General features: G+C 71.0%; 53 protein-coding genes (2 of these 53 cut by a window edge). 36 read left to right on the top strand and 17 right to left on the bottom strand.

Annotation, left to right across the window (positions count from 1 at the left end; all coding sequences use genetic code 11):
• On the bottom strand, nt 1-92 hold the start of the coding sequence (locus ABIA35_RS01270) for a hypothetical protein (RefSeq protein ID WP_370356161.1). 406 nt of this gene lie to the left of the window's left edge; the window shows 92 of its 498 coding nt (coding positions 1-92); the start codon lies at nt 90-92; its stop codon lies off the left edge, out of view.
• 62 nt (nt 93-154) lie between these two features.
• On the opposite strand from ABIA35_RS01270, the gene ABIA35_RS01265 reads away from it, so the two are divergent.
• Nucleotides 155-577, top strand: coding sequence for a hypothetical protein (locus tag ABIA35_RS01265; protein ID WP_370339924.1), 423 nt, complete (start codon nt 155-157; stop codon nt 575-577).
• Nucleotides 578-586: 9 nt separating this feature from the next.
• Here the strand turns inward: ABIA35_RS01265 and ABIA35_RS01260 are convergent, their stop codons facing one another.
• The 3 genes from ABIA35_RS01260 to ABIA35_RS01250 form a co-directional block, all read right to left on the bottom strand.
• The gene (locus ABIA35_RS01260; protein WP_370356159.1) at nt 587-1,915 is read right to left on the bottom strand and encodes an MFS transporter; all 1,329 of its coding nucleotides are present in this window, start codon (nt 1,913-1,915) and stop codon (nt 587-589) included.
• On the bottom strand, nt 1,915-2,430 hold the full coding sequence (locus tag ABIA35_RS01255; protein ID WP_370339926.1) for an ArsR/SmtB family transcription factor: 516 nt from the start codon (nt 2,428-2,430) through the stop codon (nt 1,915-1,917). The genes ABIA35_RS01260 and ABIA35_RS01255 overlap by 1 nt, the downstream gene beginning before the upstream one ends.
• Nucleotides 2,431-2,526: 96 nt before the next feature.
• On the bottom strand, nt 2,527-3,489 hold the full coding sequence (locus tag ABIA35_RS01250; protein WP_370356157.1) for a MurR/RpiR family transcriptional regulator: 963 nt from the start codon (nt 3,487-3,489) through the stop codon (nt 2,527-2,529).
• A gap of 158 nt (nt 3,490-3,647) precedes the next feature.
• Here ABIA35_RS01250 and ABIA35_RS01245 point away from each other — a divergent pair, with 158 nt between their 5' ends.
• Together ABIA35_RS01245 and ABIA35_RS01240 are read left to right on the top strand one after the other, a co-directional pair.
• Nucleotides 3,648-5,882, top strand: coding sequence for a heterodisulfide reductase-related iron-sulfur binding cluster (locus ABIA35_RS01245; RefSeq protein ID WP_370339928.1), 2,235 nt, complete (start codon nt 3,648-3,650; stop codon nt 5,880-5,882).
• Nucleotides 5,883-5,994: 112 nt separating this feature from the next.
• Nucleotides 5,995-7,014, top strand: a complete 1,020-nt coding sequence (locus ABIA35_RS01240; protein WP_370339929.1) for a hypothetical protein — start codon at nt 5,995-5,997, stop codon at nt 7,012-7,014.
• Between the two features lie 93 nt (nt 7,015-7,107).
• Here ABIA35_RS01240 and ABIA35_RS01235 read toward each other — a convergent pair whose 3' ends face one another.
• Both ABIA35_RS01235 and ABIA35_RS01230 read right to left on the bottom strand, forming a co-directional pair.
• Nucleotides 7,108-7,230: a hypothetical protein gene (locus tag ABIA35_RS01235; RefSeq protein WP_370339930.1), complete on the bottom strand. Its 123-nt coding sequence runs from the start codon at nt 7,228-7,230 to the stop codon at nt 7,108-7,110.
• A gap of 22 nt (nt 7,231-7,252) precedes the next feature.
• A complete protein-coding gene (locus tag ABIA35_RS01230) occupies nt 7,253-7,582 on the bottom strand; it encodes a hypothetical protein (RefSeq protein WP_370339931.1) in 330 nt (109 codons plus the stop codon).
• Nucleotides 7,583-7,892: 310 nt separating this feature from the next.
• On the opposite strand from ABIA35_RS01230, the gene ABIA35_RS01225 reads away from it, so the two are divergent.
• The 12 genes from ABIA35_RS01225 (at nt 7,893) to ABIA35_RS01170 (ending at nt 21,828) form a co-directional block, all read left to right on the top strand.
• Nucleotides 7,893-8,822, top strand: coding sequence for a helix-turn-helix domain-containing protein (locus tag ABIA35_RS01225; protein ID WP_370339932.1), 930 nt, complete (start codon nt 7,893-7,895; stop codon nt 8,820-8,822).
• Entirely contained in the window at nt 8,819-9,025 is a 207-nt protein-coding gene (locus ABIA35_RS01220; RefSeq protein WP_370339933.1) for a DUF397 domain-containing protein, read from the top strand. The genes ABIA35_RS01225 and ABIA35_RS01220 overlap by 4 nt, the downstream gene beginning before the upstream one ends.
• A 252-nt stretch (nt 9,026-9,277) precedes the next feature.
• Entirely contained in the window at nt 9,278-9,487 is a 210-nt protein-coding gene (locus tag ABIA35_RS01215) for a DUF397 domain-containing protein (protein ID WP_370339934.1), read from the top strand.
• Between the two features lie 152 nt (nt 9,488-9,639).
• The gene (locus tag ABIA35_RS01210; RefSeq protein WP_370356635.1) at nt 9,640-11,511 is read left to right on the top strand and encodes an HSP90 family protein; all 1,872 of its coding nucleotides are present in this window, start codon (nt 9,640-9,642) and stop codon (nt 11,509-11,511) included.
• An 18-nt stretch (nt 11,512-11,529) separates the two neighbouring features.
• On the top strand, nt 11,530-14,568 hold the full coding sequence (locus ABIA35_RS01205) for a tetratricopeptide repeat protein (RefSeq protein WP_370356155.1): 3,039 nt from the start codon (nt 11,530-11,532) through the stop codon (nt 14,566-14,568).
• An 80-nt stretch (nt 14,569-14,648) separates the two neighbouring features.
• Complete coding sequence (locus ABIA35_RS01200; protein ID WP_370356153.1) at nt 14,649-15,203, top strand: SigE family RNA polymerase sigma factor; 555 nt, start codon at nt 14,649-14,651, stop codon at nt 15,201-15,203.
• Entirely contained in the window at nt 15,200-16,414 is a 1,215-nt protein-coding gene (locus ABIA35_RS01195; protein WP_370356152.1) for a hypothetical protein, read from the top strand. The genes ABIA35_RS01200 and ABIA35_RS01195 overlap by 4 nt, the downstream gene beginning before the upstream one ends.
• 171 nt (nt 16,415-16,585) lie before the next feature.
• Nucleotides 16,586-17,869 carry an adenylosuccinate synthase gene (locus ABIA35_RS01190; protein WP_370339939.1) on the top strand — a complete coding sequence of 428 codons (1,284 nt, stop codon included), beginning with the start codon at nt 16,586-16,588 and terminating at the stop codon, nt 17,867-17,869.
• A gap of 88 nt (nt 17,870-17,957) precedes the next feature.
• Nucleotides 17,958-19,331, top strand: coding sequence for an aspartate aminotransferase family protein (locus ABIA35_RS01185; RefSeq protein WP_370356150.1), 1,374 nt, complete (start codon nt 17,958-17,960; stop codon nt 19,329-19,331).
• A gap of 138 nt (nt 19,332-19,469) precedes the next feature.
• Nucleotides 19,470-20,825, top strand: a complete 1,356-nt coding sequence (locus ABIA35_RS01180; protein ID WP_370356148.1) for a hypothetical protein — start codon at nt 19,470-19,472, stop codon at nt 20,823-20,825.
• A 139-nt stretch (nt 20,826-20,964) separates the two neighbouring features.
• Nucleotides 20,965-21,228, top strand: a complete 264-nt coding sequence (locus tag ABIA35_RS01175) for a hypothetical protein (protein ID WP_370339942.1) — start codon at nt 20,965-20,967, stop codon at nt 21,226-21,228.
• A gap of 24 nt (nt 21,229-21,252) precedes the next feature.
• On the top strand, nt 21,253-21,828 hold the full coding sequence (locus tag ABIA35_RS01170; protein ID WP_370339943.1) for a hypothetical protein: 576 nt from the start codon (nt 21,253-21,255) through the stop codon (nt 21,826-21,828).
• A 2-nt stretch (nt 21,829-21,830) separates the two neighbouring features.
• Here ABIA35_RS01170 and ABIA35_RS01165 read toward each other — a convergent pair whose 3' ends face one another.
• The 3 genes from ABIA35_RS01165 to ABIA35_RS01155 are packed head-to-tail and all read right to left on the bottom strand — an operon-like array spanning nt 21,831 to nt 24,358.
• On the bottom strand, nt 21,831-22,427 hold the full coding sequence (locus ABIA35_RS01165) for an isochorismatase family protein (protein ID WP_370356146.1): 597 nt from the start codon (nt 22,425-22,427) through the stop codon (nt 21,831-21,833).
• Nucleotides 22,428-22,439: 12 nt separating this feature from the next.
• Entirely contained in the window at nt 22,440-23,870 is a 1,431-nt protein-coding gene (locus ABIA35_RS01160) for an MFS transporter (protein WP_370356144.1), read from the bottom strand.
• Nucleotides 23,867-24,358, bottom strand: coding sequence for a MarR family winged helix-turn-helix transcriptional regulator (locus ABIA35_RS01155; RefSeq protein ID WP_370356143.1), 492 nt, complete (start codon nt 24,356-24,358; stop codon nt 23,867-23,869). Before ABIA35_RS01155 ends, ABIA35_RS01160 begins: the two co-directional genes overlap by 4 nt.
• Before the next feature lie 61 nt (nt 24,359-24,419).
• Here ABIA35_RS01155 and purD point away from each other — a divergent pair, with 61 nt between their 5' ends.
• From purD to ABIA35_RS01085, 14 genes are all read left to right on the top strand, one after another.
• Nucleotides 24,420-25,673 (top strand): phosphoribosylamine--glycine ligase, encoded by a 1,254-nt coding sequence (gene purD, locus ABIA35_RS01150; RefSeq protein ID WP_370339947.1) that lies wholly within the window; start codon nt 24,420-24,422, stop codon nt 25,671-25,673.
• Nucleotides 25,674-25,838: 165 nt separating this feature from the next.
• On the top strand, nt 25,839-27,278 hold the full coding sequence (locus ABIA35_RS01145) for a hypothetical protein (RefSeq protein WP_370356141.1): 1,440 nt from the start codon (nt 25,839-25,841) through the stop codon (nt 27,276-27,278).
• A gap of 33 nt (nt 27,279-27,311) precedes the next feature.
• Nucleotides 27,312-27,980 (top strand): hypothetical protein, encoded by a 669-nt coding sequence (locus tag ABIA35_RS01140; protein WP_370356140.1) that lies wholly within the window; start codon nt 27,312-27,314, stop codon nt 27,978-27,980.
• Nucleotides 27,981-28,092: 112 nt separating this feature from the next.
• Complete coding sequence (gene purB, locus ABIA35_RS01135; protein ID WP_370339950.1) at nt 28,093-29,403, top strand: adenylosuccinate lyase; 1,311 nt, start codon at nt 28,093-28,095, stop codon at nt 29,401-29,403.
• A gap of 206 nt (nt 29,404-29,609) precedes the next feature.
• On the top strand, nt 29,610-30,143 hold the full coding sequence (locus tag ABIA35_RS01130; RefSeq protein WP_370356138.1) for a DUF1778 domain-containing protein: 534 nt from the start codon (nt 29,610-29,612) through the stop codon (nt 30,141-30,143).
• A gap of 68 nt (nt 30,144-30,211) precedes the next feature.
• On the top strand, nt 30,212-31,102 hold the full coding sequence (locus ABIA35_RS01125) for a DUF4097 domain-containing protein (protein WP_370356136.1): 891 nt from the start codon (nt 30,212-30,214) through the stop codon (nt 31,100-31,102).
• On the top strand, nt 31,099-32,037 hold the full coding sequence (locus ABIA35_RS01120; RefSeq protein ID WP_370356134.1) for an ATP-binding cassette domain-containing protein: 939 nt from the start codon (nt 31,099-31,101) through the stop codon (nt 32,035-32,037). The genes ABIA35_RS01125 and ABIA35_RS01120 overlap by 4 nt, the downstream gene beginning before the upstream one ends.
• A 2-nt stretch (nt 32,038-32,039) precedes the next feature.
• The gene (locus ABIA35_RS01115; protein ID WP_370356132.1) at nt 32,040-32,948 is read left to right on the top strand and encodes an ABC transporter permease; all 909 of its coding nucleotides are present in this window, start codon (nt 32,040-32,042) and stop codon (nt 32,946-32,948) included.
• Nucleotides 32,949-32,969: 21 nt separating this feature from the next.
• Nucleotides 32,970-33,857, top strand: a complete 888-nt coding sequence (locus ABIA35_RS01110; protein WP_370339954.1) for a phosphoribosylaminoimidazolesuccinocarboxamide synthase — start codon at nt 32,970-32,972, stop codon at nt 33,855-33,857.
• A 97-nt stretch (nt 33,858-33,954) separates the two neighbouring features.
• Nucleotides 33,955-35,208: a TDT family transporter gene (locus ABIA35_RS01105; RefSeq protein WP_370339955.1), complete on the top strand. Its 1,254-nt coding sequence runs from the start codon at nt 33,955-33,957 to the stop codon at nt 35,206-35,208.
• A gap of 43 nt (nt 35,209-35,251) precedes the next feature.
• Complete coding sequence (gene purS / locus ABIA35_RS01100) at nt 35,252-35,533, top strand: phosphoribosylformylglycinamidine synthase subunit PurS (protein ID WP_370339956.1); 282 nt, start codon at nt 35,252-35,254, stop codon at nt 35,531-35,533.
• Complete coding sequence (purQ, locus tag ABIA35_RS01095; protein ID WP_370339957.1) at nt 35,533-36,243, top strand: phosphoribosylformylglycinamidine synthase subunit PurQ; 711 nt, start codon at nt 35,533-35,535, stop codon at nt 36,241-36,243. Before purS ends, purQ begins: the two co-directional genes overlap by 1 nt.
• A complete protein-coding gene (gene purL / locus ABIA35_RS01090; protein WP_370339958.1) occupies nt 36,240-38,603 on the top strand; it encodes a phosphoribosylformylglycinamidine synthase subunit PurL in 2,364 nt (787 codons plus the stop codon). The genes purQ and purL overlap by 4 nt, the downstream gene beginning before the upstream one ends.
• Nucleotides 38,604-38,750: 147 nt before the next feature.
• Nucleotides 38,751-41,336, top strand: a complete 2,586-nt coding sequence (locus ABIA35_RS01085; RefSeq protein ID WP_370356130.1) for a cell wall-binding repeat-containing protein — start codon at nt 38,751-38,753, stop codon at nt 41,334-41,336.
• 14 nt (nt 41,337-41,350) lie between these two features.
• Here the strand turns inward: ABIA35_RS01085 and ABIA35_RS01080 are convergent, their stop codons facing one another.
• The 3 genes from ABIA35_RS01080 to ABIA35_RS01070 are packed head-to-tail and all read right to left on the bottom strand — an operon-like array spanning nt 41,351 to nt 43,629.
• Nucleotides 41,351-42,151 (bottom strand): HEAT repeat domain-containing protein, encoded by an 801-nt coding sequence (locus tag ABIA35_RS01080; RefSeq protein ID WP_370356128.1) that lies wholly within the window; start codon nt 42,149-42,151, stop codon nt 41,351-41,353.
• A gap of 30 nt (nt 42,152-42,181) precedes the next feature.
• Complete coding sequence (locus tag ABIA35_RS01075) at nt 42,182-43,171, bottom strand: hypothetical protein (RefSeq protein ID WP_370356126.1); 990 nt, start codon at nt 43,169-43,171, stop codon at nt 42,182-42,184.
• The gene (locus ABIA35_RS01070; RefSeq protein WP_370356124.1) at nt 43,168-43,629 is read right to left on the bottom strand and encodes a hypothetical protein; all 462 of its coding nucleotides are present in this window, start codon (nt 43,627-43,629) and stop codon (nt 43,168-43,170) included. Before ABIA35_RS01070 ends, ABIA35_RS01075 begins: the two co-directional genes overlap by 4 nt.
• Before the next feature lie 188 nt (nt 43,630-43,817).
• On the opposite strand from ABIA35_RS01070, the gene ABIA35_RS01065 reads away from it, so the two are divergent.
• From ABIA35_RS01065 to purM, 3 genes are all read left to right on the top strand, one after another.
• The gene (locus tag ABIA35_RS01065; RefSeq protein ID WP_370356123.1) at nt 43,818-44,585 is read left to right on the top strand and encodes a sterol carrier family protein; all 768 of its coding nucleotides are present in this window, start codon (nt 43,818-43,820) and stop codon (nt 44,583-44,585) included.
• Between the two features lie 141 nt (nt 44,586-44,726).
• Nucleotides 44,727-46,244: an amidophosphoribosyltransferase gene (gene purF, locus ABIA35_RS01060; protein ID WP_370339963.1), complete on the top strand. Its 1,518-nt coding sequence runs from the start codon at nt 44,727-44,729 to the stop codon at nt 46,242-46,244.
• A 39-nt stretch (nt 46,245-46,283) separates the two neighbouring features.
• Nucleotides 46,284-47,399 (top strand): phosphoribosylformylglycinamidine cyclo-ligase, encoded by a 1,116-nt coding sequence (purM, locus tag ABIA35_RS01055; RefSeq protein WP_370339964.1) that lies wholly within the window; start codon nt 46,284-46,286, stop codon nt 47,397-47,399.
• Between the two features lie 178 nt (nt 47,400-47,577).
• On the opposite strand, the gene ABIA35_RS01050 is transcribed toward purM, so the two are convergent.
• Together ABIA35_RS01050 and ABIA35_RS01045 are read right to left on the bottom strand one after the other, a co-directional pair.
• On the bottom strand, nt 47,578-47,853 hold the full coding sequence (locus tag ABIA35_RS01050; protein ID WP_370339965.1) for a DUF3073 domain-containing protein: 276 nt from the start codon (nt 47,851-47,853) through the stop codon (nt 47,578-47,580).
• Nucleotides 47,854-48,320: 467 nt separating this feature from the next.
• Complete coding sequence (locus ABIA35_RS01045; protein WP_370339966.1) at nt 48,321-49,409, bottom strand: Glu/Leu/Phe/Val dehydrogenase; 1,089 nt, start codon at nt 49,407-49,409, stop codon at nt 48,321-48,323.
• A gap of 258 nt (nt 49,410-49,667) precedes the next feature.
• Between ABIA35_RS01045 and ABIA35_RS01040 the strand changes: the two genes are divergently transcribed.
• Both ABIA35_RS01040 and bldC read left to right on the top strand, forming a co-directional pair.
• Complete coding sequence (locus tag ABIA35_RS01040; protein ID WP_370356121.1) at nt 49,668-50,642, top strand: hypothetical protein; 975 nt, start codon at nt 49,668-49,670, stop codon at nt 50,640-50,642.
• A 404-nt stretch (nt 50,643-51,046) separates the two neighbouring features.
• Nucleotides 51,047-51,250 carry a developmental transcriptional regulator BldC gene (gene bldC, locus ABIA35_RS01035; RefSeq protein ID WP_012784549.1) on the top strand — a complete coding sequence of 68 codons (204 nt, stop codon included), beginning with the start codon at nt 51,047-51,049 and terminating at the stop codon, nt 51,248-51,250.
• 307 nt (nt 51,251-51,557) lie between these two features.
• On the opposite strand, the gene ABIA35_RS01030 is transcribed toward bldC, so the two are convergent.
• From ABIA35_RS01030 to ABIA35_RS01020, 3 genes are all read right to left on the bottom strand, one after another.
• The gene (locus tag ABIA35_RS01030) at nt 51,558-53,099 is read right to left on the bottom strand and encodes a cellulose binding domain-containing protein (RefSeq protein ID WP_370356119.1); all 1,542 of its coding nucleotides are present in this window, start codon (nt 53,097-53,099) and stop codon (nt 51,558-51,560) included.
• 150 nt (nt 53,100-53,249) lie between these two features.
• Complete coding sequence (locus tag ABIA35_RS01025) at nt 53,250-54,269, bottom strand: cytochrome d ubiquinol oxidase subunit II (protein ID WP_370356118.1); 1,020 nt, start codon at nt 54,267-54,269, stop codon at nt 53,250-53,252.
• The gene (locus ABIA35_RS01020) at nt 54,266-55,726 is read right to left on the bottom strand and encodes a cytochrome ubiquinol oxidase subunit I (protein WP_370339970.1); all 1,461 of its coding nucleotides are present in this window, start codon (nt 55,724-55,726) and stop codon (nt 54,266-54,268) included. The genes ABIA35_RS01025 and ABIA35_RS01020 overlap by 4 nt, the downstream gene beginning before the upstream one ends.
• A gap of 56 nt (nt 55,727-55,782) precedes the next feature.
• Between ABIA35_RS01020 and ABIA35_RS01015 the strand changes: the two genes are divergently transcribed.
• Nucleotides 55,783-56,172 carry a BlaI/MecI/CopY family transcriptional regulator gene (locus ABIA35_RS01015; protein ID WP_370339971.1) on the top strand — a complete coding sequence of 130 codons (390 nt, stop codon included), beginning with the start codon at nt 55,783-55,785 and terminating at the stop codon, nt 56,170-56,172.
• A 110-nt stretch (nt 56,173-56,282) separates the two neighbouring features.
• Nucleotides 56,283-56,590, top strand: the beginning of a protein-coding gene (locus ABIA35_RS01010; RefSeq protein WP_370356116.1) for a M56 family metallopeptidase. Its footprint extends 631 nt past the window's final position; only the first 308 of its 939 coding nucleotides appear in the window; the start codon lies at nt 56,283-56,285; the stop codon falls past the right edge of the window.

Raw genomic sequence — 56,590 nt, 5'->3', positions numbered from 1 at the left:
TAGGTTTTCGCCCCCGGGATCGGTGCCGTACCTGTGACGGTCGCACCCCGCGGCTGGTCGAGGGTGAGTTCGGGGCGGGGTGGGGCTGGCACCACCAGGGTTCGGGGGCGGCCGTCATGGCGCGGAAGCTCGTCGCTGGCGGATCATGATTCCCATGCGGCTGAGATTCTCGGTGTGGACCAGGACCCTGATGGCGTCCCAGGAGGCCCGCCACAAGATGGCGATCTGCTTCGTCGGCTCGGCGATCGTGCTGGTCGGCTGGATGGTGTTCCTGGCCAGCACCCTGCACGGGACGGCGAAGGTGAGCCACTGGTCGACCGTGTGGATCGGCCTGGACACCATGGAGGCGCTGGCGCTGGCCACGCTCGGGATCCTGCTGGTCCGGCACGACCACCGGGCCCGCACCGCCGCCACCGTGGCCGCGACCCTGTTCGGCATGGACGCCTGGTTCGACGTGATGCTCTCCACGGGCGGGGACGTCGCGCAGGCGCTGATCCTGGCGGTGGTGTTCGAGATACCGCTGGCGGCGGCCTGTGCCGGGATCGCGCGGCAGACCGCCCGCTGGTACGACGTCTAGGCGGCGGTATCAGGCCATTGCCACTGCGGCTGCCGCCCCGGTCTCATCGGCCCCGGTCTCATTGGTCTCGCCGGTCTCATCGGTCTCGCCGGCCTCCGCAACCTCCCGCTCGCGGCGCTCGGCGGCCTCGGCCAGCGCCGCCTCGATCCGCTTGTTGCTGGTCAGCCGGGCCGCGACCACCGTCATCGCGGCCAGGATCGCGGACCCGACGATGAACGGCGCGCGCAGGCCCGCGACGTGGGCCAGCCAGCCGCCGAACAGCGCGCCCACCGGGCCCGCACACAGCGCGATCAGCCGGGCGGTCGCGGCGACCCGCCCCATCAGGTGGTCCGGCACGATCGCCTGCCGCACCGCCGGGCCCAGTCCCATCGTCGCGCCCATCGCGGCGCCCAGCACGGCCTCGCCGATTCCGGCCGTCCACGCGTTCGGCGACAGGCCGATCCCCAGCAGCGACAAGGCTTCCACGCAGGCGGTCAGTGTCAGCGTTCCGCCGGTGCCGAGCTTGCCGGCCACCCGCGGAGCCACCGCCGACCCGCCGAGCGCGCCGATCGCGTTGGCCGTCAGGTACACGCCGTAGGCGCTGGTCCCGAGGTGCAGCGTGTCCTTCACGAACAGGACCAGCACCGCGCTCGCGCCGAGGAAGGCGAAGTTCCCCACCGCGGGCCGCAGCGACAGCCCCACCAGCAACCGATTCCCGAACAGGTACGCCGCGCCCTCCCGCGCCTCGCGCAGCAGCGAACCGCGCTCCTTCGCAGGCTTCGGCGCCGACTTCGGCAACGTCCGGATCATCAGGGAACTGAAAAGGAACGACAAGGCGTCCCCGAGGATCGGCACGAACCGGCCCAGCCCGAACAGCAGCGCACCGGTCGGCGGCCCGACGAACCCGCCGAGCGCCTGTTGGGCTCCCTGCAAGCGCGAGTTGGCGACCTGCAGCGTGTCCAGATCGCGGTCCAGGACCTCCGGCAGGAACGCGATCGAGGCGGTGTCGAAGAAGACCTGCCCGATCCCCAGCAGGAACACGATCGCGAACAGCAGGTAGATGTCCGCCGCGCCGGCCGCGATCAACGCCGTCACCAGCACCAGCAACGAGAACCGGCACATGTCCGCGATCACCATCGTGCGGCGCCGGTCCCAGCGGTCGACCAGCGCGCCGCCGACCATGCCGAAGAACAGCCACGGCAACAGCGCGCACGCCTCCATCGCGCCGAAAAGGATCGGGTTGCGGGTCATGGTCAGCGCGAGCAGGGGCAGCGCGGCGAAGTAGACGCCGTCGCCCATCGCGGAGACCGCCGAGGCGGTCCAAATGCGGTAGAAGCGCGAGGGAAGCTTGCCGGCCATCAGAGGTCCTTCGGTCGGTAGAAGGCGACGAACAGGTCGGCCGCCGGCTGGGCGGGGTCGGAGATCGCGGCCAGTTCGTCCACCAGCGCGCTGCACCGCTTGCTGAACTCGTCCCACGCTTCCGGGCTGAGCCGGGCGTGCTTCAGGAACATCAGCTTCTGGTCGTTCGGCGGGGCGGCCTCGACGTCGGCCAGGGCGTGCCGCATCAGCGTCTCCGGCTGTCCGGCGCCGGTCTCCGGCAGCTCGATCGTCCGGCCGGTCATCGCGTAGTACTGCTCGGTGACGCCGCCGACCTTGCGGGTCTCCACGACCGCCACCAGCCCGGCCTTGGCCAGGATCTTCACGTGGTGGTTGGAGCTCCCCTTGGCGATGCCCAGGCGCTCGGCGATCTGGGTGATGGTCGCCGGCTTGTCGCGCAGGACGCGCAGGATCCGGTGCCGGGTGTGGCTGGCTATGGCGCGCAGCTGCTCATCGCTCTGGATGTGGATGCTGCTGTCTGGGTCGTCGGTGGTCACGGGTCTATGGTCAAGGACTCTTGACCGTCGGTCAAGGGTTCTTGACCATCTGGTTCCGCGAAGGCGGCCGCTATGAGCGGGTTCGTTACTGAAAGATCACTTGCTGACGTAGAAGCCGCGGGTCTCCGCGAGCGTCTCGTACGCTTCCAGCCGCTCCTGCGTCCGCTCCGGAGCCGCGTCGGCGAGGGCTTGGAGCAGGAGCGCGGCGAACGCCATCGGTGCGGCGTGCGAGTCGAACACCGACCGCGACCCGACTCCGACCGGCAGAAGCACGTCCGCCAAATGCGCGAACGGCACCAGGGGGACGTCCGTCACCACGGCCGTCTTGAGCCCGAGTTCGCGCGCGGTGCGCAGGACCACCACGGACTCGGCCGGGTACCGCGGCAGCACGAAGGCGACCAACCAGGTACCGCCGGCCGCGACGGCCTGCAGCAGGGCTTCGTCCGCCGGCGAGCCCGGCGTGTCGATCACCCGGACGTCGGGATGGATACGTGCCGCTCCGTACGCGAAGTAGGAGGCGACAGGTGCGGACATCCTTAAGCCGATCACGGAGAGCGGCTCCGAGGCGGCGAGGTCGCTGCCCAGGCGGGCCAGGCGCGCCGGGTCGGCGGCGTACTTGTGGAGCGCCTCCAGGTTCGCCTGGTCGCTCTCCAGCGCGGAGTGCAGTTCGTTCCCCGCTATGCGTTCCCCGTGTATCCCCGTCTCGGGAACGCGCAGCGCGATCGGCCTAAGCGCCGCGCGCAGTTCGGGGTACCCCGAGAAGCCCAACGCCGCGGCGAACCTGGTCACCGACGGCTGGCTCACGCCGACCCGCTCGGCCAGTTCCATGCTCGACAGGAAGGCGACCTCGGGGAGGTTCTCCAGCAGGTAGTGCGCTATGCGGCGCTGGGCCGGGGACAGGCGTCGGCCGTCCAGCAGGGCCAGCAGCTCATCCGCAGGTGGGAGCGAGGAGGAGGTCCGGGCGGAGGGTGACACGGCCGGCGATGTAGCAGGCGTCACAGCGGACGAAGCAGCAATCTCTGCCGATGTAGTAGGAGTCACAGGCTCTGGAGCCGCCACAGCCTTCCCTCCTCCCTATCGTGCTGCCAACATCACTTGTGGCGCGCCAGAAGTTACTCGTCAGTAGGATAATCTGGGGCCTCGACTACCGTACCCTCCGTACGGACGGTGATCGGGATGTGTCCGTCGATACGCACGCGTAGGAGGAGACCGAGGCTATGCAGCTCGCAGCCATCGTCGTCTCGCTGGTGATCTCAGTCATCGGCTTCGGTCTGCTGGGCCGGACCGCCGTTTATATCTACCAGTTCGTGAAGCTCGGCCAGTCGACCGCGCCCGGCGCGCGCAGCAACGAGCCGCTGGAGCGGACCAGGAACCTCTTCCGGGAGTTCCTCGGCCACACCCGGCTGGCCCGCAAGGGCAAGCGCTGGATCGGCGCCATGCACTGGGTGGTCATGGTGGGCTTCGGCCTGCTGTTCTTCACCCTGGTCACGGCCTACGGCCAGCTCTTCTCGGCGGACTTCCAGCTCCCGGTGATCGGCCACTGGTGGCCGTTCGAGTTCGTCACCGAAGTGATCAGCTTCGTGATGATCCTGGCGATCGCCGGCCTGATCGCGATCCGGCTGCGCAACCGCCCGGCCGGGGCCGGCTCGAAGGAGAAGGGGAAGCGGTCCCGCTTCTTCGGCTCCACGATGTGGCAGGGCTACTTCGTCGAGCTGGTCATCCTCGGCATCGGGCTGTGCATCATGGTGCTCCGGGGCCTTGAAGGCGCCCTGACCCACAAGACTTCCTACAGCCTGCACTACCCGGTCAGCTACCCGCTGATCCACGCCTTCGACGGCATGTCCCAGAGCTCGCTGGAGAACTGGATCTACGCGGTCGCGATGCTCAAGATCGTCATCTCGATGATCTGGGCCATCACCATCGGCCTGAACTCCACGATGAGCGTGGCCTGGCACCGCTTCCTGGCGTTCCCCAACATCTGGTTCAAGAAGAAGGCCGACGGCGGCACCGCCCTGGGCGCCCTGAGCCCGATGGCCTCCGGCGGCGTGCCGATCGACTTCGAGGACCCGGCCGAGGACGCCAAGTTCGGCGTCGGCGCGGTCGAGGACTTCACCTGGAAGGGCCTGCTCGACTTCTCCACCTGCACCGAGTGCGGCCGCTGCCAGGACCAGTGCCCGGCGTGGAACACCGACAAGCCGCTGTCCCCGAAGCTGCTGATGCTGTCCCTGCGCGACCACGCCGCGGCCAAGGCGCCGTACCTGTTCGCCGGCGGCGGCCGGGACCTGGAGGGCAACGAGAAGCTCGCCGAGGAGAAGTGGCTGTCGCTGCCGGACATGGTCCGTGCCGAGGCCGAGCGCCCGCTGATCGGCGGCGCCGACGACAACGGCGTGATCGACCCCGACATCCTGTGGTCCTGCACCACCTGCGGCGCCTGCGTCGAGCAGTGCCCCGTGGACATCGAGCACGTCGACCACATCGTCGACATGCGCCGCTACCAGGTGATGATCGAGTCCTCGTTCCCGTCCGAGGCGGGCACGATGCTGAAGAACCTGGAGAAGGCGCAGAACCCCTGGGGCATGCAGCCCAAGAAGCGCACCGAGTGGATCCAGGAGCTGGACTTCGAGGTCCCGGTCGTCGGCGAGACCCTGGAGGACATCTCCGAGGTCGAGTACCTCTACTGGGTCGGCTGCGCCGGCTCCCTGGAGGACCGCGCGAAGAAGACCACGAAGGCCTTCGCCGAACTGCTGCACATCGCCGGCGTGAAGTTCGCAGTCCTGGGCGGCATGGAGTCCTGCACCGGCGACCCGGCACGGCGCCTGGGCAACGAGTTCCTGTTCCAGATGCTCGGCCAGGGCAACGTCGAGATGCTGAACGAGGTCTTCGGCGAGGACACGCCGCGGGAGAAGCGCAAGATCGTGGCCACGTGCCCGCACTGCTTCAACTCGCTGGCCAACGAGTACCCGCAGCTCGGCGGCCACTATGACGTCATCCACCACACGCAGCTGCTGGACACCCTGGTCTCCGAGGGCAAGCTCACCCCGGTGACCCCGATCGACCAGAACATCACCTACCACGACCCCTGCTACCTGGGCCGCCACAACAAGGTCTACACCCCGCCCCGCGAGATCATCGCCAAGGTCCCGGGCCTGAAGAACACCGAGATGCACCGCTGCAAGGAGAAGGGCTTCTGCTGCGGCGCGGGAGGTGCGCGCATGTGGATGGAGGAGCGCCTCGGCAAGCGCATCAACGTCGAGCGCGTGGACGAGGCCCTGTCCACCAACCCCGACGTGATCTCCACGGCGTGCCCCTACTGCCTGGTGATGCTCGGCGACTCGATCACCGCCCGCAAGCAGGCCGGCGAGGTGCCGGAGTCGATGGAGGTGGTGGACGTGGCGCAGCTGCTGCTGACGAGCGTGAAGCCGGCGGCGGCGGTGGAGCCCGCCAACGCCTGAATGACCGCCCGGTAAAGGGGTACTAAAGAACCCCGACCGGGAGACGATCAACAGTTCGACGCTGCTAGCCTCGCCTCCTCAAGGTATGGGATACCGCGGAGGTGGGGCTTCAGTGTCTTTCGACGAGCCGGACGGCTATGGGGACGACCTGAGCCGGACACGCGACGACGGACCGCGTTATCCGACCTCGGGATCGCCGGATTCCGAGTACGACGACGACTACGACGATACCGACCCCGACGCCGGGGCGACCGCGCCGCTGCCGACCCGCAACCGGCCGGCCCTGCCGCCGGAGCCGCCCTCGGAGTGGCGGCAGCGCGGGTCGCGGGTCTGGCGCTTCACCCGCACACTCGCGATCACGGTGCTGGTGTTGGTGGGGCTGGCGGCGGTCGGCAACGTGCTGATCAACCGGTACCCGCGGACCAGCAAGCACACGTACACGTACACGAACGTGCAGCGGATGCTGATCGCCGTGGACGGCAACGGCTCGATCAACGTCACCGGCGCCGACACCGACGAGGTGACCGTGAAGGCCACCGACAAGGCCACGCTGCTGGACCCGGTGGAGCGCCAGATCATCAGCGCGGGCGGCTACCTGCTGGTGAGCGTGCACTGCCCGAACAGCGAGTGCTCCTCGAAGTACGACATCCAGGTCCCGCGCTCCATGTCGGTGGAGGCGATGATGGACCACTCCAGCGACCAGGCTGATATCACCGCCACCGGCCTGGACGCGGCGGTGCAGCTGTTCACCGGCCGCGGCAACGTCACGGTGAACCACCTGGCCACCACCTCCGACGTGAGCGTGACGGCCAACGGACAGGTCCAGGCCACCGACGTCAGCGCGGCGAACCTGGACGTCTTCGCCCCGATCGGCGACAAGATCAACCTGCAGGTGACCGGCGACATCGCGAACATCCAGAACATCCGGGTGACCGCCGGGCAGCCGGCCGAGGTGACGCTGACGGTGCCGGCCGGCGGCTACCGCATCGCGTGCGTCCCCTCGGGGCACTGCTCCGGCAGCGCCGGGGACATCACGCAGGACCTGAGCGGTCCGGTGCACGAGGACCAGACCTCGACGCACAACATCCAGGTGAACGTGGTGCAGAACACTGCGAAGATCCAGGCGGACTGATTCACGGCCGCCGGCTACGGCTAAAGCGCGCCTCCCGTGGATCACGGGGGGCGCGCTCCTTTCGCGTCAGACGCTAATAGCCGGGAGCGGCCTCTACCGCTTCCCGTCCCGGTCGACGCTCCTGCCCAGAACGCGCTTGGCGTCGGCCAGGTACTGGAGAACACGTCCTATCAGGAACGCTCCGTATACGACACCGAAGATGATCAGCACTTCCATGGGGGTCCTCCCCTCCCACCGTTCAGGCGGCGAGCCCGAGCCCGCCGTTTTCCGAGTCCGCCGGCGGCGTCCACGGGCACTGGGGGCACCGGGACGGCCAGCACCGGGCGCACTCGCCCAGAGCGGGATCCGCGCCGTCGGGCGGCGGCTCCCGCCGCGCGGCCAGGTAGGCCGCCCAGCTCCGCTGCTGGGTCCGCTCCTGGTCGGCGACCCAGGGTTGTACCAGGGCCGCGCCGAAGCAGAGGGTGCACGTGAGCCGGGCCTTCCCGATCCGGCCCTGCACGCACCGCGGGCAGTCCTCAAGACCCGCGGACGGGGATTGGTCACGGGGCGTGGGGGTAGATGTCTCCACGAGGTCTCATCCGTTCTCTTCGAGTGAGTGATATCGGCTGGGGGCCTTTCTTCGCCGGGTCGACGCCGCACTACGTCGGCCCGGCCTTCTCGTTGGTCCAGGCGGGTGGCTCTTTTTCAGAACCCTGTCGCGCACCCCTGTCGTAGTTGTACGATGCTCCTCGTTCGGACCGGGTGTCAATTGCCAGGGGCACTTTCATATTGAATCTGCAACAGGCACCTGCATGGTGTAGATGCCCACTGAACTTGCGTACGGAACCTGCCTGACGGACGAGGAGGCCCAGGTGCGAGCGAACCAGCGGACCCAGCCGGTGACCGGCATCAACGTCCTGCGTTGGGAACTGGGCAGCGAGCTGCGCACACTCCGCCTCGCCGCCGGCAAGAGCATCGCCGACGCGGCCCGGCATCTGGAGTGCTCGGACGCGAAGATAAGCCGGATGGAGAACGGCCAGCGCGGTGCGGTGGCGCGGGACGTGCGGGACCTGTGCAAGCTCTACGGGGTGCCCGCGCAGCGGCGGGACCAGCTGATGGCGCTGAGCCGGGAGGCGTCGGCGGCGGACCAGGCCACGGTCACGACGATCCCCGCTCGCTACTCGACCTACGTCGCGCTCGAGTCGCAGGCCAAGAGCCTGCGCGCCTATGAGGCGACATTCGTTCCGGGCCTGCTGCAGACCGAGCGTTATGCCCGAGCGGTCATCCAGCAGAACGGCGACACGGATCTGCAGGAGGCCGACGTGGAGCAGCGCATCCGCATCCGCGTCGATCGGCGGCAGCGTGTCTGGGCCGGTGGCGACGACCCTCTGCGTGCGCATTTCATCATCGATGAGAACGTCCTTTGGCGGCCGGCGGGCGTCGACGAGGAGACCCGGGCGATCCGCGAGGAGCAGATCGACCGGCTGATCAGCGCGACCCTGCTCGAGAACGTGACCTTGCAGGTGATCCCCTATGAGGCGGGCTTCTACCAGGGGATGGAAGGGTCGACCATCAACCTTCTGAACCTCGACGAAGGCCCCCGGACCAGCAGCACCTGCTACCTCGAGGGCATGTTCATGGAGCTCTTCGTCCGCGGCCACGGAGAGATCGCGACCATCGGGGCGAAGTTCGAGCGGATGGCCGAGACGGCTCTGTCCCCGGCGGATACCCGCAAGTTCCTGATGAAGCTGGCTCGAGGCAACTACGAGCACTGGCTTTCCGGTCGGCCATTGGGGCCGCCGGACTGGAGAAAGGTAGCGATGGCATGATCGACACCGACGGCCTGCAATGGCGCAAAGCCGCCGCGAGCACGGGTAACGGCGCCTGCGTCGAGCTGGCGCCGGGGGGAAGTGGAGCTGTGTACCTCCGGGATTCGAAGGACCCGAAGGGTGCCGTGTTGACGTTCACGCGCGCGGAGATCGCCGCGTTCCTGGACGGCGCCAAGGGCGGGGAGTTCGACGACCTCGCCTGATCGCCGCACCAACCGCACCACCGCACAAAGCTTGTCCCACCGGCAGCCGACCAGGGTCGAAGGTGTCGACGAACGCTCCATGCCCACAAGGCAGGGGGCGTTCGCATAGTTGCGTAGAGCAGTAGAGCAGCGGCCCGCAGCAAGTCCGCGACCTCGGCAAAGACTTGGTCATGGGTGACTTGCGGTGATTGCCCCATGTACCAGCGGGTAGTAATAACTCCCGGTACGGCGCATCAAAAGGGAGGGCAGTCCATGGAAACCGATCGAAGCAAGGCGCGCTGGAAGAAGTCCAGCGTGTCAGCCGCCAACGGCGCCTGCGTCGAGACCGCCAGCGTCCGCGCAGACGAGCTCCTCGTCCGCAACAGCCGGGACCCCGAAGGCCCCGTCCTGTCCTTCACGAAGGCGGAATGGGTCGCCTTCGTCGCCGGTGTGAAGGCCGGGGAGTTCGACGCGATCGTCTAAAACCGTCGCGGTTGCGGCCATTCCGGCGTCGGGTGTCGCCGCGGGTGCGTAGCATCGAGCGCGTGTCGTCCGAGAAGCCGCTGGTCTCCAAGTCCGCGTCCGCCGCCACTGATGCCGGTGGGCGTGGTCTTCCGTCCGCTCATGCCTTCCAGGTGGATCTGCGGGGGATCGTCGATCTGCTCTCGCACCATCTCTACTCCAGTCCCCGGGTTTTCGTGCGGGAGCTTTTGCAGAACGCGGTGGACGCGATCACGGCTCGGCGGGCTGTGGACGGTGCGGCGCCGGCTGTGGTGCGGATCATCGCCGATGGGGCTCGGGTGCAGGTGCGGGACACCGGGATCGGGTTGACCGAGGACGAGGTGCACCGGTTTCTGGCGACGATCGGGCGCAGTTCCAAGCGGGGTTCGGCGGGGGCCGACGGGTTCGGGGACGGGTTCGGTGATGCCGCGAGTGTGCTGGAGCTGGGGCGGGGGGATTTCCTCGGGCGGTTCGGGATCGGGTTGCTGGCGTGCTTCGTGGTCGCCGATGAGATCACCGTGGTCACCAAGTCGGCGGTGGACACCTCGGCGCCGGCGGTGGAGTGGCGGGGCGCGGCCGACGGGCACTATGACATCAGGACTTTGGCTCCCGAAGAGGAGCCCGCACAAGCCGGTACGACCGTCACCCTGAAGCCCAGCCCCGGCAAGGAATTCTGGTTCCAGGCGCCGCGGGTCGTGGAGCTGGCGCGGGACTTCGGCAGCCTTCTGCCGTACGAGACCGTCCTGGAGGACGAAGCCTCCTACACCTACCGCATCACCGAGACCCCGCCGGTCTGGGACCGCGAGTACCCCTCGCCGGGTACCCGTTCCGAGGCGCTGGCCGCCTACTGCCAGGACACCCTCGGGTTCGCGCCGCTGGACGTCATCGAGCTCAACGTCCCACTGCTGGGCATCAAGGGCGCCGCCTTCATCCTCCCGACCGCGGCGACCGCCGCGACCGCGTCCGATCAGGGCGGGCACCGGGTCCACATCAAGGGCATGCTGCTCACCGACCAGGCCCGGGGCCTGTTGCCGGACTGGGCTTTCTTCGTGCGCTGCGTGATCGACACCGACACCCTGCGTCCCACGGCGTCGCGGGAGGCCCTGTACGAGGACGATCGCCTGGCCGCGGTGCGCGAGGCCCTGGGCAACCGGGTCCGTGACTGGCTCGCCGGCCTCGCCGCGACCGATCCGCCACGCCTCAACCGGCTGCTGGCCGTCCACTACCTCGGGGTCAAGGCGCTGGCGCGCTTCGACGACGACCTGTTCGCCCTCACCCTTCCGTGGCTCCCGTTCGAGACCACGTCCGGCCGGCTGCCGCTGACCGCCTTCGCCGACCAGCACCGCGTCATCCACCTGACGGCCGGCGACGAGGAGTTCCAGCAGGTCTCGCAGATCGCCGCGGCGGTCGGGCTCGGCGTGGTCAACGGCGGCTACACCTACGACGCCGACCTGGTCCGCAAGCTGCCGCGGGCGCTGCCCGGCGTCACCGTCCTGGACCTGGACCCCGAGACGGTCGCGGCGCACCTGGACACCGTCGAGGCCACCGAGGAACTGGCCGCCGGCCCGCTGCTGGCCACCGCCCGCCGGGTCCTGGACACGCTGGACTGCGACGTCGCCCTGCGCGCCTACCACCCGGTCACCATCCCCGCGCTGCTCCTGGACGGCCGCGACGCGCGGCACGAGCGCGCCCGGGCCGACGCCCAGGCCGAGGCCGCCGCCGACGGCGACGACCTGTGGGCCGGCATCCTCGGCGCGCTGCGGACCGTCGGGCCGCGGGCCCGGCTGGTGCTGAACCATCGCAGCCCCTTGATCCAGGGCCTGGTCGAGCTGGACGACGCCGAACTGGCCGCCACCGGCGTCGAGGCGGTCTACGGCCAGGCGCTGCTGCTGTCCAAGCGGCCGATCCGGTCCAGCGAGACGGCCCTGCTCAACCGGGCCTTCCTGGGGCTGCTCGGCCACGCGGTCGGGCGGCGCCGGGACCCCGCGACCGAAGAAGAGGGCTGAGTGCGCGCGATGCCCGTCATGCCCAGCACGAGCGAGCCGGCGTACCAGCGGTCGTCCTGGACCGCCGAGGAACTGCGCGCGGCCTTGGAAGCCACCGAGAACGAGCCGGCGGGCCGGGCCCGCTCGGTGCGGGCCGAAGCGCTGTTGGCCGCCGCCGACAAGCTCGGCGACCCCGAGATCCAGATCTGCGCGCTGCACACCGTCATCGAGGCCTATGAGCGGGGCGGGGAGAGCTTCCGGTCGCCGGTCCTGTTCTCCCGCCTGCTGCGGCTGTGGGACCGGCACGGCAAGACCCTGCGCGACGCGAGCCGTCTGGAATACGAGACGCACTGGGTCTTCAAGTGGATGACCTCGGACCTGCTCTCCGTCCCCGAAGTCCCGCTGGCGACGGTCCACGGCTTCGTCGACGAGATGGAGCGCCGCTACCGCCTGGCCGGCTACGGCATGCGGGCCGTCCATGCGCAGCGCTTCCGGATAGCGGAACACCTGGGCGACTCCGCGCAGGCCGAGACGCACTTCGGCCGCTGGCTGGCCGCCGAGCGCGACCTGATGAGCGACTGCCGGGCCTGTGAGCATCTGGCGCAGGGCATGTGGCGGGCCGACTGCGGCGACGACCTCGCGGCGATGCGGCTGTGGCGGCCGACGATCGAGAACGAGATCTCGTGCCTGGACGAGCCGGCCAGCACCTTGGCCGCCTCGCTCAAGCCGCTGCTGCGTCTTCGCCGGTACGACGAAGCGCGCGCGAATCACCTGCGGGGCTACCGGTTGCTGCGGGGGCACGTCGAACTGCGCAGCGCCTTCGGACGCCACATCGAGTTCTGCGTGCTGTCCGGGAACGGAGCACGCGGCCTGGAGATCCTCGCGGAGAACCGGCGCCTGTTCGACCCGCCTTTCGAGCCGTCCGACTACCTCGAGTTCCTGTCCTGCGTCGCCCTGCTGCTGCGGAGCCACGTCCGGGCCGGGTCGACCGCGACCGTCGCCGGACCCCGGGGCCGCGACTGGCCGGTCGCGGAGCTGTTGGAGCACGTGCGGTCCGAGATCGACGATCTCACCGGGCGCTTCGACGCGCGCAACGGCACCGACGCGGTGAGCTCCCGCGTCGCGGCGATGATGGACCAGACCTGGCTGGTGGCGGAGCTGCCGCTGATCGTGGCTCCGCGGCCGGCGGTGTCGGTGGGCTCGGCGGCTTCGGCGGTGCCGGCGGTGTCGGCGGTGTCTGAGGCACCGAGGCATCCACCGAAGCCGCCGGCGCTGCCGACACAGCGCGAGCCGGTTCTCGAATCGGCCGACCCGGACGCCGACACCGACTTCGACGACCTGCTCGCCGAGGCCCGCCGGCTCTTCGACGCCGCGCACCCCGGCGCGACGAAGATGTGGGAACGGGTCGCGGTCGCGGCTGATCGCCGCGGTATCGAGCTCGATCTGGAGGCGCAGGGCCGGCTGGCCGAGGAACGGGCCGCCGACGCGCTCGACCGCGAGGACATGGAGCGGGCGGTCCGGCTGCTCGGCGAAGCCGTCGAGCGGTATGAAGAAGGCGAGCTGCAAGGCCGCGCGGTCGCCGTGAAGGCGCGCAAGCTGCTGGCTGAGGCGTTGCAGAAGAAGAATCAGGAGCTCTCCCTGGAAGACGCGCTGGCCGCTCTCTACGCGACGGCCCGGGTGTTGCAGGCGCGCGGCCTCGCCGAGCCCGAGGACGTGCTCACCGTCCGCCGGGCCCAGGCCTTCGAAGCCCGCCGGACGACCGAGATCAGCGCTGATCCCGACGACGAGGCGGGCTTCGAAGCCCGCCGCGAATCAGCCTTCGACCACTTCGCGGCCAGCGTCGAGGCGCTGCTGGCCGACGCCGTCGAGTTCGACGTCCCGGCCCGCGCCGCCGCCGCGCACACCATGCGCGCCGAGATCGCGCAGCGTCGCGGCCGTCCCGAGGAGTCGGTGCCGGAGCTGCTGGCGGCCATAGCGCTGTACGACCGCGCCGAGCGGCCGTGGGCGAATCTGCACCCGAACATGCTCCTCGCGCAGGCCTACCTGGCCGCGGACCGGGACGCCGACGCCGAGCGGGCGGGGCTCGCGGCCCTGGACATCGCGGGGCTTTGGCCCGAGCAGCGGTTCCCGGCCGGGTACACGCGCCAGGTGCTGGCCAACGCCACCGGCGCGCAGGGACGGTATGGCGACAGCGCCGAGCACGCGCTGGAAGCCGTCGGCTGGGCCGACCGGCACGGCGTCCCCGACCTGGCCGCCAGCGCCCGCCACAGCCTGGCCTTCGCCTACGAGCAACTGGGCCGGGACGCCGACGCCGCCGCCATCCTGGAGTCCGCGCTGCCGGCGATGATCGAGCACCTCGACGAGCCCACGGTGGTCAACGCCCGCTGGGCGCTGGCCCGCTGTCTGGGGCGCCTGGAGGACTACCGGGGCGCCGCCGAGCAGTATCTGCTGGCCGCGGCGGCCGCCGAGGACTTCCCGCAGCAGGGCGGGCACGCGATGCTCGCGGCGTCCGCCGGGCACGCGCTGCGCGCCGCCGGGCTCCCGGAGGAGGCGCGGCGGGCGTTCGACCGCGCCGTGATCCTGTTGCGCGCACTGCCCGATCCGATCAACCTGGCCAAGACCCTCAGGGCCCTGGCCTGGGTGACCTTCGGCGAATCGGAGGAGACCGCGCACGACAGCGAGCGCGAGGACGTCCTGGACCAGGTCCTCCTGCTGTTCGCCGAGGCCGCGCAGGTCCTGGAGACGGCCGAGGGCTCCGGCGACCACGAGCGCGACGCGCAGGTCATCGCCTACGAGCTGGCCGAGACCGACGACCAGCTGGCCCGGCTGCACCTCAACGCCGACCTGTCGGACAAGGCCATGCCCTACGCCGAGCGCGCGGCCTCCGGGTTCCGCGCCCTGCTCCCGCACAGCGCGATGGACTACGACTTCTCCGAGCAGATGGTCGCCTGGCTGCTGGACCGGTACGGCAGCCGGGACGCCGCGGTCGAGCGGCTGCGCGAGGCGATCGCGGCGTGCACCGAGGCCGGCGTCGAGGCCGTGCGCTGCGTGGCCTTCCTGGAGCAGCTGGCGGACTGAAGTCCGGTCCCCGTCCCGTGCAACGATCCGCGCACAGCCCGCCCTCTTCAGCGACATGAACCATGACGCGAGGGGGACGGATGCGGGGTGACAAGCGTGACAAGGACACCAAGCGCAGCAGGGACGACAGACGCGCCGACGACGAGGCCGAGTTCGGCGAGTACATGGTCAGCCGGTGGGGCGGCCTGGTCCGGTTCGCCTACGGCCTGACCGGCGACCGCGGCCACGCCGAGGACCTGGCGCAGACCGCGCTGGCCAAGGCGTACGCGTCCTGGCCCAGGGTGCGGCGCGCGGACGACCCGGACGCGTACGTCCGCCGGATCCTGATCAACACCAACCACCACCGCTTCCGCAAGCGCCGCGTCGACGAGCACTCCGGCCAGGCGCCCGCCGAACCCGCCGTCACCGACGGCACCGCCGCCTTCGACCAGCGCGAGGCGCTGGTGGCGGCCCTGATGGAGCTGCCGCCGAAGCAACGCGCGGTCGTCGTGCTCCGCTACTGGGACGGCCTGACGGAGACCCAGGCCGCCACGGTGCTCGGCTGCTCGGTCGGCACCGTGAAGAGCCAGGCCTCGCGGGCCCTGGCCAAGCTCCGCACCAGCACCCAGCTTCAGGACGGGAGTGTGATCTCGTGAACGACGAGCAGTACGCACCGGGCATCGACGGCATCGACGGCATCGACGGCATCGACGGCATCGACGGCATCGACGGCATCGACGGCATCGACGGCAGCGACCAGGGAGCCGTGTTCGCCGACCTGGGCCACTTCGAGACCGGCGCCATCCCGGTCGAGGCGACCCTGAAGCAGGGCCGGACGATCCGCCGGCGGCGCCGGGTCATCGGCGGCGGCGCGCTGGCGGTCGCGGCGGCGCTGTCGATCGGCGTGCCGGTCGCGGTCGCCGGCGGCGGGGGCTCTGGGTACAGCACGGCGAGCGGCGGCCCGGACGGCGTTTACGCGGCCGGAAACACAGCAGGGCGCGTCACGGTGAACCCGACGATCCTGACCCACGGCAAGGGGCAGTTCTCGGGCACGGTCGACGGCAAGAAGTGGAGCATCGGCTTCGACAACAAGAACTGCTACTACATCGAGTGGGTCTGCGGTTTCGACAACCAGGGGCCGGACGCCAAGTACGCCGCCCTGACCGTCAACGCGTCCGCGGGCGAACCCGTCAACTACACGCTCTTCCTCCAGAAGCAGGTGGCGACGGTCAACGTCACGCTGGCGGACGGAGAGGTCCTGCACTTCGAGGCCGTGCCCGTGGCCAAGACACCGGTGGCGCTCTTCGCCCTGCCGCCCGGCCTCGGGGTGGCCAAGATCGAGGTCTTCGACGCCCGGGGCGCCGAGATCGCATTCTCGACCCCGTTCAGCATCAAGGGGAGCTTCAGCGTCGAGGGCCGGTGGTACAAGCCCGGTGAGAAGCCGCCGCCGACCGCGGGCCCGGTCGAGCTGGCCCGCGGTAAGTTCGGTGCCGCCGACGTGGTCATCACCGCCTACACCGGGCCGTCGGGGCCGTGCATCGTCTCCGACATGGCGGCCACGGTGAGTGCCGACTGCACCCATGCCAGGCCGATCACGGGTTCTGAGCACGCCTCGACCGGCGGCGGCACCTCGGAGGAAGTCAGCTCTTCCGGGAAGGCGGCGATGGCCGAGTCGGGGCTGGTCGCGCCCGAGGTCGCCCGACTGCAGCTCGACTACGCCGACGGCACCACCAGTCCCATCGACATCAAGAGCCTCGGCGGCTACCGGTTCTTCGCCTATGTCCTGTCCGGGGACAAGCCGACGAAGGGCGTCACGGCCTTCGACGCGGCCGGCAGACCGCTTCCGGTGCAGACCAACGGCGGGTGACACCTGTCGGACCGGAATGGCCATCCCCGGTCACGTCGCGGTAAACTCTTGCCGCAAGAGCCCCTGTCGCCGCTTGCGACCAGGGGCTTCGGTCGTTCTACCAAAAAACGCGTCGCCCTAGAGGGACCTACTGGCAGCTAGTAGGCGTCTAGCGTTGGAAAGGCATCTCCCATGCCCGCTCTCGTGCTCGTCGGCGCCCAGTGGGGCGACGAAGGCAAGGGCAAGGCCACGGACCTGCTCGGCGGCTCGGTCGACTACGTCGTCCGCTATCAGGGCGGCAACAACGCCGGCCACACGGTCGTCATCGGCGACCAGAAGTACGCCCTCCACCTGTTGCCCTCGGGCATCCTCTCGCCGGGCTGCGTGCCGGTGATCGGCAACGGCGTGGTCATCGACCCGGCCGTGCTGTTCGCCGAGCTCGACGGCCTGGACCAGCGCGGCGTCGACACCTCGCGGCTGCTGATCTCGGCGAACGCGCACCTGATCACGCCCTACCACCGGACCATGGACAAGGTCAGCGAGCGGTTCCTGGGCAAGAACAAGATCGGGACCACGGGCCGCGGCATCGGGCCGACGTACGCGGACAAGATCAACCGTATCGGGGTGCGGGTCCAGGACCTGTTCGACCCCTCGATCCTGCTGCAGAAGGTCGAGGGCGCGCTGCGCGACCGGAACCAGATGCTGGTCAAGGTGTACAACCGGCGTGCGCTGAGCGCCGAGGCGGTGGTCGAGGAGTACCTGGGCTACGCCGAGCGGCTGCGGCCGATGGTCGCCGACACCTCGCTGGTCGTCAACAAGGCGCTGGACGAGGGCAAGGTGGTGCTGCTGGAGGGCGGCCAGGGCACGCTGCTGGACGTGGACCACGGCACCTATCCCTTCGTCACCTCCTCGAACCCGACCACCGGCGGGGCGTGCACCGGCGCCGGCATCGGCCCGACGCGCATCACCCGGACCATCGGCATCCTGAAGGCGTACGCGACCCGCGTCGGCGCCGGGCCCTTCCCGACCGAGCTGTTCGACGAGAACGGCGAGGCGCTGCGCCGCATCGGCCACGAGTACGGCGTCACCACCGGCCGGGACCGGCGCTGCGGCTGGTTCGACGCGCCGGTGGCGCGCTACGCCTCCCGGGTGAACGGCCTGACCGACTTCTTCCTGACCAAGCTGGACGTGCTCACCGGCTTCGAGCAGATCCCGGTCTGCGTGGCCTACGAGGTGGACGGCGTCCGGCACGACGAGATCCCGATGACGCAGACCGACTTCCACCACGCGACGCCGGTCTACGAGCAGTTCCCGGGCTGGACCGAGGACATCTCGGGCTGCAAGTCCTTCGAGGACCTGCCGAAGAACGCGCAGGCGTACGTCAAGGCGCTGGAGGAGATGTCGGGCGCGCCGATCTCGGCGATCGGCGTCGGCCCGGAGCGCAACGCCACGATCCAGGTGCGCTCGTTCCTGTAGCCGTTGGCAGTTCTGTAAGGGCGCGCGGTCGATTCCTTGACATGTTGCGGCCTCCCGAGCGGGGGGCCGCACCATGTACGTTCGGGCTATGACTGATATCTCCCCCGACGAGCTGAAGGCGGCCGGCGCGCAAGTTCTCGCCGACGACCGCGCCCACGTGTTCCACTCCTGGTCGGCGCAGGGGGCCATCAGTCCGCTCCCGATCGCCGGCGCCGAGGGGTCCTACTTCTGGGACTACGACGGCAACCGCTATCTGGACTTCTCCTCCCAGCTGGTGAACACCAACATCGGCCACCAGCACCCCAAGGTGGTCGCGGCGATCCAGGAGCAGGCCGGCAAGCTGTGCACCATCGCGCCGGCCTTCGCCAACGACGTCCGCGGCGAGGCCGCCCGGCTGATCGCCGAGCTGGCCCCGGGCGACCTGAACTACGTCTTCTTCACCAACGGCGGCGCCGAGGCCGTCGAGAACGCCGTCCGCATGGCCCGGCTGCACACCGGCCGCACCAAGGTGCTCTCCGCCTACCGCAGCTACCACGGCTCCACCTCGACGGCCATCTCCCTCACCGGCGACCCCCGCCGCTGGGCCAACGACGCGGTGGGCCAGTCCACCGGCGGCGCCGTGCACTTCTTCGGCCCGCACCTGTACCGCTCCCACTTCCACGCCACGACCGAGGCCGAGGAGTGCGAGCGCGCGCTGCTGCACCTGGAGCAGACCATCCAGTACGAGGGGCCGGCGACGATCGCGGCCGTCATCCTGGAGACCATCGTCGGCACCGCCGGAGTGCTGATGCCGCCGGCGGGCTACCTCGCGGGCGTGCGCGCGCTGTGCGACAAGTACGGGATCGTCTACATCGCCGACGAGGTGATGGCCGGCTTCGCGCGCTCCGGCGCCTGGTTCGCGGTCGACCACTGGGGCGTCACCCCGGACCTGATCACCTTCGCCAAGGGCTCCAACTCCGGCTACGTCCCGGTCGGCGGTGTGATCATCTCCGAGAAGATCCGCGACACCTTCAAGGACCGCGTGTACCCCGGCGGCCTGACCTACTCCGGGCACCCGCTCGCCTGCGCCTCCATCGTCGCGACGATCAACGCGATGAAGGAGGAGGGCATCATCGAGCACGCGGCGCGCCTGGGCGAGGAGGTCTTCGGCCCGGCGCTGCGCGAGATGGCCGAGAAGCACCCGAGCGTCGGCGAGGTGCGCGGCGTCGGCGCGTTCTGGGCGCTGGACCTGGTCCGCTCCAAGGAGACGCGCGAGATGCTCGTGCCCTACAACGCCTCCGGCGCGGACGCGGCGCCGATGAACGAGCTCGCGGCGGCGATGAAGGCGCGCGGCGTGTGGCCGTTCATCAACTTCAACCGGCTGCACGTGGTGCCGCCGTGCACGATCTCCGAGGAGGACGCGCGCAAGGGGCTGGCGGCGCTGGACGAAGCGCTGTCGGTCGTGGACGTGTACGCGAGCTGACGGGGCCATCGCCTCATCTGCTGCGCCCACCCGTCTCCCACCACCGCCCGTTGAGGAGCCGCTTCGCGGCGCTGCGTTTGATGTGCCACGTTCGCGTCCTGAGATCGATCTTGGGGGGAACACCACTAAAGTTGCCACATGAGCCACGAGGTGGTGTTCCTCCCGCACCTGCTGGGCCAGACCTGGTCCCAGGCCCTGGCCGCCGCGCGCACCGCGGCGCGCGAGGAGGACCCGAGGATAGTGGCCGCGCGCCTGGAGCCGTGGCCCGACCTCGTGCTCCACGCCGCGGAGATCCTCGGTCAGATCGAGGAGTTCCGCGGCCGGGGCCAGCGGGAGCTGGTGCACCCGGTGACCCGGCTGCGGTTCACGTTCTTCGGCGAGGACGGCGTCATCGCGCTGCCGTACTGGTACGACGGCCCGGTGGCGCGCATGGCGGCGACGATGGCGTTCCGCTTCGCGCACGCGGTGGAGTCCGACACCGGCCTGGCGGCCTACGACCCGCAGCAGCGCACGCCGCTGGCCGAGATGGGGCTGGAGAAGTTCGTCGCCGGCTACCTGCGCGGCCGCGAGCGGGCGCTGGCACAAGCGCAGGCGCGCGGTCCGGTGCCGGTCGGCCACGCGCTGCCGGCGGGGCGGAGTTCCACGCGGCGGGAGTTGAGCGCGGGGCCTTCGGCGGGTGGGGACGCCGGGCGGCAGAGGGCTGAGGAGAGGCCGGCTGAGGGAAAGCGGCGCGGTGCGAAGCCGGCGCCCGGGCAGGGGGTGGATCCGCGGCCCGGAAGCGATTCGGGGCAGCAGGGGCAGCCGCGGAAGAGCGCGGACCGGCGGCCGGCTGCCGATGCGGGCCCGCCGACGAGTGCGGGGCGTTTGAGGCGGGTCGATCCCTCGGGGCGCAGCGAGGACCCGCGGGGCAGGGATCGGCGGGATGCGGATGCGCGCGGAGTCGGGCAGCCTGTGCGTGGCGTGGATTCCGGCGGCAGGCAGGCGCGTAGCAGGGAATCGGATCAGCCGCGTACTGGGCAGCCGGTGCGCCGTGAGGATCCTGCGATATCGGCGAGGCCGCGCAAGTCCGCCGATCAGCGGCCTTCGATAGATACAGGTACGGACCAGCGGCCGTCCGCCGATCCGCAGCGACAGCGTCGAGCCGCTCCCGACGGCACCGGCGGCCGTGAGAAGACACCGCCCCGCCCGCGACAGAACCCTGATGCGCGCCCGCAGGAGGAGCCGAGCTCGGGCGGCTGGCTGCGGCGCGGCAAGGGAGCCAAGAAACCGCAGCGCGGGAGCGCTCCGCCCGGAGCCGAGCGGGTGCCGCGCCCCGGAAGCCCCGAGCCCCGCGGCGGCATGGCCCCGGACCCCCGTGCGCAGCGACGCGACCAGCCGCAGCGTCGCGGCGACCTCCGCCGCGCCGGAGAGCCCCCGGAGCCCCGGCGCGCCGAGCCGCCGGGGGGTCAGAACCCGCCGGCGCGCAGGCGGCCGCCGGAGCCTCCTGACTGGTAGGGCTGGCCGCGCCGGTCAACGGGCCGATCGCGTACACCCTGTCCGCCTCGGTGGGGCAGCTGCAGTGGCACGACGTGAACCCCGACGGCTCGCACGACACCACGGTCCCGGCCGGCGACGACACCCCTCGACCAACCCCGTGGACGACCCGGTGTTCTCGCCCGACGGGTCCAGGGTGCTGTTCCATCCCCTGCTGCTGACGAATCCCGGGTCGCAGTTCCTGCCCGCCTCGGAACTCAGTCTGGCCAAGGCGCTGGCCCCGCACCTGTCGGGCGTCGTGGTCTTCGGCGGGAACCAGGCGGTCAGCAGTGTCGCGACCAACACCGAGGAATCGGTGCTGGGCCACAACCACTACTTCACCGACATGAACCGGCAGAGTCCCGATCTGGCAGGGCCCCGCTAGCGTTCCGGACTAAGCTCGGGCGCGATGATCTCACGCTCGGAATTCCAGTTGATCCTGCTCCGCCGGATGGCCGACTACCAGCCCGATCTGGTGGAGCAGGCTCGGCAAGGCCTGGGCTTCTCCGTCACGGAGATGCGCGAGGCGAACGCTTGGTGGCAGCGCTATCTGCGCGCGCGCTCCGCGCCCCGCGGACCGGAACGCTTCAGGGCCCTCCTGGGACCGGCGGAGGCCGAACTCGACCTCCGCACCGGGGACCTCGTCAGCCGGCTCTACCACTGGACGCTGCCGCTGTGGCCGGAGCTGCGCTTCGAGATCGTGGTCGGACCCGGCGGACAGGTCTGGCAGGAGTGGCTGGTGCGGGCGCCCGAGACGGAACCGCCCGCGGCGCCGCCGGACAACGCGCTGGCGCCGTGGCAATACGTGGTCGGGGATCTGGAGCGGATGTATCCGCAGGTGCGGCATCTGCCGGAGGACGCTCCGACGCGGTGGCACAGCGAATACGGATATGACGACGGCCGGGGCGGCGTGGAGCGGCGCAGCGCGCGGTTCGTCTATGGGCTTCTGCAGGAAGTGTCGGAGCCCTTAGGGAATCCGCACTAGCTTCAGGAGCTAAGCAACTTCAGAATCTCCGCGGTGGTGGCTCGCTGGCCGATCTGCGGGAAGATCCGCTCGATGGCGTTGTCGTGCACCTCGATACCGCGGTCGGCCATCGCGTCGACGGCGAACGTGACGCTGTAGTTGTGCGCGTACGCCTCGCGCGCCGTGGTGTCGACGCCGCGGCTGGTGACCAGGCCGGCCAGGACGATCTGCGTGACGCCCCGGCGGCGCAGCTGGGTGTCCAGGTCGGTGCCGTGGAAGGCGCCCCACTGGTGCTTGGTGACGCGGATGTCGGTGTCCTGCGCGCCGAGTTCGTCGACGATGACGGCGAAGTCGGCGGGCATGCCCTCGTCTTCGTCCTCGTCTTCTTCCGGATCGGGTTCCTCGTCGTCGCGGCCTTTCGGGGCGTCGCCGAAGTCGGGCGAGAAGGAGACGTTCACCAGGACCACCGGGAGACCGCGCGAACGGAAGGCGTCCGCCAGTTCCTTACCGCGCGCCACCACCTCGGCTCCGCTGAGCGGGACGGAGGGCGGGGCGACGATGCCGTGCTGGAGGTCGATCAGGACGAGCGCGGTCTTCGGGTCCAGGATTGTCAGCGCCATGTCGCGGAATCCTTATCGGCGGAGGGACAACGAGCGGTCGGCGAGGACCACGGCGAGCAGCAGCGCGCCGCAGGCGATCATAATGACGGCGAGTTCGTGAAGGCCGCCCGAAGAAGCCCCAGTGCGGAAGACGATCGCCACGGCGGCTGAGGACAGGATGGCGCCGAGGTACTGGAAGGTCCGCAGCAGTCCCGAAGCGGTTCCCATGCGCGCCGCATTTGCCTGGCGGAACAAGGCGTTCTGGTTGGCGAGACCGTTCATGCCCTGTGTGGCACCCGCCAGTAGGCCCACCGCTATGAGAACCCATATAGCGGTCTCCCGGTTAAGGGCCAACAGCGCCGCGGACGCAGCGATCATCGACAGGGTGCCGGCGAACAGCTTGCTGCGGATCCCGTTGCGCCGTCCGGTGAACCAGGCCATGACGATCGCCGTCAGGGAGGTCGGCAGAACGACGAGGCCGGCTGCGGAGGCGCTGAGGCCGCGGCCCTCCTCCAGCCACTGCGCGAAGCCGTAGATAAAGCAGTACGTGAGGACATAGGTAAGCGTCTGGCGCAGGTACGTCATGAGCAGCGGGGTGTTCCCGCCGAAGATGCGCATGTCTATAAAGGGCTCCCCTGTGCGGAGCTCTATACGGACGAACACTGCGGCCACCGCAGCGGCAAGCACCAGGAGATAGAGGTTGCCGACGCTCATGTCCATGAGGAAGAGCAGCAGGCTGGTCAGCATCGCGGCGAACAGTCCCATGCCCATCAGGTCGATGCGGCTTTCGTTGTGCGTGGGAACGCTCTTGGGAAGTCTCCGCGCGCCGAGCGCTATGCAAACCAATGCCAGGGGGATGTTGATGGCGAACACCAGGCGCCATCCGCCGACACCGACGAGCGCGCCACCGAGCGTCGGACCGATGACCATGGTGCTCTGCGCGGATATGGAGAGCGCGGTGAGGATCCCCGCGGGAGTCTTCATGCCGGTGCGCTGTGCCTCGCCGCGCACCGTGTGCATGGCCGCCGGGAACTGCGCGCTGGTCCCGAACCCCAGCAACACCCGCGCCACGATGAGCACCGCGAGCGACGGCGCGGCCGTCCCGATCACCCCGGCCACTCCGACCAGCGCAGCCCCGACGAGGTAGAGCGGACGCGCTCCGAATCGGTCCACAAGCCGGCCGATCACCGGCTGCCCTATAGCGGTGGCGAGGTAGAGCGCCGAGACGAGCCACGCGGTCGCCGCGGGCGAGGCGCCGAAGGCCGCGCCGATCGGCACCAGCGCGATGGCGATCATCGAGGAGTTGATCGGGTTGAGCGTCGCGCCGAACAGGAGCGGGACGATCAGGCGGCGGTTGAAGGGCGGGGTCGCGGCGGCGGTGTCCTGAGTGGTGGCGGTGTCTTGAGCCCTGGCGGTGTCCTGGGTCCTGGTGGTGTCTTGAGCCCTGTCAGCGGTCGCGGTCATTCGCTCAGCCGTTCCAGCAGGCCCAAAGCGGTGATCACCGTGGTCAGCTCCTGGGCCGAGAACCGCTCGCGCAGCGCGCTTTCCAGCCACTCGTCGCGGGCCCGCCGCGATCCGCTCACGGTCTCGTCGGCCGTCGGGGTCAGTTCGATCAGCTGGCGGCGGCCGTCGTCCGGGTCCTGGCGGCGGGCGATCATGCCGCGCTCCTCCAGCACCGCCACGGTCGCGGCCATGGACTGCGGCCGGACGCGCTCGGCCTTCGCCAGGTCGCTGGTCGAGGCCGGGCCGTCGCGGTCCAGCCGGCCCAGGACCGCCAGCTGGGACGCGGTGAGCTCGTGCACGCTGTCCACCTCGCGCAGCCGGCGGCGCAGGCGGCCGACCAGCACGCGCAGCTCGCGGGCGGCGTGCGCGGCCTCGGCGTGCGCGGCCTCGGAGTGTGCCGCGTCGGGGTTCGCGCCGTCCTGCTGTCCCTGTGCCCTCTGGCTGTCCATACCTTCAGTCTAAACTGCACAGTCCAAACTGTCTATCTTTCCCGCCGGTACCCTAACGACCATGAAGGTCCTCGTCATCGGCACCGGCGGCCGCGAGCACGCCCTCGCCCGCGCCCTCAGCACCGACCCGGCCGTCACCGCGCTGTACTGCGCGCCCGGCAATCCCGGCATCGCGGAGGTCGCCGAGCTGCGCCCGGTCGACGCCCTGGACCCGGCCGCGGTGCGGGACCTGGCCGTGGAGCTCGGTGTGGACCTGGTCGTGGTGGGGCCGGAGGCGCCGCTGGTGGCGGGGGTCGCGGATCCGGTGCGCGAGGCGGGGATCCCGGTGTTCGGGCCGTCCAAGGCGGCCGCGTTGCTGGAGGGGTCCAAGGCCTTCTCCAAGGAGGTCATGGCCGCCGCCCACATCCCGACCGCCAAGTCCTATGTCTGCGAGACCGAGGACGAGTACACCAAGGCGCTCGACGAGTTCGCGGGCTTCCCCTATGTGGTGAAGGACGACGCGCTCGCTGCCGGCAAGGGCGTGGTGGTCACCGAGGACCGGGCCGAGGCCCTGGAGCACGCGCGGGCGTGCGGGCGCGTCGTCATCGAGGAGTACCTGGACGGCCCCGAGGTCTCGCTGTTCGGCGTCACCGACGGGACCACGGTCGTCCCGATGATGCCCTCGCAGGACTTCAAGCGGATCGGCGACGGCGACACCGGCCTCAACACCGGCGGCATGGGCTCCTACTGCCCGCTGCCGTGGGCGCCAGAGGGGCTGACCGAAGAGGTCGTCGCGACGGTGATCCAGCCGCTGGTCGACGAGATGCGCCGGCGCGGCACCCCGTTCGCCGGGCTCGTCTACGCCGGTCTCGCGCTGACCGCGAAGGGCCTGCGCGTCGTGGAGTTCAACGCGCGCTTCGGCGACCCGGAGACGCAGAGCGTGCTGGCGATGCTGGAGTCCCCGCTGTCGGAGCTGCTGTACCCGGCCGCGACCGGCACGCTGGCCGACGCCCCCGCGCCGCGCTGGCGCGACGGCGCCGCCGTCACCGTGGTGCTGGCCGCCGCGGGCTACCCCGGGACGCCGCGCAGCGGAGACGTCATCCTCGGGATCGACACCGCCGAGCGGCTGGGCACCGTGGTGAACCAGGCCGGGACCAAGCAGAACGCGGACGGCGACGTCGTCACCGCCGGCGGCCGGGTCCTGGCCGTGACCGCGGTGGCGGACCACCTCGCCGCCGCGCGCGCCAAGGCCTACGACGGTGTGGCGGCCGTCGATTTCGCCGGTTCGCAGCACCGCACCGACATCGCAGCGGAGGCAGCAAAAGCAGCTGCTTGATATGTCACGCTGAGGCACGGATCCCTTACCCCGCCATCCGAAAGTGTGTATTCAAGCCACGTCCCTAACCGCTGTGGGTGTTTCGCGCTAGCCTTCGCAACAGGCTCGTAAGCGGCCTGGACGCTTGGGGGATCCATCAGCACGGTGACGGCGACGACGGCGCGGGTGAGTGCACACAGGGCGGCCCGCGCGCTACTACGCGTCCGCGCGTGGGTGATAGCGGCATACGCCCTGAGCGCTGCCGCGGCATGCGCGGGCCTGGTCGGCCTGACGCGGTTGCGCGGCTTCGGCGGCTGGGGCGGTTTCGGGCCCGGCGCGGTGGCGGCGGCCGGCGTGGTGTGCGTGGTGTGGGCGCTGCCCGCGATCCGGCTGCATCGGAGCGCGATAGCCCCGCCGAAGACCGTGCCGCTGGCCGGCGGATCCGCTCCCGAGCTGGAACTGCTGGTCCGGCAGCTGGCGCTGCAACTCCAGGTGCCGACCCCGGCCGGGATCGAGCTGTCCCCGGACTGCGATGCCTGGCTGGACCCGCGTCCCGGCGGTCCGGTGCTGGTCATCGGGGCGCCGTTCCTGTGGTGGCTGCGAGTCAGCGAACTGCGGGGGCTGCTGGCGCCGTTGGTGGCCGGCATGGCGGCGGCCGGGGACGAGCGGATCGTGCGGGCCCGGGCCTTCGCCAACCGGAGCATCGGCGCCCTGCACGGCCGGCCGGACCGGACCCTGCGCCTGTTCCCGACGATGCGGCGGCGCCTGGCCGCCTACTTCGAGGCCCGCGCCGAGGTGCTGGAACGCGTCGTGGCCTGGGAGGCGGTGGCGGCCTCGCGGATGATCGAGCCGGCCGCCCGCGCCTATGCGCACGAGCAGATCAACATGGCCGCGGCCGGGTGGGACCGGGTCCTGACCCGGCTGGCGCAGCCGGCGTGGGAGTCGGGGTACTGCCCGGTCGGGCTGAACGTGGCGCTGGTCGGCGCGCTGACCTCGCTGGGACGGCGGGACCGGATGGCCGGCTCGCTGGCCACCCGGCTGAGCGAGCGGCCGGCGTGCGACCTGCTGGAGGAGCCCGGCGATGTGGACGCCCGCGCGTCGCGGATGGCGGCGGAGCTGTTCCAGGGGCGCCGGATCGAGCGGACGGTGACCTGGGAGCGGTACGTCACCTCGGTCACCGAGCCGGAGCTGGTGCGGCGCGCGGAGTCGGTGCCCGATGAGCACCCGGCCGCGAAGCGGATACGGACCCTGATCGCTGAGGCTGGGGTGCCGGGGGCGCGGCGGGGCGAGACGGCGGGGGTGGTGATCTCTGCCCCGATGAGCTCTGCCCCAATAAGCTCTGCCCCCATAATCTCCGGCCCGGTCATCCCCGGCCCGCGGGTGGGGGAAGTCGACGACGCGCCGGCCAGGGACGCCGCGGAGCCGGAGAGCGACAGTCTCGCCGCGTATCTCGCGGTCCGGCTCGTCGAGGCGCGGCTGGCGACCTGGGGGCTGGACTGGCTGGACGGCCCGGTGCTGCGCGACCGGGCCGGCGACGCGGTGCCGATCCACGACATGGCCTCGGCGCTCGCGGACGTCGGTGACGTTTCCCGATTGTCCGATTGGCTGGCCAGAAACACTCCGTGACCTGGCAGCGGACCCTGGCGGCGGACCCGGACATTGCCCGCGGGGGTACAGCCCTCGGCCGCCGAGGTCCTGACTCCGACCCCGTGGTCGGAGAACGGCCTGGGCGCCGCGCTGTCCGACCCGGCCGTGGGACCGGTTCTCGCGCCGCTGCCGCCGCCGAACGCGGACGGCAAGCTGCTGGTGCCGGCCGACGTGGGCCCGGACTGGGCCTACGACCCGGGCAGCCGGGAATCGAGCACCGGCGAGTTCGTCATGGACAACGGCTGCACCCCGGACCACAGCATCTTCGGCCTGGCCGCCGGCCGGGCCCTGGGCTACACCGGCAGCCTGCCGGACGGCACCCGGGCCACCGGGTTCGAAGGCGAGTACCGGCTGCCGGCCGGGACCGGTGCGAAGACGATGCAGGACGCGCGGACCTACGCCCGAGGCGGCTGCGACCCGGCGGCGAAGGACGGCGGCTTCTCCCAGGACACGGTGACGGAGCTGCCCGCGGGGATCGGCGACGGCGCCTTCGTGGAGAACCAGCCGCAGCAGGGCGGCGTGCGCGTCACGGTCCGAGTCGGCGACACGATCCTGCAGACGGACCTCACGCGCGCCGACCGCCAGCGGCTGACCCTGAGCTCGGACGCGGACCGGGCCTGGCTGCAACGGATCGCCGCCGCGATGGTGGCTCGCTACACCGGAGCCGCGCCACGGGGATGAGGCTGGGAGCCAGATCACACCACCGCTGAACTGCGGCGGTTAGGACAGGCGGCGGCCTCCTGGGAGAATCGGGTGTCAAGACCTCCCACGTCTGCCCAGGAAGGCCGCCGCCATGATCGAGCGTTACACCCTGCCCGAGATGGGCCGTGTCTGGTCCGAGGCCCACAAGTACGAGCTGTGGGCGCAGGTCGAGACGCTGGTCGTGGAGGCGCACGCGGCGGCCGGCACGATTCCGGAGTCGGCCGTGGAGCCGGTGCGCGAGGCCGCGCCGCCGACGCCGGAGGCGGTCGCCGCCATCGAGGCCGTCACGCAGCACGACGTGATCGCGTTCCTGTCCGCGTGGGCCGACAACACCGAGCCGCGCGAGGCGGCCGCGTTCGTGCACTTCGGCATGACCTCCTCGGACCTGCTGGACACGGCGCTGGCGCTGCAGCTCACCGAGGCCACCGACATCCTGCTGGAGAAGGCGGACAAGCTGGTCGCGGTGCTGCGGGACCACGCGCTGGCGCACCGCGCGACGCTGCGCGTCGGCCGGACCCACGGCATCCACGGTGAGCCGGACGTCTGGGGCCACCGGGTCGCCGACTTCGCCTTCGGCGTGGCCCGGTCCCGGGACCGGTTGCGCCGGGCCCGCGAGGCGGTCGGGGTGGTGGCGATCTCCGGCGCGGTCGGCACGTACTCCAACATCGATCCGGCGATCGAGGCCTTCGTCGCCGACAAGCTGGGCATGACGGCGGCGGACGTCTCCACCCAGGTGATCCTGCGCGACGGCGTGTCCGAGTGGGTGTCGGCCCTGGCGATCATGGCCACCGTCCTGGAGGCGATCGCGCTGGAGGTGCGGCACGGCCAGCGCACCGAGGTCCGCGAGTTGTGGGAGCCGTTCGGCAAGGGGCAGAAGGGCTCCTCGGCGATGCCCCACAAGAAGAACCCGATCATCTCCGAGCGCCTGGCCGGCATGGCCCGCATCGTCCGGGGCCAGATCGTCCCGGTGATGGAGGGCATCCCGCTGTGGCACGAGCGCGACATCTCGCACTCCTCCACCGAGCGCATCGCCCTGCCCGACGCCTCGATCGCCCTGGACTACATGCTGAACCTGACCATCCGCCTGATGAGCGGCCTGGTCGTGGACGCCGACCGCATGCGCGCCAACCTCGACTCCACCGGCGGGCTGGTCTACAGCTCCACGGTCCTGCTGGAGCTGGTCGAGATGGGCCTGGAGCGCGACACCCAGGCCTACCCGCTGACCCAGCGCGCGTCGATGAAGACCTGGGAGACCGGCCGGCCCTTCCGCGAGACGCTGCGCGAGGAGGCCGACGCCGCCGGGCTGGCCATCGACGAGGCGCGGCTGGACGAGGCGACCCGGCCGGAGCGGTTCGTGCAGCGGCTGGACGGGATGTTCGACAAGCTCGCGAAGCTGAGCTGACCTGAGATGAGTTGAGCCAAGCCGAAAGCGGCTGTCAGACCACGGTCTGGCAGCCGCTTTCGGCGTTTCCGGGGGAGGTTCGGGTCATTTTGTCACGGATGTTTCGCGTGAAACATCCGACGGTGGCACCACAAGTGGCGCGGTCTGGACGCCAGACTGAGCCAGAATGAGTTGCAGTGGTGCCATAGTGGTGCCACACTGGGGTCATGGAACTCACCCCCTACGTCGACAGCCTCCGCCGAGAGCTGACGACCGCGGCCGAGGTCGGCGGCGAGGCCGCACGCGCCCTCGCCGACCGGCTGGTGGCCCCCCTCGATGCCGCCGTGCGGCTCACCCTGCTGGAGGCGCTGTCGGTCGCGGCCGAGGAGATCTCCGCCGAGCTCGCTCCGGGCTCGGTGGACGTACGGCTGCGGGGTGGGAACGCCGGGTTCGTCGTGACGCCGCCGCCGGCCGCGCCCGCCGTCGGCGATGCCGTCGGCGAGTCCGCGCCCGGGGACGTCCGGCTGCCGGTCCGCGAGGGCGACGACGCCACCATGGTGCGGATCAACCTGCGGCTGCCGTCGAATCTCAAGGCCTTGATCGAGGACGCCGCCGCGGCGTCGGGGTTGTCCGTGAACGCCTGGATCGTGCGGGCGACCGCCGCCGGGCTGGCCAACGAGGGCCGGCGTGCGAGGCGCGGCAAGGGGTCGCACAAGGGCGATCGCAGCTACGGCGACAGTTACAGCGGCTGGGTCCGCTGACCAGTCTCGGCCGGACCGGACCGGACCGGTCATCCAAGCCAACGCACAGCGACCGAAGGGATCTCCTCATGTCTCAGTCGACCTACAACACCCCCTCCGCGATCGAGGTCGCGCTCGACCTCTACGTCGCCGACGTCCGCATCGCCGCCTCCGACCGCACCGACACTGTCGTCGAGGTGCGCCCCAGCGATCCGAACAAGGCCGCCGACGTCAAGGCCGCCGAGAACACGCGCGTCGAGTACGACGAGGCGACCGGCACGCTGAGCGTTGTCAGCCGCAAGCCGCGCAACCGGTTCGTCAACTTCAGCGGCAGACGGCCGGAGTCCATCGACCTGCGGATCGAGCTGCCGACGGACTCCGATGTCCGGGGCGAGGCCGAGATCGGCGAGATCGAGTCCGCCGGGGTGCTCGGCGCCTTCCAGCTCAAGACCGGCGTCGGCGGGGTGCGGCTGGAACACGCCGGGCCGGTGGACCTGCGCTCCGGCGTCGGCGAGATCTCCATCGAGGAGATCAGCGGTGCGGCCACGGTGAGCTGCGGTTCCGGCGTCATCCACCTGCGGGCCGTGGACGGCACCGCCGAGGTGACGAACAGCAACGGCAAGGTGGTCGTCGGCGTGGTGACCGGGCCGGCGACGGTGAAATCGTCCAACGGCGGCGTGTACGTCGATCGCGCGCTGTCCGACCTCACCGCCTCCACGTCCAACGGCGAGGTGCGGATCGGCGAGGTGGTGCGCGGCAAGGTGACCGCCACCTCCAAGAACGGCTACGTCGAGGTCGGCGTCCGCGAGGGCACCGCGGCCTGGCTGGACCTGAACGCCAATCTCGGCCGGGTCCACAACGAGCTCGACGCCGCCGAGGAGCCGCGGCCCGGCGAGCCGGTCGACAGGGTGGAGATCCACGCCAGCACCAAGCTCGGCGAGGTCACCGTCCGCCGTGCGCCGCGCCTGGACGAGGAGTGAGCAGCCCGGCGGAGCCCGCGATCTCCGCCCGCGGCCTGCGCAAGTCCTTCGGGGCGAGGACGGTGCTCGATGGCATCGACCTGACCGTGCCGGCCGGGACGATCCTGGCGCTGCTCGGGCCGAACGGCGCGGGGAAGACCACAGCCGTCCACCTCCTGACCACCTACCTGCGGCCCGACGCCGGCGACATCCGGATCGCGGGGTACGACCTGGCCGCCGATCCGCAGGCGGTGCGGCGGTCGATCGGGGTGACCGGGCAGTTCTCCGCGGTCGACGGCTATCTCACCGGGCGCGAGAACCTGATGCTGATGGCGGATCTGCACCTGCTGCCCAAGCCGGAGGGGCGGCGGCGGGCCGAGGATCTGCTGGAGCGCTTCGAGCTGACCGAGGCCGCCGGCAAGCCCGCGGCTACGTACTCCGGGGGGATGAAGCGCAAGCTCGACCTGGCGATGACGCTGGTCGGGGACCCGAAGGTGATCTTCCTCGACGAACCGACCACGGGGCTGGACCCGCGCAGCCGGCGGGTCATGTGGGACATCATCCGCGGGCTGGTCGCGGAGGGGACGACCATCCTGCTGACGACCCAGTACCTGGACGAGGCCGACCAGCTCGCGCACCGGGTCGCGGTGCTGGACGGCGGGCGCGTCGTCGCCGAGGGGACGCCGGCCGAGCTCAAGACCCGGATCCCGGGCGGACACATCGAACTGACCTTCGCCGACCGCGCCGAGCTCGACGCCGCCGCGCTGGTCCTCACGCCGAGCGGCCGCGACGACGACGCGCTCACGTTGCAACTGGCCGGCGACGGCCGGGTCAGCACCCTGCGGACCCTGCTGCGGCGCCTGGACGACGCCTCGGTCGAGGTCGAGGCGCTGGCCGTGCACACGCCCGACCTCGACGACGTGTTCTTCGCGCTGACCGGCAAGAAGGGGGCCTGAGGATGAGCACCGCGACACTGGCCGGCAGCGGCTTCGACGACGGCGGGACCGGCGGGACCGGCGGCGCCGGCGGAACTGGCAGGACCGGCAAGGGCGCCCGCCCCGACACCCGCTCGCACGCCCTGGTCCACGCCCGCATCATGCTGCGCCGCAACCTGCGCCACATGCTGCGCTACCCGTCGCTGACCCTCATGGTCACCCTGATGCCCCTGGTCTTCCTGCTCCTGTTCGTCTACGTCTTCGGCGGCACGCTCGGCTCCGGCCTCGGCAGCGGGACACCGGCCGGCGTGCACGGCGGCCGAGCCGCGTACGCCGCCTACGTCGCCCCCGCGATCATCGTGATGGCGGTGGCCGCGGCGGCGCAGGGCACCGCGATCGCCGTCGCGCAGGACATGACCGAGGGCATCATCGCGCGCTTCCGGACCATGGCCGTCGCGCGGTCCTCGGTGCTCACCGGGCACGTGGTCGGGGCCACGATCCAGACCATGATCAGCGTCGCGGTGGTGACCGGCGCCGCGATCGCCGTGGGCTTCCGCCCGCACGCGAACGCCGCCGAGTGGTTCGCCGCGTTCGGCGTGGTGCTCCTGCTGACCTTGGCCGTCACCTGGCTGTGCGTGGGCCTCGGGCTGTCGGCCAAGAGCGTGGAGACCGCCAGCAACTCGCCGATGTTCCTCATGCTGCTGCCCTTCCTGAGCAGCGGGTTCGTGCCGACGGACTCGCTCCCGACCGGGATGCGCTGGGTCTCGCGGTACGAGCCGTTCACGCCGGTCAACGAGACGCTGCGCGGGCTGCTGACCGGGACCAGGATCGGGGGCGACCTCGTGGTCACGCTCATCTGGTGCGCCGGGGTCGGAGCGCTGTCGTACGCCTGGTCGCGACGGCTGTACGAACGCGAGCCGAAGGCGGGCTGAAGCGCCGGTAGGCTTCAGGGCGTGATCACCGGCCTGAACCACCTTGCCAGCGGCAAGATCCGCGATCTGTACGCGGTCGGCGACGACCTCCTGCTCGTCGCCTCGGACAAGATCTCCGCCTACGACTTCGTGCTGGAGCAAGAGATCCCGGACAAGGGCCGGATCCTGACCCAGCTGTCGATGTGGTGGTTCAAACAGCTCGCCGATCTGGTGCCGAACCACGTGATCAGCGCCGACGTGGACCAGTTCCCGGCCGAGTTGCAGCCCTACAAGGAGGAGCTGCGGGGCCGGTCGATGCTCTGCCGCAAGCTGGCCATGGTGCCGGTGGAGTGCGTGGCGCGCGGCTACCTGACCGGTTCCGGGCTCGCCGAGTACGAGCAGAAGGGCACGGCGAACGGCGTGACCCTGCCGCCCGGCCTGGTCGACGGCTCCCGGCTGGACCGCCCGATCTTCACCCCGGCGATGAAGGCCGAGATCGGCGCGCACGACGAGAACGTCTCCTTCGACGTGATGGCCGAGCGGATCGCCGACCCGGAACTGGCCGCGCACCTGAAGGACATCACGCTGGCGGTCTACTCGCGGGCCCGCGAGATCGCCGAGGAGCGCGGGATCATCCTGGCCGACACCAAGTTCGAGTTCGGGCGGCTGCGCGGCGGGACCCTGGTCCTGGCCGACGAGGTGCTGACCCCGGACTCGTCCCGGTTCTGGCCGGCCGACGAGTGGAAGCCGGGCCGCACGCAGCCCTCCTTCGACAAGCAGTTCGTGCGGGACTGGCTCAGCTCCCCGGCCTCCGGCTGGGACCGCGCGTCCGACACCCCGCCCCCGGCCCTGCCGGAGGAGGTCGTGCAGGCGACCCGGGCCCGCTACGTCGAGGCCTACGAACGGCTCACCGGAGTGAAGTTCGACTAGGGATCGCAGTTCACAGGGTCGGGTCATAGAGGACCTCTATGACCTCATGCCCAAGTGACGGCTAGTTCGGAGAGCTCGTGCGCGTGACGCTGGAGTCATGGCACAAACGATCCCGCTCCCGGTACGACCCACCGCTCGCCGCACCCGCGGCGCCGGCCGCAACTCCCGCTGGTCCGGCGTCGCGGCGCGCGACGCGTTCCGCCACATCGGCCCGAACTGGTACGCCTCCGTCATGGGCACGGCGATCGTCGCCAACGCCGGAGCGGGGCTTCCCGGGTTCCAGCACGGCGCGCCCCGCGCGGCCGTCACCGCCGTCTGGGCGCTGGCGGCCGTCTGGCTCGCGGTGGTCCTGCTGGCCCGGGCCGCGCACTGGCGCTGGCACGCCGACCAGGCCCGCCGCGACCTCCTGGACCCGACGGTCGCCCCGTTCTACGGCTGCCTGTCGATGGCGATGACCGCCGTCTCGGCCGGGACGATGATCGTCGGCCGGGCCTGGATCGGCACCGGCGCGGCGCTCGGCCTGGCCTGGACGCTGTGGCTGGTCGGCACCCTGATCGGACTGGCCACCACGGTCGTGGTGCCCTACCTGATGATGACCCGGCACGACATCCGCGAAGGCAGCGCGGCCCCGGTCTGGCTGCTGCCGATCGTCGCGCCGATGGTCTCGGCCGCCACCGGCCCGCAGCTCATCCCGCACGTCGCCGCCGGCCAACTCCGCGAGACGATGTTCCTCGGCTGCTACGCGATGTTCGGCATCAGCCTGCTGGCGACGATGATCATCCTGCCGGTCGTCTTCTCGAAGCTGGTGCACCACAAGGCCCACCCGTCTCCCACCACCGCCCCAACAGAGGAGGCGCTACGCGCCGCTGCCCAATGCGCCGTCGCCGCCCCCGGCCTGTTCCTGGTCCTCGGCCCGCTCGGGCAGTCGGTGACCGCGGTGAACAACCTCGCTGACGTCGCGCACGGCGCCGTGAGCCCGCAGTTGGCGGACGCTCTGAAGCCGTTCGCCGTCATCTACGGCGTGCCGGTGCTGGGCTTCGCGATGATCTGGCTGCTCATGGCGCTGCTGGTGGTCGCCGACGTGGTCAAGCGGGGCCTGCCGTTCGCGATGACCTGGTGGGCGTTCACCTTCCCGGTGGGGACTTGTGTGACCGGAGCCACGGGGCTGTGGCACCACACCGGTCTGGCCGCGTACGCCTGGCTCGCCTGCGCGCTGTACGTGCTGCTGGTCGGCGCCTGGGCCGTCACGGCGGCCCGCACCGCGCGCGGCGCGGCCTCCGGCGAGCTGCTCCTGGGCCGGGCGGAAGCACACATAACCGCCGGTAGACTGGGGATCACCGCCACCCAATAGCCCCGGCGCGGACGTGCCGCGGCTGAAGCGAATGGGAGAACCCGTGGCCCGCGTCCTCGTCGACGTCATGCTCAAGCCCGAGATCCTCGACCCCCAGGGCCAGGCGGTGCAGCGCGCACTGCCTCGCATGGGCTTCGACTCCGTCACCAACGTCCGCCAGGGCAAGCGCTTCGAGCTGGAGCTCGCGGACGCCGACCCGGCCACCCTGCGGGCCACCGCCGAGCAGATGGCCGAGAAGCTGCTCGCCAACACCGTGATCGAGGACTTCAAGGTCACAGTGCTGTCGTCCGACGCCGAAGACACGAAGAGCAGCGAGAACGCCTGATGCCCGCGCGCATCGGCGTCGTCACCTTCCCCGGCACCCTGGACGACCAGCAGGCGCTGCGCGCCGCGGCGGCCGTCGGGGCCGAGCCGGTGGCGCTCTGGCACAAGGAGCAGAACCTGCACCAGGTGGACGCGGTCGTGCTGCCCGGTGGCTTCTCCTACGGCGACTACCTGCGCGCCGGCGCCATCGCCCGGTTCTCCCCGGTGATGGACACGATCATCGACGCGGCCCGGGGCGGGCTGCCGGTCCTGGGCATCTGCAACGGCTTCCAGGTGCTGTGCGAGGCGCACCTGCTGGAAGGCGCGATGATCCGGAACGGCGACCTGCACTTCATCAACCGCGACGTCACCCTGCGGATCGAGAACAACCGCACCGCGTGGACCTCGGACTACGAGGCCGGCGCCGAGGCGGTCATCCCGATCAAGAACATGGACGGCCGCTTCGTCGCCGACGAGCACACGCTCGACGCGCTGGAGGCCGAGGGCCGCGTACTGGCGCGTTACGTCTCTGACGACAATCAGCACAGTACCGCCAACCCGAACGGCTCGCTTCGCGACATCGCCGGCATCACCAACGCCGCCGGGAACGTGGTCGGCCTGATGCCGCACCCCGAGTACGCCATCGACGACCTGACCGGCCCGCATCCGGGCCCGGGCACCGACGGCCTGCCGTTCTTCACCTCGATCCTCAAGAGCTTGGTTTCCGCATGAGCACCGGCAACTCCTCCGAGAACGTGTTCGATACGACGGATGTGTTCGTAGACACCGCCGTCTCGTTCGACACCGTCGCGAAGGCCTCTGAGACCCCCGACGTGAAGCAGCCGTACCGCGAACTCGGCATGACCGAGGATGAGTACCTGCGCGTCCGCGAGATCCTGGGCCGCCGTCCCAGCTCCTCGGAGCTGGCCATGTACTCGGTCATGTGGTCCGAGCACTGCTCCTACAAGTCCTCCCGGGTGCACCTGAAGCAGTTCGGCGAGAAGGCCCCGAAGACCGCCGCGCTGCTGGTCGGCCCGGGCGAGAACGCCGGCGTCGTGGACGTCGGCGAGGGCCTGGCCGTCACCTTCAAGGTCGAGTCGCACAACCACCCCTCCTACGTCGAGCCCTATCAGGGCGCGGCGACCGGGGTCGGCGGCATCGTCCGCGACATCCTCACCATGGGCGCCCGCCCGATCGGCGTCATGGACCCGCTGCGCTTCGGCCCGGCCGACGCCCCGGACACCGCGCGGGTGCTGCCCGGCGTGGTGGCCGGGATCGGCGGCTACGGCAACTGCCTGGGCGTGCCGAACATCGGCGGCGAGATCGTCTTCGACCCCTGTTACCTGGGCAACCCGCTGGTCAACGCGCTGTGCGTGGGCGTCATGCGGGCCGACGAGATCAAGCTGGCCAAGGCCCCGGGCCCGGGCAACCAGGTGATCCTGTTCGGCGCCCGCACCGGCGGCGACGGCATCGGCGGCGCCTCGGTGCTGGCCAGCGCCACCTTCGACGAGGACGGCCCGGCCAAGCGCCCCAGCGTGCAGGTCGGCGACCCGTTCATGGAGAAGGTGCTCATCGAGTGCTGCCTGGAGATCTTCGCGGCCGATCTGGTCGTGGGCATCCAGGACCTGGGCGCGGCCGGGCTCACCTGCTCCACCACCGAGCTGGCCGCGGCCGGCACCGGCGGCATGGACGTGCGGCTGGACCTGGCGCCGCTGCGCGACTCGACGCTGACCCCTGAGGAAGTCCTCATGTCGGAGTCGCAGGAGCGGATGATGGCCGTGGTCGAGCCGGCCAAGGTCGAGGCGTTCCTGGCGGTCTGCGACAAGTGGGACGTCACCGCCACCGCGCTCGGCGAGGTCACCGACACCGGCCGGCTGCGCATGTGGTGGCACGGCGAGATCATCGTGGACGTGCCGCCGCGCACCCTGGCGCACGAGGGTCCGGTGTACAACCGGCCGTTCGCGCGGCCGGAGTGGCAGGACGCGCTGCAGGCCGACGCGCCGACCGCCGAGCGCCTCAAGCGCCCGGGCAACGCCGACGAACTGCGCGAGACCCTGCTGCGGCTGGTCGGCTCGCCGAACCTGGCCGACAAGACCTGGGCCGTGGAGCAGTACGACCACCGCGTCCAGGGCAACACGGTCCTGGGCCACGGCGAGGACTCCGGCATGGTCCGCCTGGACGCCGCGCTGCCGGGCACCTCGCTCGGCGTGGCGCTGGCCACCGACGGCAACGGCCGGTTCGCCAAGCTCGACCCCTACCAGGGCGCGCAGCTGGCGCTGGCCGAGGCCTATCGCAACGTGGCCGCCACCGGCGCCAAGCCGCTGGCCGTCACCGACTGCCTGAACTTCGGCTCGCCGGAGGACCCGGACGTCATGTGGCAGTTCGCCGAGGCCTGCCGCGGCCTGGCCGACGCCTGCCTGGAGCTGGGGACCCCGGTCACCGGCGGCAACGTGTCGTTCTACAACCAGACCGGCGACGTGAACATCCACCCGACCCCGGTGGTGGGCGTCCTCGGCGTGATCGACGACGTCGACCGCCGCACCCGCGGCGCCTTCGAGCGCGAGGGCGAGATCCTGCTGCTGCTCGGCGACACCCGCGACGAGTTCGGCGGCTCGGAGTGGGCGCACGAGGTCCACGGCCACCTCGGCGGCCTGCCCCCGCGCCTGGACCTGCGCCGCGAGAAGGTGCTGGCCGAGGTGCTGATCGCCGGTTCGCGCGACGGCATGCTCTCGGCGGCGCACGACCTGTCCGACGGCGGCCTGGCGCAGGCCGTCGTGGAGGGCTGCCTGCGCGGCGGCCACGGCGCCCGCCTGGTCCTGCCGGAGACGGACGCGGACGGCGGCACGCTGGACCCGTTCGTCGCGCTGTTCTCCGAGTCGGCGGGGCGCGCGCTGGTCGCGGTGCCGCGCAGCGAGGAGCTGCGGTTCACCGACATGTGCGTGGCGCGCGGGCTGCCCGTGGCGCGCGTGGGCGTCGTGGACGGGGACTCCCTGGAGGTGCAGGGGCAGTTCACCGCGCCGATGGCCGAACTGCGGGCGGCCCACGAGGCGCCGTTCCGGAAGTTGTTCGGGCACTCGGTCGTCGACGCCTGATAGTAGACGCCTGATGGCAGACGCCTGATCGGTAGACGCCTGACGTAGGAAGATACGCCTAAGGACCCCTGCTCAGCAGGGGTCCTTTCGCTATACCGTTCAGGAAAAACTCTCGGCTCGTCATTCTCACCTGGGGAGGGTGCGCCTATGCGCGCGCAGAGATTGTCGGTCTTGGCTGTGGGGGCCTTGGCTGTTCTGGGGGCGGCGCCTTACACCGCGATGTCGGCTCAGGCCGCGACTGCCGCACCGAAGGGGACCGCCGCGGCTGCCGCGGCACCCGCGACGGAGTTGGTGGTCGAGGGCCAGGCCGGGGACATGGTCACCGGCGGGTTCACCGGGGTGGAGCAGGGCTCCGGGTACGCGATGATGGCCAATGCCGACCTGAACGGCGGGGGTATCCCGCCGTCGTCCGACATCAGCTTCCAGTCGATCCACAACGGCGAGACCTCGGACCCGACGTCGTTCGGGTTCTCGTTCCACATGCCGTCCGGGCAGCAGTGGGCCGTCGGGCAGACGTACACGAACACCGAGGGCATCGTCTACGGCGGCGGTACGCAGCCCTGGTTCTACTTCAGCCAGTTCAACACCGGGCCCTGCGGCCGCCCGAGCGACGAGATCGGCGCCGAGGACGACAAGGGCACGGTCAAGATCGACGACCTGACCTGGACCAACGGTCCCAACAGCCAGGTCGCCAGCATGGAGCTGGAGTTCAGCCAGTCCTGCCACGGAGGTCCGGCGACCCGCGGCCTGTTCCGCTTCAACGAGACCGGCCCGGTCCCGCCAGGCGCGCCGACCGGGCAGCCGCTGCCCGCCGGCCAGGGCACCGTCGCGCCGCTGACGTTCCGGCGCGGGACGTCGATCCTCGCCGCGCCGGCCGGGGCCGTGGACGGGCCCCGGCTCGCGACCGTCTCCTCCGAGTCCGAGGGCCGTACGGCGTGGAACCCGCTGGGGACGCGGCTGCTGTACAGCTCGGACCCGGGCCTGTCGACGGTGCATCCGGACGGCAGCGGTGCCGCGCCGCTGACCGAGGTGCCCGGGGTGCGGACCAAGGACAGCGAGCCGGCGGTGAGCTGGGACGGCTCCGTCGTCGTGTTCGTCCAAGGCGACGGCGGCGCTGTGGCGAACCTGGTCTCGGAGAACACCGACGGGACCACGGCCGGCGACGCCTACCGCCTCCCGACCGGCCCCGCCTGCCAGCAGGAGCACAGCCCGAGCTTCGAAACGGACGGATCGCTGATCTACGAGTGCGTCACCGGCGATGCGCACTCGACGTACCGCCTCACCGGAAGCGGCGCGAGCCAGCTGATCCCGAACTCTTCGCAGCCGGCGTTCTCGCCCGACGTGTCGAAGATCGCCTTCGTGCGGCCGGACGGCAGCGGCATCGCGCAGATCTTCACCGCGAACGCCGACGGCAGCGGGGTCACCCAGGTGTCGCACGACCCGAACGGCGCGAGCAAGCCCGCGTGGTCGCCGGACGGGAAGTACCTCGCGTACGCCAACGAGACCTTCCACGAGATCCTCGAGATCCCGGCGGCCGGCGGTAGTCCGGTCGGCAGCATCCCCGACGCCGACGACCCGGACTTCACGCCGCCGGTCCTGGACTCCCACGTCCTGCGGGAGTGGGGCGCCGACCGCGTCGGGACCGCGATCGCGACCTCCCAGCTGAACTTCGCGAACCACGGCGCCGCCGACGGCCGCATCCCGGCCGGGGCGGTCGTGCTCGCGCGCAGCGACACCTTCGCCGACGCGCTCGGCGGCTCGGCGCTGGCCGTCCGCACCGACGCACCGTTGCTGATCACCGGCTCGGCGGGCCTGGACCCGGCGGTGAAGGCGGAGATCTCGCGCGTGCTGGCGCCCGGCGGGAAGGTGTACCTGCTCGGCGGGACGCAGGCGCTGTCGCCGGCGGTGGCCTCGGCGCTGTCGCACTACACGGTGGTGCGGCTGGCCGGGCAGACCCGCTACGGCACCGCGGTCGCCATCGCCAAGCAGATCAACCCGCGCCCGGGCATGGTGATGATCGCGACCGGCGCGCAGTTCCCGGACGCGCTGGCCGCCGGCGCGACCGGCCAACCGGTGCTGCTGACCGACGGCGGGGCCATGCCGAAGGAGACCTTGGACTACCTCAAGACGCTGAACCCGAACCCGGAGACGGCGGGCGGCACCCAGCTGGTCACCATCGGCGGACCCGGCGACGCGGCCCTGATCTCGGCCTACCAGGGCGACAAGATGCCGGCCTGGCCGACGACGATCTCGCGGCTGAAGCTGGCCGGCGCGGACCGGTACGCGACGTCCCTGATGGTCGCGCAGGACTTCTTCGCCGCCAACTCCAACCTGGCCCTGGCCACCGGCGCCACCTGGCCGGACGCCCTGTCCGGCGGCGCGATGATCGGCCTGCGCGGCGGCCCGCTGCTGCTGACGGCCCCCACCGGCATCAGCCCGGCGATGCTGTCGTATCTGCGCAGCCAGTCGGCGAGCCTGTACGACGCGTTCCTGATGGGCGGCACCGTAGCGCTGCCGAACACGATCGCTCAGCAGGTCGCCGCAGTGATCGGACTGCCCGGGCACGTGCGCGTCGGCGGCGCGTACGCGGCGGGCGTCGAGACAACGGCTGGCGCCGGGACGAAGGCTGACACGAGCGGTGCGGCTGGTTCCGCCCCGGCCGGTGCGCCGGCAGGTTCGGCGGGGCGGACGGCGCACGGCGGTGAGGTGGCGACGGTTTCCCGCGAGGGGTGAGATGAGGCAGAGGTTCAGGACTCCTCGTCCTCGTCCTCGTCCGCCCCGGCGGCCTCACGGACGTCTTTGACCGGGTCGCTGCGGAGCTTTTCGAAGAGCTCCGCAGCGGCCTTTTTGTTGAAGCCGTAGAGGGTCCAGGCGAGTGCTTCGCGGACGTCCGGGTCGGGGTGGTCCGCCAGATGCGCGATGCGGAACACGTCGCCTTGGCCGCGTCCTCGGAGGTGGTCCAGGAGTGTCACGATCTCCGGGCCGTCGTGGGCGGTGCGGAGTTTCTCCAGGACTTCTTGGCGGGGCAGGAGGTGGCTCTTGTCGTAGTACGAGGAGCTGTCGCGGATGCGGGAGATCCGGTACTCGCCCTTGTCCAGGCACGCCGGGCAGGCGCAGGGTCGGTGGCCGTGGGCGTTCGGGCGGTAGCGCCAGCCGACGGGACGGTTGAGGGACCTGATACGGCGGACCTCTTGGGCGGCGACGCCGCGGGGGAGGAAGACTTCGTATCCGCGCATCTCCTCTGGGGAGAGCGACAGGAAGCGCGCCACAGCCTGCGCGGCGCTCACCTGCTCGGGGGCTTTGCCGTAGTGGCCGACCGTCACGGTGGTGTCGTCCGGTATCCGGAAGTGGACCGCGGCCAAGCGGTGCGACTTCCAGCGCTTGATCTCGCGGGACCACTGGTAGGTCAACGTATAGTCCGCCAGGAGCGGTGTGCAGTAGAGACCGGGGCGTGGGTCGTCACTGCGTGACCGGCTGACCGGTGACAGGCCGGAGCGGCGGACGCGTGCGGAGTTCTTCTCCGGAGTCAGGTGTACGAACCAGGCCATAGTGCGTCCACGCTAAGGGCGCGACGCGGATCAGTCACCTGCATTGTTGTAGCGGTAGGGCTCGTATACGCCGAACCCGCTGTAGTACGGGTACGGGATCACATGGTGCAGCGTTCCCTGGGGACACAGTTCGTAGCCCACATAGGAGTTGTGCGCGTAGTCGGCCCACCGGTCGAAGAGGATGACGTGGCCGGTGGCGACGTCCGTGTTCAGTAGGACGTCGCCGGGGCGCAGGTCATCTTTGGCGATCCGGTGCGCGATCTGCGGCATGGTCGAGGTGACCAGGGAGTCCCGCAGTCCCCAGCACATGGAGACGAAGCCGGAGCAGTCTGTGCGGTACCCCTCGTGCCAGGCGCCCTGGTTGTACGGGACGTGCTGCGCGACCCAGTGCTCGGCGCGGGCGACCATCTGGCGGCGGAGGCGGCTGAGGGTGCCGAGCGCGGTCGCGGAGAGGTCCTGGGCGACCGCCGGGCGCCAGAGGCCTGAGCTGTCGGGCACGGGAGCGGCGCCGGGCACGGAGGAGGGTGCGAAGGAGTGGGCAGAGGGCGGTGAGTAGGAGGGCCCGGGATCCTCCGAGGACCCGGAGTACGGCCCCGCGCCGTCCAGGCCGGCGACGCTCTGATGCCCGGTCACCACACCTGCGCCGAACACCGGGACGTCCGCCGTCGGCAGACCGTGCCCGGGCGGCAGCTGCGCCGGGGAATGGACCGGGGAGTGGACCGGCGGCACCGCGGCGTGCACCGTCGCGTCGGCCTGTTCGTAGGTGCTCTGCGTGCAGCGGATGCGGGCGGCGTCGTCGACCAGTTCGCGGACCAGCCGGTCGGTCGCCGATTCCAGGGCCGCCAGGCCCGAGGACTCGGGGGCCAGCCGCGGATCCGCCGTCGCCGCCTCGACGATGTGGCGCAGGGTGCTGCTGATCTCGGCCAGTTCGCGGGCGAAGCCGTCCCAGGCGGAGGCCAGCCACTCGAACTCGGGGCCGAGCGCGTAGAAGCTGGCGCCTTCCGGCGCCGTCTGGCTCACCGCCCCGGCTCCGGCCCTGGTCCCGGCTCGGGCCCCGGCTCCGGTCGCAGTGCCGGGCCGGCGCCGATCGCCTCGCCGCCGGGTCGGCTGCCGACCAGGCCGCTGATCCCGGCGACGACCTGCGCGTGACCGCTGAGCTGGGCTTCCGCCCGGGCGTGCCCCGCGCGCCCCGGCTGCGCCGCGAGCGGTGCCACCTCCGCGGCGTGCACGCGCTCCGCCGAGGCCCGCAGCGCCACCGCCATCTGCAGGCACTCCCGCGCCCGCTCGGCGGCGCGGGCCCGGAAGCGCTCGGCCGCCCGGCCGGACCAGGTCACCTGCGCGGTGGCCCGCACGATCGCGGCGGACAGCTGGTCCATGCGGTGCGCCTGGGCGTCGATCGCACCGGCCAGCGCCGCGCGTTCGGGAGCCGCGCCGGGGGCGTCGGCGGGAGCGGGGGCGGAGGTCTGGGCGGTGATCACGGTGACAGCACGCTAGTCGCGAAACGCGCAGATCACCGCGAATCGCGAGGGCGATTCACCGTAATGGATGAGTTTGTTCCAGAGCCGGGAACAGGGCTTGAAGCAGGGCGTCCGACCAACTCCTCCGCATGCCGAAGCACCCGAATCGGCCCTCCTGGCCGTCTCAGCCCTCCGCTATATTCCGCAGCATGCCCAAGACCCGCCGCCCCGCCCCCGCCAAGGTCCGCCAAGCCATCGTGAACCAGTGGCAGGCCCACGTCGGGTACGCGGCCGCCCTGAGCCCCGAGCAGCTCGCCGAGCCGTCGAAGCTGGCCGGCTGGGACGTGAAGACCCTCGTCGGGCACGTCGCCTTCACCGTGCACACGGTGGTGGCCCGGGCCGCCGAGCCGGTCGCCGGGGCGCAGGCCGAGGTCTACGACTGGATGACCGCCACGCCGACCGCCAGGGCCCAGGTCGACGCCGGGACCCGGGAGCTGGTCGCGGACGGCGTGGTGCTGGCCGACGAGGTGGCCGGGGCCCGGAAGGTCATGGAGCGCTACGGCGACGAGGACCTGATCGCCATGCGCTTCGGCCCCATGCGCTTCGACGACTTCCTGGTCTCGCGCATTGTGGAGGCCACGGTGCACGCCGACGACCTGGAGCGGTCCACCGGGATCGAGTTCCCGCACGACCGCGAGGCGCTGGCGATCACGGTCCGGCAGCTGGCCGACGCGATGGCGACCAAGGTCCCGGGCAATTCCGTGGAGCTGCGGGTGCCGCCGTTCGCCGCCGTGCAGTGCGTCCCGGGCCCGCGCCACACCCGCGGGACGCCGCCGAACGTGGTGGAGCTGGCGCCGAAGACCTGGATCCGGCTCGCCGCCGGGCGGATGACCTGGGACCAGGCCGTGGACGAGGCCCTGGTGTCGGCCTCGGGGCAGCGGGCGGATCTGAAGGAGTTCCTGCCGCTGATGGGATGAACCCCGCTGGGATGAAGCCGCCGGGGTGAGGCCCGCGGCGCGTGGCGTGGGTCTCATCGGCGCCCCGGATCGTCACATTTGCAGATAGGCGGCTGTATCGGCCGGAAGGATCATCACAGTCCGTGGCATAGACTCGATGCTGTGATCCACGTTTCCGGCTTCCGCCCCGGCGATGGCAGACTCACCCACGAACTCGACCCCCAGGACGCCGGCCCGCAGGACGCCTGCGGTGTCTTCGGCGTCTGGGCTCCCGGCGAAGAAGTCGCGAAGCTCGCGTACTTCGGCCTGTACGCGTTGCAGCACCGCGGCCAGGAATCCGCCGGTATCGCCGTGTCGAACGGCAAACAGATCCTGGTCTACAAGGACATGGGCCTGGTGTCCCAGGTCTTCGACGAGGCCACCCTGCAGTCCCTGCAGGGATACCTGGCCATCGGCCACGCGCGCTACTCCACCACCGGTTCTTCGGTGTGGGAGAACGCACAGCCGACCTTCCGCGCGACCGCGCACGGTGCCGTGGCCCTGGGCCACAACGGCAACCTGACCAACACCGGCGAGCTGGCCCGGCTGGCCGCGGAGCGGCGGACCAAGTCCGGCGCCTCCGACAAGCACGCCATGACCTCCGACACCGGGCTCATGACGGAGCTGCTGGCCTCCTACTCGGACCGCACCCTGGAGGACGCGGCCGCCGAGGTGCTGCCGCAGCTGCGCGGGGCCTTCTCCCTGGTGTTCATGGACGAGACCACGCTGTACGCGGCGCGCGACCCGCAGGGCGTGCGGCCGCTGATGCTCGGCCGCCTGGACCGCGGCTGGGTGGTGGCTTCCGAGCAGGCCGCGCTGGACACGGTCGGCGCGAGCTTCATCCGCGAGATAGAGCCCGGCGAGCTGATCGCCGTGGACGAGAACGGGCTGCGCTCCCGGCACTTCGCCGAGCCCCGGCCCAAGGGCTGCGTCTTCGAGTACGTCTACCTGGCCCGCCCCGACGCCACGATCGCCGGCCGCAACGTGCACGCCGCGCGCGTGGAGATGGGCCGCACCCTGGCCCGCGAGGCGCCGGTGGAGGCCGACCTGGTCATCGCCACGCCCGAGTCCGGCACCCCGGCCGCGATCGGCTTCGCCGAGGAGTCCGGCATCCCGTTCGGCCAGGGCTTCGTCAAGAACGCCTACGTCGGCCGCACCTTCATCCAGCCCAGCCAGACCCTGCGCCAGCTCGGCGTGCGGCTGAAGCTGAACGCGCTGCGCGAGGTCATCGAGGGCAAGCGCCTGGTCGTCGTGGACGACTCGATCGTGCGCGGCAACACCCAGCGCGCCGTGCTCAAGATGCTGCGCGAGGCCGGGGCCACCGAGGTCCACCTGCGGATCTCCTCCCCGCCGGTGAAGTGGCCGTGCTTCTACGGCATCGACTTCGCCACCCGCGCCGAGCTGATCGCCAACGGCCTGAGCACCGAGGAGATCGCCAAGTCCATCGGCGCCGACTCGCTGGCCTACATCACCCTGGACGGCATGACCGAGGCCACGCACCAGAGCGCCGACCGGCTGTGCCGCGCGTGCTTCGACGGCGTGTACCCGATCGAGCTGCCGGAGGAGGAGCTGCTGGGCAAGCACCTCCTGGAGATCGCGGTCGACCCGCTGGCCCGCACCGACGCCCTGTCGCGGCCGTAGTCCGGCGCGCGGCTGACGCCACATTTAAGGAAATTCACCATGTCCACTGGACCCACCGGCGCCACCTACGCCGCGGCCGGCGTCGACATCGAGGCCGGCGACCGCGCGGTCGAGCTGATGAAGGAATGGGTCGCCAAGACCCGGCGGCCGGAGGTCCTCGGCGGCATCGGCGGCTTCGCGGGCCTGTTCGACGCCTCCGCGCTGAAGGCGTACGACCGGCCGCTGCTGGCCACCTCCACCGACGGCGTGGGCACCAAGGTCGCGATCGCGCAGCGGCTGGACAAGCACGACACCATCGGCCGCGACCTGGTCGGCATGGTCGTGGACGACCTGGTGGTCTGCGGTGCCGAACCGCTGTTCATGACCGACTACATCGCCACCGGCAAGGTGGTGCCCGAGGTGATCGCCGGGATCGTCAAGGGCATCGCCGAGGGCTGCGTGCTGGCCGGCTGCGCGCTGGTCGGCGGCGAGACCGCGGAGCACCCGGGCCTGCTCAAGCCGGGTGAGTACGACGTGGCCGGGGCCGGCACCGGGGTGGTCGAGGCCGACAAGGTGCTCGGCGCCGAGCGGGTCCGGGAGGGCGACGTGCTGGTCGCGATGGCCTCCTCCGGCGCGCACTCCAACGGGTACTCGCTGCTGCGGCACGTGTTCTTCCAGGTCGCGGGCTGGGAGCTGGACCGCGACGTGCCCGAGTTCGGGCGCACGCTCGGCGAGGAACTGCTGGAGCCGACCCGCATCTACTCGCTGGACTGCCTGGCTCTGATCGCGGCCGTGGAGCGGGACGGCGAGCCCGGGGTGCACGCCATCTCGCACATCACCGGCGGCGGCGTGGCGGCGAACATCGCCCGGATCATCCCGGCGGGCCTGGAGGCGCGGCTGGACCGCGGCACCTGGACCCCGCCGGCGGTGTTCGGCACGGTCGGCCGGCTCGGCGGCGTGGAGACGCTGGAGCTGGAGAAGACGCTGAACATGGGCGTCGGCATGGTCGCGGTGCTGCCGGCCGAGTCGGTGGACCCGGCGCTGGCGCTGCTGGCCGCGCGCGGACTGCCCAGCTGGGTGTGCGGCGAGGTCGTGGCATCCGAGGGCGCGACCACCGTCGGCGGCGCCAAGGGCGGCGACGGCGCGGCGTCCCTGCACGGCGACTACGCGGCGTAGTAGCGGGGCCCGGTTTCCGGGAAAGCATCAAGGGCGCCTCGGCGATCGAACGCCGGGGCGCTTCATTTACCTCACGAGTCCCACACGCCTCACGCGTGTGCCCCCGTTTCAGGCGTGACGAAGGCCCGTCCCAGGGGGACGGGCCTACTCAACCGGTGCTCGGTGGCCCGGTCCAGCCTCAACCGCGGCGGTGGTGACTGCGGACAGAGCCGCCGTCGTCCTCGCTGTCAAAGTCGTCGTCATCGTCGTCATCGGCGTACTTCGCGTACAACTCGTCGTCGTCCGCGTCGTCGTCCTGCTGCGACGGTGCCTCGGCGGAATGCCCGTTGGACGTGGTGTGTACGCCGTCCTTCTGCAGCTCACGTTGGAGCTGCGTGAGATCGGTCCCCACGTCGCGATACTTCAGGTCTCGGGCGACCCGCGTCTGCTTGGCCTTGGCCCGGCCGCGCCCCATTGGCTCGACCCCCTCAACGATCGGGGCTGGTCTGCCCCTGCTCCGGTCATACGGTCAGTCGTGAGAACTCACGGTACCTGTTTCCCCAACCGATCGGTACGAGCCATACGGCTGATCGGCACGAACAGGCATAGCCGACCGCGTTACTCGGGTGTCACAGGCACGACCCCACGATAGCGCTTATACCCGCATCGATGCCACGCGCCACCGGGGGTATCTGACGAGGCGTCCTTTCGGAAGGCGAAGGGCACCCGAGGAATGCTGGTCGGTCTGGCGAGGCGGCAGCGCCGCCGTAGCGCACGGAAAACTCGTCGGGAACGAGGCTGGGCGTGCCGGACGGCTGCCCTCGACCCGGTGTTGGTCGTGGGCTGGCGGCTTGCCGTAAGCGCAGCGCATGGCAAGGCACCGGTGCGGTCAGGCTCGGAGCTCCGGCGATTTTCCGCCCGTCCAGCATTCCTCGGGCGCCCTTAGGGGAGGTATACGCCCCGCAGTCGGCCCACGTCGCGCATGCGCCGCTCGGCGAGGCGGTCGGCGGCCACCGAGGGCGGCACACCCTCCTCCGACGCCAGGGAGTAGATGCGCATCGTGGTGTCGAAGATCCCCGACGCGCGGCGCTTGGCCCGCTCGAAGTCGAAGCCGTTGATCTCGTCCGCGACCTGGATCACGCCGCCGGAGTTCACCAGGTAGTCCGGGGCGTACAGGATGCCGCGGGCCTCCAGCTGCTTCTCCACGCCGGTGTGGGCGAGCTGGTTGTTCGCGGCGCCGCAGACGATCTTCGCGGTGAGCGCGGCGACGGTGGTGTCGTCCAGGGCTCCGCCGAGTGCGCACGGGGCGTAGACGTCTATGTCGGCCGCGATCAGCTCCTCGGTGGAGGAGACCAGCTCGACCTGCGCGTAGTTGTCGCGCAGCCACTGGATCGCACCCTCGTAGGGGTCCGTCGCGACGATCGAGGCGCCGTCCTCGATGAGGTGCCCGATCAGGTAGCGCCCGACCTTGCCGACGCCGGAGATGCCGACCCGCTTGCCGGCCAGCGAGGGCGAGCCCCACAGGTGCTCGGCGGAGGCCCGCATGCCCTGGAACACGCCGTAGGCGGTGAGCACGGAGGAGTCGCCGGCGCCGCCGGACTCCACGGAGCGGCCGGTGACGAACTTCGACTCCCGGGCGACGATGTCCATGTCCTGCACGTAGGTGCCGACGTCGCACGCGGTGTAGTAGCGCCCGTTGAGGGACTGCACGAAGCGGCCGTAGGCGCGCAGCAGCGCCTCGGTCTTGATCTCGTTCGGGTCGCCGATGATGACGGCCTTGCCGCCCCCGAGGTCCAGACCGGCGAGGGCGTTCTTGTACGACATGCCGCGTGACAGGCGCAGGACGTCCTTGAGAGCGTCCTGCTCGCTGGCGTAGGGGAAGAAGCGAGTACCGCCGAGACCCGGGCCGAGCAGCGTGTTGTGGACCGCGATGATGGCCTTCAGGCCGGTCTCCTCGTCGCGGCAGTACACGACCTGCTCGTGGTCGCTGGCGAATACCTCGCTGACGTCGTTGTCAGGCTTGTCAGACACTGCGTTGCTCCTGATGGTGACTGGTGGTCGGGGAGGCTTGCTGTGATAGAGGCCTCCGTCTGGCGGGGCTGCGCGGGGATCGCCCGCTCTGTTCCCCAGAGGATGGAGGCAGTATGGAGGAAGCCTATTGGGGTCGGGCGGCGAACGGGGCGAGAGGGGCGTAGGTGGCGCGGAACCGGTCCGCACGACGACCGGTCGTCCTCGGTCCGTGGGCCCCGTGCCGACGCGCCGGAGCGCCATTGGTGAGAGCATCACTACGTGCGCGCATCCCCCGGCGGCGCGATTCCGGCGCCCTACATGGCCTACCTGCGGGTGTACGAACCGCTGAGCGCTTTTCCGGCCGGGGAGCGCGCGGAGTGGGAGTCCTGGCTCCGGCGGAACCCGGAGCCGAAGACGCTGGGGGAGGAGCAGAGCGCCTCCCTGCGCGGCCTGGTGGCGGTGCCCCCCATCGCGGTCCCGGAGACCGAGTCGCGGGTCGCCTACGTCCTGGACAGCGGCCAGACGCCCCTGCTGTGCCCGTGGCAGTCGCGGCTGCGGTCCTGGCTGGCGCTGACCGAGCTGCGCGCGGTCCACGGCGACGGCGGCGTCCGCCTGTTCTGGCCGCGGGGCGTCCTGGAGCGCGCCGACAGTGAGTACGAACGGTGGTGGGCCGAGGACCCGGAGGCACTGCCGCACATCCTGACCGCGTCCTGGCAGGTGCCGATCCGTTGGCTGGTCCTGTTCGGCATGGAGGACGCGGTCACCGGCGACGGCGACGGCGATGGGGGCGGAGGCGGGACCCGGGCCGGCGGCGAGGCGGCCGAGGGGGCTGCAGGGGCCGCAGGAGCCGCTGGAGCTGCGGGGGACGAGAAGGTCGTCGCTGTGACGCTCCAGTTCCGTACAGCGATGAGTCAGGCGCGTAAGCGGTGTGCCAGGGCGCTGCGAGTCCTTAAGCGCGCCCTCGGAGCGGGACCGCTTGTGGAGGCCGTGGAGACGCTGGGAATGTGGTTGGAGGAGTTCCACCCGCACTCGGTCGTCGAGCTCGATTACGGGGGTCTTATGGGGTTGCTGGTGGCCCAGGACGCACTGGGTGCCGAGGAGCGGGTGGACGGGGTCGTCCTGGACTGTTCCGTCCGTTATGTGGCAGACGGTCTCGCCGCCCTGGCTCAGGGTGACGATACGGGGGTCACCGCTGCGTATCTGCGCTATCGCGCTAAGTGGGATGCGGTACGGGTGCTGGCGCGCGCGAACTAGCGTGGCGCGCTTGGCATGATCAGGGGTCTTCCGCGCCAGCGGTACTCCGTGTCAAGATCACCTCGCCGACCGCTTCCCGGCGCGGGCGCGGGGTCGAATCCAGGCATGGCGGGTGAAGCAACCAGCTGATGCCGTCCTCGATCGACACAGCGTTACAGGGGTGAAGCTGTCCGTATATCGGCCCCTACGTCCGCGACCGGCCGGTGCGGGTTTTGTGTATCGATTTCATAGATATCGCCCACGGCCCCGGTCGGATGGTGTACTTGTACTGTGAACGACAAGCCGTTCGTCCTATAACCGACACGGCCGCACGGTCTTCCCGGGACCGGGCAAGCGAGGCTATCGGGGAGGGTCCACGAGAAATCGGGCGCGCTGGGTGCCCGTTTCCGTCAGGAGGAGTCCATATGACCGCACGTACGCCGGACGCTGAGCCTCTGCTCACGCCCGCAGAGGTCGCCACGATGTTCCGCGTCGACCCCAAGACGGTCACGCGCTGGGCCAAGGCCGGCAAGCTGACCTCTATCCGCACCCTGGGGGGCCACCGCCGCTACCGCGAGCAGGAGGTGCGCGCTCTGCTGAACGGCATCCCGCCGCAGCGTGAGGGCTGACCCGCCCAGGGAATCTCGTCGTAGTGCCCAACGGGGGACGTACAGGCGACGCTCCAAGGGACGGGCCCCTTGGAGCGTTTCGCATAAGTAGCCCCCAACCTTGTGTTCACTCGGGTCACGACCCATACGGCGCCCCCGCCCCGAACTCCCGTTGGCGCCCACGTGGGAGAAAAACGTAACGCCCGCCACCTGGCCGATGTCCCAGGAGGCGGGCGTTGTCGTGCGCGCGACACGAAAGCCGGGTGCCGGCACCGCCTGTGGGGACGGTGCCGGCACCCGGTGCTCCGAGGCCCCGGTGGGGTGGGGGTCAGCCGCTGAAGGCCTCGAAGGTGTGCGCGAAGTCGTACGCGTTCTGCTGGATCGAGGAGCAGGTGGGTGAGGCCCACGACGACGGCTGCGCACACGCTTGGTCCCGCGTCAGCGACCACATGGCCAGCCGGCCGAGGTGGTGCTGCGCGGCGAACTGTTCGACGACCTTGGCGTCGGAGACCTGGAACACCTCGTCGGAGGTGTCGTTGACGCCGATCATCGGGGTGATGCCGACCATCGCCCACAGCTGGGCGTCGGCGGCGTCGGGGAAGACGGTCCGGAGCTGGTCGTGCACGGACTGCGCGGCCTGGTCGGCGTACTGGCCCATCTTCCCGGCCGGGCTCGGGGCGGCCCAGTCGCCGAAGTCCATGGCCATGATGTTGACCACGGAGACCTTCAGGCCGTTCTTGGCGGCCGAGGAGACGATGTTCACACCGTCCTGGGTCAGGCCGGAGGGCAGGACCGGCAGCGTCAGCGAGACGTCGAGGGTCTTGCCGGCCGCGGCGTAGTCCGCCTGCAGCTGCGCCAGCGCCTGGGCCCGGCGGGTGATCGAGGCCTGATCGGTGGTGGCCGCGCCCTCGATGTCGAAGTCGACGTGGGTGAGGCCGTAGGTGTCGATCACCGACTTGTAGGCCGCCTCCAGGCTCGGCACGTCGGTGCAGGCCTGGGCCAGCTCGGTGCCGTTGGCGCCGCCGAAGGAGGCGATGACGTCGCCGCCCTTGGCGCGCAGGTCGGCGATGCCGGCCTTCAGGCCCGCCTCGGACGCCGGGTCCGCGGTGCCGTTCCAGGCCGGCGTGCAGCCGCTGCCGCCGGCGAGCATGAAGGCCGCGGTGACGTACTTCGTGCCGGCCGCCGCCGCGATGGCGCCGAGGTCCTGGCGCTGGCTGGTGTCGACGTAGGGCGCGAAGCCGTAGGCGCCGCCGGATGCCGGTGGGGCCGGCACCGACGGCGCGGACGACGGCGGCGAGGCCGGCGAGGACGGCGCGCTGCCCGGGGCGGACGAGGGCGCGCTGCTGGGATTGCTCGAAGGCGCGCCGCTGGGAGGCGCGCTCGAGCCCGGCGCCGAGCCGGGGGCACTGCTCGGCGCCGAGGTCGGACCGCCGCCGGCCGTCCCGCCGCCGCAGGACGCGCCGTTGACCAGACAGTTCACCGGCTCGGCGGACCCGGAGGCGGTGTCCACCACGAAGCCGAAGGTGGCGCTGGTCCCGGTGGCGATGTCCCCGGCCCAGGACGGATTGGCGACCGTGATGTGCTGCCCGGCGGCCGTCATGGTGCCGTCCCACAGGGAGCTGATGCGCTCCCCGGCCGGCAGGTCGAAGGAGACGGTCCAGCCGTGCACGGTCTGGCCGGTCCCGTTGGCGATCGTGTACTGCCCCTGGAAGCCGGTGCCCCAGTCCGAGGTCTTGGCGAACGCGGCGGTCACGGTACCGCTGCTGCTTCCGGCCGCGCCGGCCGTGAAGGCGGCGACCGCACCGGCGCCGACGACGGCGGCGGTGGCCAACGAGATCCCGATGACGCGGGCGCGCTTCGACAGTCCCATGATCCTGTGGTGTCTCCTTGCGGTCGGGCGAGTAGGTGGTGGCACAGCGACTCAACCGCAAGGACGTTCGGACACGGAAGGTGGTTAAAGCGATCCGGTGGGGATCTTGACCGGGTCTTGGCACTCGCACGGGTGTTCTTGGGGTCTCCTTTACTTAGTTTGCGGGCCCTGTACCACGGGCACGCCTTCGGGCCCTGAGAAGACCTTCAGCAGCAGATAGAAAGCGGGCAGGATGACCACCATCCCGAACCCCATGGCGATCAGCAGCGCGTGCAGGTTCGCCGGCCCCGCCGCCGAGTCGCGCGCCGTGGCCGCGCCCACCGCCAGATCCGGGTACTGAGCCGCGGCCCAGCCGAGCAGCACGCCGACCACCGCCGTGGCGGCCGTCGCGCGGGCCAGGACGTAGTGCCGCTTCCAGATCACCGCGATCGAGCCGAAGCCGCAGACCACTGCCACGGCCACGAACGGGATCGACCGCTCGGTGAAGCGGTGCGCGACGATCGGCGCGTCCTGATACAGCAGCGGCAGCAGGGCCAGGCTGACGGCGCCGGCCAGCCCCGCCGCCCCGAGCGCCTTGCGCCGGAACGCCGGCACCAGGTCCTCGGTGTCCGGGTCGGTCCCGGCGTCGTGGCAGAGGTAGACGGCGGCCAGGAACGCGGTCACGACGACCGCGAACGCCCCGGCCACCAGCGTGAACGGCGAGCTGAAGGGCGTCAGCGGACCCGAGGTGGCGGTGATCTTGCCGGTGGCCAGCGCGGCGCCGCTGACGCCGAGCATGAACGGGGTGATCGACGAGGCCACCGCGAAGACCCGGCTCCACAGACTGTCCGGCCCGGCGGCGCCCTCACCGTAGGCGCGGTAGACGTACGCCGCCCCGCGCAGCACGATTCCAGCCAGCGCCAGAGCCAACGGCAGCTCCAGCCCGCGCGCGATGATGCCGAACGCGGTCGGGAAGCCGCTGAAGGTCGCGACGATCACGAAGATCAGCCACACGTGGTTGGCCTCCCACACCGGCCCCAGCGCGTGTGCGATCAGGCGCCGCTCGCGATCGGCCTGCCGGCCGCGGGCCAGCAGGTCCCAGGCCCCCGCGCCGAAGTCGGCACCGGCGAGCAGGGCGTAGGCGGCCAGGGCGCAGACGATCACGCCGAGCAGGAGGTTGACGGCGGTCATCGGGCTGCTCCTTCCAGTTCCGGGCTGGTCTCAGGGGTCTGGGGTTCCTCGGTCTGGGTTTCCTCGCCGGGGCTCTCCGGCGCGTGGTCCGGCGACTCAGGGTCTTCCGGCCCGCGCCCCTCCGCCCCCCGCGCGAGCTCCGGCGGCGCGCCGGTCGCCAGCCGGCGCAGGATCAGCACGAGTGCCGTGGCCAGCCCGAGGTAGACCACGATGGTGGCGATCAGCGACCACCCGATGCCTCCGCTGGTGGTCGCTGCCTGGCGGACCGTCATCCGGCCGTAGACGATCCACGGCTGCCGGCCGGCCTCGGTGACCTCCCAGCCGGCCAGCATCGCGGCCATCGCGGCCGGGCCGGTGAGCGCGCCGGCCAGCAGCCAGGGCCGGGACAGCGGGATCAGGGGGCTCACGCCCTTGCGGCGGCGCCAGAGGGCTGTCAGCGTGAGCAGGCCGGCGAGCCCGAGGATCGCCATGCCGCCGGCCACCATGGTGTCGAAGGCCAGGTGCACCACCGGGGTGGCCGGCTGCTGCTTGGGCGGCAGGATGTCCAGGCCGCGGATGGTCTTGTCGGTGCGCAAGCCCGTCAGCAGGGACAGGCCGTCGGGGATCTCGATGCCGAAGCGGGTCTTGCCGGTGCTCGGGTCGTAGATGCCGCCGAGGGTCAGCGGGGCGTGGCTCTGGGTGTGGGTGAGGGCTTCCATCGCCGCGAGCTTGGCCGGCTGGTACTTCTCCACCACGCGCGCGGCCAGGTCGCCGACCACCAGCTGGAACGGGGCCGCGGCCAGCACCGTGACCAGGCCGACCCGGAAGCCGCGCCGGTGGTAGTCGTCGCGCCGGCCGCGCAGCATGCCGACCGCGTAGACCGCGGCGACCACGCCGCCGGTGCACATGATCGCGGCCAGCAGCATGTGCAGCGACTCCGGCAGGGCCCCGGGGCCGGTGAGGGGCGCCAGCGGCTCGGCCGAGACGACCTTGCCGCCGACCTCCTTGACCCCGGTCGGCACGTTCATCCAGGAGTTCGCGGTGACGATGAACAGCGTCGAGAGCGTGCCCGAGATGGCGATCGGCCACAGCGTGAGCCAGTGCGCACGCGGTGACAGGCGCTTCCAGCCGTACAGATAGAGCCCGACGAAGATCGCCTCGGCGAAGAACGCGAAGGCCTCCAGCGTGAACGGCAGCCCGAGCACCCCGCCGTAGCGCGCCATGAACGCCGGCCACAGCAGCCCGAACTCGAAGGACAACACGGTCCCGGACACCGCGCCGATGGCGAACAGCACGGCCATCACCCGGGACCACTTGCGGGTCAGGGCCAGCCAGGTCGGGTCGCCAGTCTTCAGCCAGCGCCCCTCGGTGAACAGCAGCAGCCAGGGCAGACCCACCCCGAAGACCGCGAAGACGATGTGGAACGCGAGTGAGAACCCGGTCTCGACCCGGGCGTCGGTGAGCGTGCTGCCAAGCATGGGCACTCCATAGGTTCTACGGTTCGTAGAAGTTCTACCGGTTGTAGAGTAACCCCATGGCGAACGAGCGCGCGGGTGGCCCCCCGAGACTGGGTGAACTGGAGCGCGCGGTGATGGACGTCCTGTGGAACGCCCCCGACGGAAGCACCGCGCAAGAGATCGTGGAACGCCTGGCGGCCCGCGACGGCACCGCGGAGCTGGCCGCGACGACGGTGCTGACCGTCCTGGACCGGTTGCGCCGCAAGGACTTCGTGACCCGCGAGCGCGTCGGCCGCGCGCACCGCTACGCCGCGGCCCGCACGCGCGACGACGTGATCGCCGCCTCGATGCTCGCCGTCCTGGAGACCACCGACGACCGCCGCTCGGCCCTGGTGCGCTTCGCGGGCTCGGTGTCGGCCGAGGAGGCCGCGCTGCTGCGCGAGGCTTTGGCAGGGCTGGAGGAGTAGGCGGCGCGGACGGCATGACGTGCAGCGCGGCAGGTCTGGGAAGCTGGTGGCGATGAGCCTTCCGCCGACCGCCACAGGCATGCCGACCGCCATGATCCGGGCGGCCGGCCGTGTTCGCTGACGCCTGGCCCCTGGCCGTCCTCGCGGTCCTGCTCGCTTGGCCTGTACCGATCCTTCTGGCCCGCGCCGCCTGGCCGCGCCGCCACGCCCGGGCCGCGATCGCGTTGTGGCAGGCCGTCGGCATCGCCGGCGGCCTGGCGCTGATCGGTGCGCCGCTCGCGGTCGGGGTCGCGCCCCTGGACAAGCATCTGCGGACCGGCCTTGTCGTGCTCTGGCGGGACGCGTTCCACCTGCGGGTGCCCGCCTCGCTGGGGCTGCTTCAAGAGGCCGCGCTGGCGCTCGCCGCCGTCCTCACGGT

It is taken from the genome of Catenulispora sp. MAP12-49 (assembly GCF_041262705.1).
Classification (GTDB): domain Bacteria; phylum Actinomycetota; class Actinomycetes; order Streptomycetales; family Catenulisporaceae; genus Catenulispora.
This window is presented reverse-complemented; position numbering and strand designations above follow the sequence as displayed.

What these genes read in the sequence shown, in the direction of transcription:
- ABIA35_RS01265 (WP_370339924.1), top strand. Translation starts at nt 155, where the DNA reads ATGCGGCTGAGATTCTCGGTGTGGACCAGGACCCTGATGGCGTCCCAG.
- ABIA35_RS01260 (WP_370356159.1), bottom strand. Translation starts at nt 1,915, where the DNA reads ATGGCCGGCAAGCTTCCCTCGCGCTTCTACCGCATTTGGACCGCCTCG.
- ABIA35_RS01245 (WP_370339928.1), top strand. Translation starts at nt 3,648, where the DNA reads ATGCAGCTCGCAGCCATCGTCGTCTCGCTGGTGATCTCAGTCATCGGC.
- ABIA35_RS01235 (WP_370339930.1), bottom strand. Translation starts at nt 7,230, where the DNA reads ATGGAAGTGCTGATCATCTTCGGTGTCGTATACGGAGCGTTCCTGATA.
- ABIA35_RS01220 (WP_370339933.1), top strand. Translation starts at nt 8,819, where the DNA reads ATGATCGACACCGACGGCCTGCAATGGCGCAAAGCCGCCGCGAGCACG.
- ABIA35_RS01215 (WP_370339934.1), top strand. Translation starts at nt 9,278, where the DNA reads ATGGAAACCGATCGAAGCAAGGCGCGCTGGAAGAAGTCCAGCGTGTCA.
- ABIA35_RS01205 (WP_370356155.1), top strand. Translation starts at nt 11,530, where the DNA reads ATGCCCAGCACGAGCGAGCCGGCGTACCAGCGGTCGTCCTGGACCGCC.
- ABIA35_RS01200 (WP_370356153.1), top strand. Translation starts at nt 14,649, where the DNA reads ATGCGGGGTGACAAGCGTGACAAGGACACCAAGCGCAGCAGGGACGAC.
- ABIA35_RS01190 (WP_370339939.1), top strand. Translation starts at nt 16,586, where the DNA reads ATGCCCGCTCTCGTGCTCGTCGGCGCCCAGTGGGGCGACGAAGGCAAG.
- ABIA35_RS01185 (WP_370356150.1), top strand. Translation starts at nt 17,958, where the DNA reads ATGACTGATATCTCCCCCGACGAGCTGAAGGCGGCCGGCGCGCAAGTT.
- ABIA35_RS01180 (WP_370356148.1), top strand. Translation starts at nt 19,470, where the DNA reads ATGAGCCACGAGGTGGTGTTCCTCCCGCACCTGCTGGGCCAGACCTGG.
- ABIA35_RS01170 (WP_370339943.1), top strand. Translation starts at nt 21,253, where the DNA reads ATGATCTCACGCTCGGAATTCCAGTTGATCCTGCTCCGCCGGATGGCC.
- ABIA35_RS01165 (WP_370356146.1), bottom strand. Translation starts at nt 22,427, where the DNA reads ATGGCGCTGACAATCCTGGACCCGAAGACCGCGCTCGTCCTGATCGAC.
- ABIA35_RS01160 (WP_370356144.1), bottom strand. Translation starts at nt 23,870, where the DNA reads ATGACCGCGACCGCTGACAGGGCTCAAGACACCACCAGGACCCAGGAC.
- ABIA35_RS01155 (WP_370356143.1), bottom strand. Translation starts at nt 24,358, where the DNA reads ATGGACAGCCAGAGGGCACAGGGACAGCAGGACGGCGCGAACCCCGAC.
- purD (WP_370339947.1), top strand. Translation starts at nt 24,420, where the DNA reads ATGAAGGTCCTCGTCATCGGCACCGGCGGCCGCGAGCACGCCCTCGCC.
- purB (WP_370339950.1), top strand. Translation starts at nt 28,093, where the DNA reads ATGATCGAGCGTTACACCCTGCCCGAGATGGGCCGTGTCTGGTCCGAG.
- ABIA35_RS01130 (WP_370356138.1), top strand. Translation starts at nt 29,610, where the DNA reads ATGGAACTCACCCCCTACGTCGACAGCCTCCGCCGAGAGCTGACGACC.
- ABIA35_RS01125 (WP_370356136.1), top strand. Translation starts at nt 30,212, where the DNA reads ATGTCTCAGTCGACCTACAACACCCCCTCCGCGATCGAGGTCGCGCTC.
- ABIA35_RS01115 (WP_370356132.1), top strand. Translation starts at nt 32,040, where the DNA reads ATGAGCACCGCGACACTGGCCGGCAGCGGCTTCGACGACGGCGGGACC.
- ABIA35_RS01105 (WP_370339955.1), top strand. Translation starts at nt 33,955, where the DNA reads ATGGCACAAACGATCCCGCTCCCGGTACGACCCACCGCTCGCCGCACC.
- purQ (WP_370339957.1), top strand. Translation starts at nt 35,533, where the DNA reads ATGCCCGCGCGCATCGGCGTCGTCACCTTCCCCGGCACCCTGGACGAC.
- purL (WP_370339958.1), top strand. Translation starts at nt 36,240, where the DNA reads ATGAGCACCGGCAACTCCTCCGAGAACGTGTTCGATACGACGGATGTG.
- ABIA35_RS01085 (WP_370356130.1), top strand. Translation starts at nt 38,751, where the DNA reads ATGCGCGCGCAGAGATTGTCGGTCTTGGCTGTGGGGGCCTTGGCTGTT.
- ABIA35_RS01080 (WP_370356128.1), bottom strand. Translation starts at nt 42,151, where the DNA reads ATGGCCTGGTTCGTACACCTGACTCCGGAGAAGAACTCCGCACGCGTC.
- ABIA35_RS01065 (WP_370356123.1), top strand. Translation starts at nt 43,818, where the DNA reads ATGCCCAAGACCCGCCGCCCCGCCCCCGCCAAGGTCCGCCAAGCCATC.
- purM (WP_370339964.1), top strand. Translation starts at nt 46,284, where the DNA reads ATGTCCACTGGACCCACCGGCGCCACCTACGCCGCGGCCGGCGTCGAC.
- ABIA35_RS01050 (WP_370339965.1), bottom strand. Translation starts at nt 47,853, where the DNA reads ATGGGGCGCGGCCGGGCCAAGGCCAAGCAGACGCGGGTCGCCCGAGAC.
- bldC (WP_012784549.1), top strand. Translation starts at nt 51,047, where the DNA reads ATGACCGCACGTACGCCGGACGCTGAGCCTCTGCTCACGCCCGCAGAG.
- ABIA35_RS01030 (WP_370356119.1), bottom strand. Translation starts at nt 53,099, where the DNA reads ATGGGACTGTCGAAGCGCGCCCGCGTCATCGGGATCTCGTTGGCCACC.
- ABIA35_RS01025 (WP_370356118.1), bottom strand. Translation starts at nt 54,269, where the DNA reads ATGACCGCCGTCAACCTCCTGCTCGGCGTGATCGTCTGCGCCCTGGCC.
- ABIA35_RS01020 (WP_370339970.1), bottom strand. Translation starts at nt 55,726, where the DNA reads ATGCTTGGCAGCACGCTCACCGACGCCCGGGTCGAGACCGGGTTCTCA.
- ABIA35_RS01015 (WP_370339971.1), top strand. Translation starts at nt 55,783, where the DNA reads ATGGCGAACGAGCGCGCGGGTGGCCCCCCGAGACTGGGTGAACTGGAG.